Here is a 49,964-nt window from a genome sequence, read left to right on the forward strand (position 1 = left end):
CGACGCGGTACCACCCACACGAACCATCCCCGGATCTTGAACCGACTAATCAGTCCAAGAACCGGGGACCAGTCCACTGGCACCGCGCCTCCCGTCTGTAGGCGGTGCGGGCCAGTGCCCCGAAAGCGACAGATCTCATCGCCGCCGCGCGTTCTCCCCCGCGAGAGCGACAGTGTGCCGCGAACTGTCGGCGGAGATCTGTCGCTTTCGCCGGATGCGGAACGCTGCGCGCTGCGCCTACGCGACCGCGTCCGCCGGCTCGCGCTTCTGCACCCGCTGGCCGACGACGGCGGAGACGCCGTCCTGCCGCATCGACACCCCGTACAGAGCGTCGGCGATCTCCATCGTGCGCTTCTGGTGCGTGATGACGATGAGCTGGGACGACTCGCGGAGTCGCTCGAACACCGTCAGCAGGCGGCCGAGGTTCGCGTCGTCGAGTGCCGCCTCGACCTCGTCCATGATGTAGAACGGCGACGGCCGCGCAGTGAAGATCGCGACGAGGAGCGCCACCGCCGCCAGGGACCGCTCGCCGCCGGACAGCAGGGTCAGGCGGTCGATCTTCTTGCCGGCGGGCTTCACCTGCACGTCGATCCCGGTGCCGAGCAGGTCGGTCGGGTCGGTCAGGTTGATGGACCCCGAGCCACCCGGGAACAGGATCGGGAAGATGACGTCGAAGGCGTCCTTCGTGTCGTTGAACGCCGACTCGAAGATCGTCTGCATCTTCGTGTCGAGCTCGTCGATGATCGTCAGCAGGTCCGTCCGCGTCTTCTGGAGGTCCTCGAGCTGCTCGGCGAGGAACGCGTGCCGCTGCTCGAGCGCCTGGAACTCCTCGAGCGCCAGCGGGTTCACCTTGCCGAGCTGCCCGAGGTCGCGCTCGGCAGCCTTGAGTCGGCGCTCCTGCTCGGCGCGGACGTAGGGCACGGTCTCGACGTCGGCGGGGTCGACCTCGTCGGTCGTGTCGAACTCGGGCAGCGCCGGGCCGCCGGGCAGGGTGGACTCGGCGTCGACGAGGGCCAGGTCGTCGGTGCTCGTCTCGACGTCTGCGTCTGCGTCTGCGTGCGCGTCCGTGACGGTGTCCGCGCGGTCCGGTTCGACCACGCCCGCGGCGTCGGCCGCGGCGACCGCCGCTGCGCGCTCCGCCTCGCGGTGCTTCCTCGCGCGCACCCGCGGGTCCACGAGCACGTCGACCGGCACCGGCACGTGCGGCCCGTACTCGGCCACCAGGACCGCCTCGGACAGCCCGAGCTCGCTCTGGGCCCGGTCGAGGACGCCCGACACGTGCAGCTTCTTCTCGTAGATCTCCATCTCGAGCGAGTGCACGCCGTCGGTGATGGTCTGCAGACGGTCCCGGAGTTCGCGCTCCTCGTTGCGGATCGTCTGCAGCTCGGTGTTGCGCTTCGACCGCTCCGACTCCTCCGTCGCCAGCTGCACCCGTGCTTCGGCGAGCGAGCGGTCGACCGCGCCGAGCACCCCGGGCAGGTCGGCGAGCACGGCCTCGGCGGTCCGGATCTGGCCACGGCGGATGACGGCGAGCCGCGCGGCTTCCTCGGCGGCGGCGCGCTCGGCCTCGAGCTGGCGTTCGAGCTGGTCGGCGCGGTTCCGTTCGGCGCGCACACGCTCCCGAACGGTCTCCACCTGGATGCGCTGCTCGACCTCGGCGGCGCGTGCGGCTTCGAGCGCGTCCTGCAGCGCCGGGCGCTCGGACGCGTCGACCGTTGGGCGCTCCTGCTCGGTGAACGCGCGGTGCGCTGACTCGGCCTCGGCCAGCACCGCCTCGGCGCCCTCGACGGCACCGTCCGTCTCGGCCAGCGCGGCACGCAGGCGGTCGACCTCGGCCGCGGCGTTCTCCGCCTTCGCCCGCGTCGATGCGCTCGCGCGGTCGTACTCGGCCTTCGCCCGCGTGTACGCGCGGGATGCTGCGTCGGCCTCGTCCGCACGGCGGCGTGCGTCCTCGACGGCGCTGCGCGCGGCCTGGAGGCCCGTGGCCGCGTCCTCGGCGTCGGTCGCGATCGTGTCGCGTCGGGTCACCGCGTCGTCGCGCTCCGCGACGAGCTCGATGCGCGAGGTGACGCGCTCTCCGCCGCCGGTCACGCGGACCGCACGGACGAGGTCGCCGGACCGGGTGACCACGGTGGCGTGCGGGGCAGCCGTGAGCACCGCCTCCAGGTCGAGGTCGTCGGTCTCCGCGACGAGCGTGTCACGCAGGATCGACGCGAGCGCCGGCGGTCCCTGCACCAGGTCGGTGGCGCGTCGGACGCCGGAGGGCAGGGTGTCGGGCAATGCTGCCGGGACGACCAGGGCGTCGGCGACCACGACGTCGATCCGACCGAGGTCCGCGGCACGGGCGTGGTCGACGGCATCGAGCGCGATGCCGCGATCCTCGGCGAGGACGGCGTCGGCGAGTCCCTCGAGCGCGGTGGCGATCGCGGCCTCGAACCCGGGCGACACGGTCAGGCTGTCGGCCAGGCGACCGACGATGCCCGCGCGACCGGCGTCGATCAGGGCCTGCGAACCATCGCGGACCTCGATCGACATGCCGAGCGCGGTGACCCGGGCGTCGAGGGCGTCCCGCTCGCGCTCCAGGGTGTGCAGCTGGTCACGTTGCTCGTCGCGCGCGGCCTGGGCGTGTTCGAGCTCGGCGCGCGCCTGCTCCAGTGTCTGCGCGAGCGCGGTCTCGTCGACCCCCTCGGACGGGTCGATCCCGAGTTCGGCGAGGGCCGCCGCGGCACGCTCGGCACGCTCCCCCGCCTCGGCCAGTGCCCGCTCCCGCCGCTCGCGGTCGGCGACGGCGGAACCGCGCTTCGACCGGGCGACGTCGACGGCGCTGGCGAGCCGCTGCGCCTCGAGGTCGTGCTGCGCGACCCGGGCAGCCTGGGCGGCGATGCGTTCGTCCAGAGCGTCCAGCGCGGCGCGGGCGTCCTGCACCGCGCGGGCGGTCGTCGCCGAGCCGCCCTGCATCTCGTCGGCGCGAGCGGCGAGGCGGTCGGCTTCGGCACGGACCCCGGCGACCTGCTCCTGGGTGACGGTCGGGCCCTGCTGTGGCGCGTCGGCCTGCTGCGCGAGGAACATCAGGCGCTGGTTCGCCAGGCTCGACAGGCCGCGGAGGCGCTCCTGCACGCTCTCGAGCCGGTGCACGACGGTACGGGCGCGGTCGACGTCGTCGCCGACCATGCTCTGCTCGACGTGCTGCTGGCGCACCCGGGTCTGGTCGAGCCGCTCGGTCAGGACGATGCGCTCGGACTTGCGGCCGGCCTCGACCTCCTGGTGGTCGTGCAGCTCGCGGCGCAGGCGCACCACGTCGTCGGCGAGGATGCGGGCCTTGGCGTCGCGGAAGACCGCGGCGACCGACTGGGCCTTGCGTGCGACCTCGGCCTGGCGCCCGAGGGGTTTCAGCTGCCGCCGGATCTCACCGGCCAGGTCGGACAGGCGGGTCAGGTTCGTCTGCATCGCGTCGAGCTTGCGGAGGGTCTTCTCCTTGCGGCGACGGTGCTTCAGGATCCCCGCGGCCTCCTCGATGAAGCCGCGGCGGTCCTCCGGGGTGGCGTGCAGCACCTTGTCGAGCTGCCCCTGCCCGACGATCACGTGCATCTCACGGCCGAGGCCGGTGTCGCTCAGCAGCTCCTGCACGTCGAGCAGTCGGCAGTTCTCGCCGTTGATGGCGTACTCGCTGCCGCCGTTGCGGAACAGCGTGCGTGCGATCGTCACTTCGGAGTACTCGATCGGCAGGAGACCGTCACTGTTGTCGATGGTCAGAAGCACCTGCGCGCGACCGAGTGGACCGCGGGTCGAGGTACCGGCGAAGATGACGTCCTCCATCTTGCCGCCGCGCAGGGTCTTCGCCCCCTGCTCCCCCATCACCCACGCCAGGGCGTCCACCACGTTCGACTTGCCGGAGCCGTTCGGGCCGACGATGCACGTGACGCCCGGTTCGAACGCGAACGTGGTCGGCTGCGCGAAGGACTTGAACCCCTTGATGGTCAGGTTCTTCAAGTACATGCGGTCTCCGGGTGTGCTCGCGCGTGCTGCGGCTGTGCTCCTGGGCGTCAGGCTAACGCGTGCGCGGGCGTGGGCGCGGTTGGCACACGGGGCAGATGTGGCTCGACCGGTTCATGAAGGCCTCGCGCACGATCGTCGTGCCGCACCGCGGGCACGGCTTCCCCTGCTGCCCGTACACGTTCAGGCGCTGGGAGAAGTACCCGGACTGCCCGTTGACGTTGACGTACTGGGCGTCGAAGCTCGTGCCGCCGTCCTCGAGCGCCCGGCGCAGGACGGCGCGGACCTCGTCGAGCAACCGTCGCAGGTCGGCGCGGGTGAGCCGGTCAGCGGCGCGGTCGTAGTGCAGTTTCGCGGCCCACAGCGACTCGTCCGCGTAGATGTTGCCGATGCCGCTCACGACGCCCTGGTCGAGCAGCACCCGTTTGATGCCGCTCGAGCGTTTCCGCGCCATCGCGGCGAACCGGTCGTCGTCGAACGCGGGGTCGAGCGGGTCACGGGCGATGTGCGACACCTGCCCGGGCACCCACCGGCGCCACACGGCGTCGGGCTCGAGCGCGTCGACCTGCCCGCCGAACCCCGCGGGGGCGCCGTCGATAGTGGGAACCATCGCGTCGATCGCCATCGAACCGAACGTGCGCTGGTCGACGAACTCGAGCTCCACGGGGGGCTCCGCCGCACCGGAGCGGTCGGTGCCCGCGGGCTGCACGTCGATGAGGATCCGCCGGTGCTTCGCGGCCGGTCGATCACGGCCGAGCAGGATCTGCCCGCTCATGCCGAGGTGGGCGACGAGCGCCTCGGGGCGATCCCCGTCGTGCTCGGACCGCAACGGCATCCAGAGGAACTTGCCCCGGCGGACGGCGGCGGCGATGGTGCGACCGGTCAGCCGGTCCGCGAAGTCCTCGGCGGGGCCGTCGTGCCGGGTGAGGGCACGGTCGTCGACCACGTCGACGTGCAGGACCCGCGCACCGCTGACGGCGGGTTCGAGGCCGGCGCGGACGACCTCGACCTCGGGGAGTTCGGGCACGCGGTCAGGCCGCTCGACCGGACAGCCGGGTCCAGGCGTCGAGCGCGGCGGCCATCTCGGCGGCCTTCTTGCTCGACCCGGTGCCGGTGGCGATGTCCTCGCCCTGCAGGACGACCGTCGCCATGAAGGTCTTGTCGTGGTCCGGGCCGGTCTCGGTGACGCGGTACGCCGGGTTGCCGAGCGAGCGGCTGGAGGCGAGCTCCTGCAGGCTCGTCTTCGGGTCCATCGCCGCGCCGAAGCGGTCCGGGTCGATCATGAGCGGCTCGACCAGGCGGAGCACGAGCTCCGTGGCCGGGTCGGGACCGGCGGACAGGTACGTCGCGCCGATGACGGCTTCGACGGTGTCGGCCAGGATCGACGACTTGTCGCGCCCGCCGGTCTGTTCCTCGCCCTTGCCGAGGCGCAGGTAGCGGCCGAGCCCGATCATCCGGGCGATCTCGGCCAGCGCCACGGTCGACACCAGGCTCGCCCGACGCTTGGCGAGGTCACCCTCGTCGAGGTCGGGGAACGACCGGTAGAGCTTCACGGTCACGGCCTGGCCGAGGATCGAGTCCCCGAGGAACTCGAGGCGCTCGTTGTGCTTGATGCCCCCGTGCTCGTAGGCGTACGAGCGGTGCGTCAGGGCCAACTGGAGCAGCTCGAGGTCGATGTCGATCCCGAGGATGCCCTGCAGACGAACGACGTCCGGCCCCGCGGGGCGAGACCCCGCAGCGCCGGACGTTGTCGTCATGCGTTCGGTCCGATCAGACGTCGGCGACCTTGCGGCCCTTGTACTCCATGTACAGGGGCGTACCGGCCGAGTCCTCGACGACCTTCGCGCGGTGCGGGAGGCTGTAGGTGACCTGACCGTTCTCGATCGTCTTCACGAGCTGGATCGGCGTGGCCTTCCACTGCGAACGACGGGCGTGCGTGTTCGCACGGGACTGCTTGCGCTTGGGAACGGCCATGGTGAATCTCTTTCGGTTGGTCGGTGGTCGGTACGGGGGCTGGCGGCGTCGGGACCTACTCGGTCTCGGCCCGCTCCTCGCCCTCGGTGGTCTTCGGTGCGGTGGTGTCACCGTCGTTGGAACCTGCGGCGCTGTCGTCGAGCTCGATCGCGCTGAGCGCTGCCCAGCGGGGATCCAGGACCTGACGAGCGGGCTGCTCGCCGAGGTCGGCCAGACGCTCACCCGTCACCGGGTCGAGTCCTGGGCAGTCCGGTCGGCAGACCGGCTGGAACGGCAGCGACAGCACCACCGCATCTCGAACGACCTGTTCGGTGTCCACGTGGTCATCGCGAACGAAGAAGTCGAAATCCTCCGAGGCATCATACGCGAACAGCTCGGCGAAATCGACCTCGATCGGTTCGCTGATGTCGATGAGGCAGCGCGAGCACTCCCCCGTGGCGTCGGCCGAAGCGTGTCCGGACACGAGGACACCCTCGTGCAGGCCTTCGAGTTTGACGTCGATGTGCAGCTCGGCACCCTGTCGGACGCCGATCAGACCGACCCCCATCGCGTCGGGCACCTCGATGTCGAGCGTGTGCTCGCGCATCTCGCCCGGCCGGTGCGCGAGGTCGCGCACGCGCAGGGCGTAGGGGCTGTTCACGGGGGAAGACACGATCGACAAGCCTAGCGCGATCGGGGCCGAGAGTCGAGGTGGCGACGGGCGTGTCCGGACGCGGTGTGGTTCAGCGGGGGTGTTCAGCGGGCAGCGAGCGCGTCGGCGACGGTCTTCGGCACGTAGGGCGTGACGTCGCCGCCGAGGGACGACACCTGGCGGATGAGCGAACTCGACACGTGCGCCCTCGACGCCTCGGGCAGCAGGAACACCGTCTCGACGTCGGCGAGGTGGCGGTTCATGATGGCCATCGGGGTCTCGTACGCGACGTCCTCGCCGGACCGCACGCCCTTCACCAGGACCTTCGCGCCGACCTGCCGGCAGTAGTCCACCAAGAGCCCGGAGGTCCACTCACCCACGGTGACCGTCTCGGGCGCACCGACCTCGACCAGCGAGTCGCGGATGAGTCGCACCCGGTCGACCGCCTCGAACATCGCCGGCTTCTTGTCGGGGTTGTGCACCACGAGGACGTGCACCTCGTCGAAGAGTCCGGCCGCACGGCCGATGACGTCGAGGTGTCCGAGGGTGACTGGGTCGAAGGAACCGGGGACCACCGCGATCTGCGCCATGCCAGCGACGATACCGCCCGGGGCCGCTGCGCCCCGGGTCAGTTCTTGCCGAGGAACGCCGCGTCGGACTCGTCCAGGCGCCGGGCGAGTGCGTCACGGAGGGCCGGGGACCCCTCGAGCTCGGGATCGGGCTCGAGCACACGCTCGGCCTCTTCGCGCGCATCGACGATGAGGTCGGCGTGCTCGACCACCCGGAGCAGGTTCAGCGACGACCGACCGCCGGACTGCCGTTCACCGAGGACGTCGCCCTCGCGTCGGAGCTCGAGGTCGATCCGCGCGAGTTCGAACCCGTCGTCCGAGGCGGCCACCGCGTCGACGCGTTCGCGCGAGGTGGTCTCGAGCTCGGCCGAGGTGACCAGCAGGCAGACGCCGGCCCACTGCCCACGACCGATGCGGCCGCGGAGCTGGTGGAGCTGCGAGACCCCGAACCGGTCGGCGTCGAGGACGGCCATCATCGCCGCGTTCGGGACGTCGACGCCGACCTCGATCACGGTCGTCGCGACGACCACGTCGAGGTCGCCGACGGCGAAGGACGTCATCACGCGGTCCTTCTCGTCGGCGGTCATCCGGCCGTGCAGGACCGCGATCGAGCGCCCTTCGAGGACGGGCATGGTGCGCATCCGCTCGGCCGTGGCGAGCACGGTGGCCGGGTTGCGCTTCGGGGCGTCGTCCTGCCCCTCGGCCGGCTCCGGCTCGCCGTCGTCCTCGGTGTGGGCGTCGTCGATGGCCGGGCAGACGACGAACGCCTGGCGGCCCTTGGCCAGTTCTTCGGCCATGCGGGACCAGATCCGGGGTTCCCACCCGGGGTGCTCCGCCAACGGGACCGTGAAGGTCTCGACGCCGGCGCGCCCCGACGGCATGCCCGTGATGGTCGAGACGTCGAGGTCGCCGAACACCGTCATCGCGACGGTGCGCGGGATCGGCGTCGCGGTGAGCACGAGCACGTGCGGCGGGGTCGCCCCCTTGGTGCGGAGGGCCTCGCGCTGCTCCACCCCGAAGCGGTGCTGCTCGTCGACCACCACGAGTCCGAGCTCTGCGAAGTCCACCCGGTCACCCAGGAGCGCATGCGTGCCGACGACGAGCCGGGAGCTGCCCGATGCGGCGGCGAGCAGGGCGCGACGGCGTTCGTCGGTGGACTGCGACCCCGTCAGGATCACCGGTCGGAGCTCGGCCGCCAGGTCCGGCCCGAGGAACTTCACGATGGAGCGCAGGTGCTGGGCCGCCAGCACCTCGGTCGGTGCGATGAGCGCGGACTGTCCGCCGGACTCGGCCACGGTGAGCATCGCCCGGATCGCCACGAGGGTCTTGCCGGACCCGACTTCGCCCTGGATCAGCCGGTGCATGGGCCAGGTGCGGGCGAGGTCCTGGTCGATGTCGGCGCCGACGGCCCGCTGGTCGTCCGTCAACGTGAAGGGCAGGGTGGCGTCGAAGCGCTCGAGGATGCCACCGGGAGCGGCCACGCGCGGGGTGGCCGCGGTGCGACGGGCTGCGATCCGCCGCTGCACCAGGGCGGTCTGCAGCACGAACGCCTCGCGGTAGCGCAGGGCGTCCTGCGCGCGCTTGAAGTCCGCGACCTTCTCGGGGCGGTGCAGCAGTTCCAGGGCCCGGCGGAACGACACGAGGTCGAGCCGCGACCGCGCGGACGCCGGTACCGGATCGGGCAGGTCCGGCAGGGTGTCGAGGATGATCCCGATGGACTTCGCGATCTGCCACGACGTGAGGGAGGCCGTCGCCGGGTAGATCGGGATCGGCTGGCGCGACCACCGGATCGCCTCGTCGGAACCAGGGTCGGCCGTGGCCCGGGGGTCGTCCGGGTCGAAGAGCTCGTAGTCCGGGTGGGCGAGCTGCCGGGCACCGCGGTAGTCGCTGACCTTGCCGGAGAAGATGCCCCGGGCGCCGGGGACGAGGTCCTTCGTGCGCCACCCCTGGTTGAAGAACGTGAGGGTGAGCAGGCCCTTGCCGTCGCCGATCTTCGCTTCGAGGATCGAGCCGCGGCGCGCGCGCATGGTGCGTTCACGGACGTCGACCACCTCGGCCACGATGGTGACGGGTTCGCCGATCGCGAGCGAGTCGAGGGCCGTCAGTGCACCACGCTCGGCGTAGCGGCGAGGCGCGTGTTCGAGGAACTCGCCCACTGTGCGGTAGCCGAACGCCTTCTCGATCGCCGTCGCAGTCCGACCGCCGAGCACGTTCGCGAGCCGCGCGTCGAGCGGCGCCGGACCGAGGTCGGGCGCGGCCGGCGCAGCGGGGGTTCCGGAGGTGACCACGCTCCAACGGTACCGGGCACGACCGACCCGCCCCGCGCCTCCGGGCGGCCCTGTGGAGAACACCGGACCGGACCCGCCGGGCCGATACGGTGGCTGCATGACCCGCATCATCGCCGGCGCCGCCGGCTCCCTGACGCTCCGGGTGCCGAAGTCCGGCACCCGGCCGACGAGCGACCGCGTGCGCGAGGCGCTGTTCTCGTCGCTCGAGGCACGGGGCCTCGTCGAGGACACGTCGGTGGCCGACCTGTACGCGGGGACGGGCGCGCTCGGGCTCGAAGCGGCGTCCCGTGGTGCGGTCGAGGTGGTCCTGGTCGACCGTGCGTCCGCCGCCGCGCAGGCCTGCCGGGCGAACGCGAAGGCCGTGCAACAGCGGATCCCCGGCGTCCGGATCGACGTCCAGCCGCAGCCGGTGCTCGGGTACCTCCGCGGGACCGTCCGCACCTTCGACCTGGTGTTCATCGACCCGCCCTACGACGTCACGGAGCACGAACTCGCCGAGGTGCTCGAGGCCCTGGCGCCGAAGCTGACACCGGAGGCGGTCGTCGTGGTCGAGCGGAGCAAGCGCTCCCCCGAGCCGAGCTGGCCGACGGGCCTCGCTCCGTTCAGCAAGCGCAGCTACGGCGAGACCGTCGCGTGGGAGGCCGTCGCCACGGGCTGAGCGTTCTGCGCGTGGGCGCACGCGTTCTGCGCGTGGGCGCACGCGCTCTGCGACAGTGCACGTGTCGAACGACGCGCGTTCTGTCGCACCGTGCTCGTGCACCGACCGGGAGGCATCGGTCAGCAGGTCAGCCGGCGACTCCGTCCCAGTCGGCGTACGGGTCCCAGCCGGTCGTCGGCACCGGGGACCCGGCGCGCAGCAGGTCCGTGGCCCCGCGCTCCCGCACGCCACCGACGCGGCGGAACCCCCCGGGCAGGGCCGCGCCGGCGGGGAACGTGGCGAGCAGGCCGTGGTCCTCGCCACCGTGCAGCGTCGCGTCGTCGAACTCGGTGGCGGCATCGAGTTCGAGCGTCACCCGGCTCGCGCGCGCCAGCCGACCGGCGTCGATCGCCAGGCCGTCGGAGAGGTCGAGCATCGCGGTGGCTCCGGCCTCGGCCGCGAGCGGCCCATCTGTGATCGGGGGCACCGGGCGGCGTTGGCGCCCGACGTCGGGGTCGGTGTCTGCCCCGCTCGACACCGTCGCCGCACGGTCCGGCTCGCCCCGGTCGTCGACGCCGTCACGGAACAGGCGCGCGAGTCCTCGGGCTGCCCGGCCCAGCTCGCCGGACACCGCGAGCACGTCACCGACGCGGGCGCCCGACCGCAGCACGGGCGCGCGGTCCCGTAGATCGCCGAAGGCGGTGACGGCCACCGTGAACGTCGCCGAGGTGGAGAGGTCTCCCCCGACGACCCCGCACCCCGGCGCGAGTGCATCGACGGCGAGCCGGAAGCCGTCGGCGATGCCCTCGAGGACGGCCACGGGGGTGTCCTGCGGTGCGGCGAGGGCGATCACGAGTCCGCTCGGCACGGCACCCATCGCGGCGACGTCGGAGAGGTTCGTGGCGGCCGCCTTCCACCCGACGTCCTCCGGCGAGGACCACGCCCACCGGAAGTCCGGGCCGTGCACCATCATGTCCGTCGTGACCACGAACCGACCGTCCGGGGCGGCCACGACGGCGCAGTCATCACCCGGGCCGAGGATCGGCGTCCCCGAGGGCAGTCGACTCGTGATCCGGTCGAGGACGACGAGTTCGCCGAGCTCCCCCACGGTCGGTCCGGCCCAGGCGTCGTACGTCGCGTCCACACGAGAACGGTAGCCTGGACAGCGATGGACACCGCGCGCCGCACCCCTCGCACCCTCGCGATCGTGGGAGCGGTTATCACCCTCGCCGCCGGGCTCACCGGGTGCACGAACGCCGTGTCGATGTCCGCGGCCCCGTCGGCGAACGCAGCGGCGTGCGCCTCCGTGCAGGTCCGGTTGCCGGCGACCGTCGACTCGAAGTTCGACCTGCGGAACACGAACGCGCAGTCGACCGCGGCCTGGGGCGACCCCGAGGTCGCGATCTACCACTGCGGCGTCGCCGTGCCCACGGTGTCCGACCTGCCCTGCTTTTCTCAGGGCGGCGTCGACTGGATCCGCGACGACCGCGGCGACCAGGTCGTCTTCACGACGTTCGGTCGGTCGCCGGCGGCGCAGGTCGTCGTCGATTCGACGAAGACCACGTCGACGGTCGTGCAGGAGCTGTCCGACGCCGTGTCGTCGCTGCCGAAGGACGGGCACGAATGCCTGGACCCGGCCGACGTGCAGGGCTGACGCCGCCGCTCGTCAGACCAGGGCCCGCGTCAGCGGACGGCCGCGCGACCCAGCTCGATGAGCTCGGTGACCAGCTCGCCGTAGGACACTCCCGACGCCGCCCAGCAGCGCGGGTACATCGACAGCGGGGTGAAGCCCGGCATCGTGTTGACCTCGTTCACGACGAAGCCGTCGTCGGTCAGGAAGCAGTCGACGCGGGCGAGCCCCGAACCACCGATGGCCTCGAACGCGCGGGCACCGATGGAGCGGATCTCGTCGGTCTGGTCGCCGGTCAGCGGTGCCGGGCAGAGCAGCGACTCGTCGCCGCCCAGGTACTTCGACGCGAAGTCGTAGAAACCGTCCTCGGCCACCACGATCTCTCCCGGCAGGCTCGTGCGCGGTACTCCGTCGCGGCCCTCGAGCACGGCGACCTCGACCTCGCGGCCGATGACGCGGGGCTCGACGATGACCTTCGAGTCGTGCTCGAACGCCAGGTCCATCGCGGCGCCCAGCTGGCCGGGCTCGTCCACGCGTGAGACACCCATGCTCGACCCGGCGCGGGCCGGCTTGACGAACAGCGGCCAGCCGTGGGCGGCGATCGTCTCGGCGACGTCCACCGGGTCGGCCGCCCACTGCCGGCGGAGCACCGTGGTCCACGGTGCGACCCGCAGCCCGGCGTGCTCGAGCACGGCCTTGGCCACGTGCTTGTCCATCGCCAGGGCGCTCGCGAGCACGCCGTCGCCGACGTACGGCAGCCCGGCGATCTCGAGGAGGCCCTGGATCGTGCCGTCCTCACCGAAGGGGCCGTGCAGGATCGGGAACACCACGTCGACCGGGATCGCTGTGACCGTGCCGTCGGGATGGGACACGACGAGTTCGTTGGTGGCCGGCGACGTGGGGAACGCGATCCGCGTGCCGTTGTCGGGCACGGTGGGCAGCGCACCGTCGCGGATGGTCCACTGCGCCGGGTCGTCGGACTGCAGCGTGAACGCGCCGTCCTGGGTGATCCCGATCGGCACGAGGTCGTACTCGGCCCGATCGACGACGTCCATGATGCCGCCGGCGGTCACGCAGCTGATCTCGTGCTCGCTCGAGCGACCGCCGAAGAGCACGGCGACGGTGGTCCTGGGCATGGGGGTTCCCTCGGGGATCGTGGGCACGGGAGTCCCTTCGTGACTCGGGGCGGGACCGGTCACTCGCCCTGCGGCTCGTCGGTCTCGGTGAGGTGCGGCGCGATGTTGCGCGGATCGAGCCTACCGGCGAGGACCTCGCCGACCTGGCTGACGATGGGCATGTCGACGCCGTTCGCCGCGGCCAGCTCGAGGATCGGGGCGACCGACGCCAGCCCTTCTGCCGTCTGGTTCATCTGGCGGACGACCTCGTCGAACCGGTAGCCCTGGCCGAGCAGCCGCCCGGCGGTGTTGTTCCGCGACAGCGGCGACTGGCACGTCGCGATGAGGTCGCCGAGGCCCGCGAGCCCGGACAGCGTGGACGACTGCGCACCGAGCGACACCGCAAAGTCGGTCATCTCGGCGAGGCCGCGCGTGATGATCGACGCCTTGGTGTTCTCGCCGTAGCCGACCCCGTCGACGATGCCGATCGCGACGGCGATGAGGTTCTTCAGCACGCCGCCGAACTCGGTGCCGATGACGTCGGTGTTGATGAACGACCGGAAGTACGGGTTCGTCGCGACTGCGGCGACCTCGGTGGCGGTCTCCAGCGAGGACGACGACACCACGGCAGCGGTCGGCTGCCGTCGGGCGATCTCGAGCGCCAGGTTCGGGCCACTGGCCACCGCGATGCGGTCCTGGTCGATGCCGAGGCCCTGCAGCAGGACCTCGCTCATCCGCAGTCCCGTGCTCTTCTCGACGCCCTTCATCAGGCTGACGACCGGCACGTCGGCGGGCAGCAGTTCGCGGATCGCGGCGAGGTTCGAGCGCAGGGTCTGCGAGGGCACCGAGACGTACACCTGCGAGGCACCGTCCAGCACACGCTCGAGGGACGTCGACGCGGTCAGGGTGCGGGGCAGGTTGATGCCCGGCAGGTAGTCGGAGCTGCGCTTCGTCTCGGTGATCTCGCGGGCGACCTCGGGGCGCCGGGCCCACACCACGGTGGACGCACCGCCCTCGGCCAGCACCTTCGCGAAGGTGGTCCCCCAGCTGCCGGCACCGATCACGGCGACCCGGGGCTTGTCGGTCGACTGCATGACCACCCGGATCGCAGCGGTGTCGAAGGCCCCCGGAGCCGCGGCGGCGGGGTCTGGTCGGTCGTCGTGGGGTCGGAGGTCACTCAAACCGGCCGGTCTCCTTCTGGTTGTTCGCCGCCGGGTCCCAGCGGGTCGCGGGTGCCCGCTCGCCACGGAGCACCTCGAGCAGCGCGGTGATCTCGCGCATCACGAGTTCGGTGGCCTCGCCGAGCATCTGCTGGTCGATCTGCCGACCGCGGTACGCCGACAGGTCGACGGGGTCGCCGATGATCACGTCGACCCGGGACGGCGGGAACAGCCGGAGTTTCTTGCCGTACCGCGCCATGATGTTCTGCGTGCCCCAGTGGGCCATCGGGATGATCGGCACGTCGTTCTCGAGCGCGATCCGCACCGCCCCCGTCTTGCCACGCATCGGCCAGAGGTCGGGGTCGCGGGTCAGCGTGCCCTCGGGGTAGACGATGATCGCCCCACCCTGCTCGACCAGGGACCGTCCGCCACCGAGCGGGTCGCTCAGCCGCGTCCGGCCGGACCGTTCCACGGGGATCTGTCCCATTCCGGACATGAGCTTGCCGACCACGGGGACCGTGAACAGCGACGCCTTCGCGAGGAACCGCGGCGCCCGCTTCGAGATGTACACCGCGGTGCCCACGACCAGGGGGTCGATGTTCGTGAAGTGGTTCGGCGCGAGCACGAACGCGCCCTCGGCCGGCAGGCGGTTCGGGCCGTGCCAGTGGTAGCGCGCCGAGAACCGGAACGTCGGGATGACGATCGAGGCGACGATGCGGAACGCGGTGTTCAGCTCGCCGCGGCGCCACCGGCGCCCACGCACGGGGATGCCGGTCGCGACCTGCGCGTCGGAGCCGCCAGGGGCCTCCAGGCCGTCGCCGGGACGCGACGGACCGTCAGCCGGCTCCGGGGACGACTGGGGGAACGACACCGCGCTCAGCCTGCGAAGTCGAAGTCGGCGCCGAGCTTGCGCAGCTTCGGGATGAAGTGCTCGTAGCCGCGGCTGATGATGCCGACGTTGGTGATGTGCGACTCGCCGTCGGCGGTCAGCGCCGCGATGAGGTGGCTGAACCCGCCACGCAGGTCGGGGACGCGGACGTTGGCGGCGTGCAGCTTCGTCGGACCGGTGATGACGGCGGCCTGCTCGAACGGGCGGCGGGCGACACGGCGGTCGTGGCCGGGCAGCCCCTCCTTGTGCACGACGATGTCGGCACCCATCTCGTTCAGCGCGTCGGTGAAGCCGAAGCGGTTCTCGTAGACGGTCTCGTGCACGATGCTCTGGCCGTCGGCCTGGGTCAGCGCGACGACGAGCGGCTGCTGCCAGTCCGTCATGAAGCCGGGGTGCACGTCGGTCTCGATGACGACGGGCTTCAGGGTGTCCAGCTCGCGGTAGAACCGGATGCCGTCCTCCTGGATGTCGAACCCGCCGCCGACCTTGCGGAAGACGTTGAGGAACGTCATGAGCTCCTGCTGGTTCGCACCCTCGACGAAGATGTCGCCGTTGGTGGCGAGCGCGGCGGAGGCCCAGCTCGCGGCCTCGTTGCGGTCGTTGATCGCGCGGTGCGTGTAGCCGCGGAGCGACTCGACGCCCTCGATGAAGATGACGCGGTTCGGCTCGACCGAGACGATGGCGCCCATCTTCTGCAGGATCGCGATGAGGTCCATGATCTCGGGCTCGATCGCGGCGTTCCGCAGCTCCGTGACGCCCTTGGCGAGGGTCGCTGAGAGCAGGACCTGCTCGGTGGCGCCGACGCTCGGGTACGGCAGCTCGATCGAGGCGCCCTTCAGGCCGTCCGGGGCCGTCAGGTGGATGCCGTTGACCTGCTTGTCGACGACAGCGCCCATGGCACGGAGGGCGTCGAGGTGGAAGTCGATCGGGCGGTCGCCGATGCGGCAGCCGCCGAGGTCGGGGATGAACGCCTCGCCGAGCTTGTGCAGCAGCGGACCGCAGAACAGGATCGGGATGCGGCTCGAACCGGCGTGCGCGTCGATCTCGGCGAAGTGCGCCGACTCGACGCGCGACGGGTCGAGGATGAGTTCGCCTCGTGCAGGATCGGTGATGCGCACGCCGTGCACCTCGAGCAGCCCGCGGACCACCTTGACGTCGGAGATGTCCGGCACGTCACGGAGGATCGACGGGGTGTCACCGAGCAGCGACGCAACCATGGCCTTGGTCGCGAGGTTCTTCGCCCCACGCACCTCGATGCGTCCCACGAGCGGCTTGCCCCCGCGGATGACGATCTCGTCCGACTTGAGGCCCACGCGCGCCCCTGCGGCCGCTGCGTCCTGTACGAGAGAGTTCACTACTTCACCGGCAATGTCTTCGGCCGCCAACTGGAGCGGCGGGATTCGAACTCCGTGATCGAGGTCTCGTCACGGAGGGTGAGCCCGATGTCGTCGAGCCCTTCCATCAACCGCCAACGAGTGTAAGCGTCGATCTCGAACGGGACGTCCACATCCCCCAGCGACACGCGCTGCGTCACGAGGTCGACCGTCGCCTCGATGCCCGGGTTCGCCTCGATGGCGGCCCACAGGCGCTCGACCTCCGGTTCGGTCACGATCGCGGTGACCAGGCCCTGCTTGCCGGCGTTGCCCCGGAAGATGTCCGCGAAGCGGGGTGACACGACGACCGCGAAGCCGAAGTCACGGAGCGCCCAGACGGCGTGCTCGCGCGACGAACCCGTGCCGAAGTCGGGCCCGGCGACCAGGACGCGGGCGCCCTGGTAGCGCTCCTGGTTCAGCACGAAGTCGGGGTCCTGCCGCCAGCCGGAGAACAGGGCGTCCTCGAAGCCGGTCTTGGTGACGCGCTTGAGGTAGACCGCGGGGATGATCTGGTCGGTGTCGACGTTCGACCGCTTGAGCGGGGCCGCGATGCCGGTGACGGTGGTGATCTTGTCCATCAGAAGGTCCCCTCGGTGGTGGCGGTCTCGTGGTTCGTCACCGACGCCAGCGCGTCGTCGGTCTGCAGATCCCACGGGCTGGACAGCGTGCCCCGGATCGCGGTGGCCGCGGCGACCAGCGGCGACACCAGGTGCGTGCGCCCGCCCTTGCCCTGCCGACCCTCGAAGTTGCGGTTCGAGGTGCTCGCGCAGCGCTCCCCCGGTGCCAACTGGTCGGGGTTCATGCCGAGGCACATCGAGCAGCCGGCGAACCGCCACTCGGCACCGAATTCGGTGATGATCTTGTCCAGCCCCTCGGCCTCGGCCTCGAGCCGGACGCGGGCGGAACCCGGGACGACCATCACCCGCACGCCGGGCGCCTTCTGCCGGCCCTGGATGATCGAGGCGAACGCCCGCAGGTCCTCGATGCGCGAGTTCGTGCAGGACCCCATGAACACCGCGTCGACGGCGATGTCCTTCATCGGGGTGCCGGCGGTGATGTCCATGTACTCCAGGGCGCGGCGTGCGGCGGCCTGGTCGTTGGGGTCGCTGTAGGCGGCCGGGTCCGGCACGCTCTCGGACAGCGAGACGCCCTGGCCGGGGTTCGTGCCCCAGGTGACGAAGGGCTCGAGCTCGTCCGCGTCGATGAACACCTCGGCGTCGAACACGGCGTCGTCGTCGGTGGCGAGCGTCTCCCAGTACGCGACGGCGTCGTCCCAGTCCTGACCGGTGGGCGCGTGGTCGCGGCCCTGCACGTAGTCGTAGGTGGTCTGGTCGGGGGCGACCATGCCGGCGCGGGCACCGGCCTCGATCGACATGTTGCAGATCGTCATGCGGCCCTCCATCGAGAGGGCGCGGATCGCGGAGCCGCGGTACTCCAGCACGTAGCCCTGTCCACCGCCGGTGCCGATCTTCGCGATCACGGCCAGGATGATGTCCTTCGCCGTCACCCCCGGGCGGAGCGTGCCCTCGACCGTGATCGCCATCGTCTTGAAGGGCTTGAGCGGCAGGGTCTGGGTGGCGAGGACGTGCTCGACCTCGGACGTGCCGATGCCGAACGCCATCGCGCCGAAGGCCCCGTGGGTGCTGGTGTGCGAGTCGCCGCAGACCACGGTGATGCCGGGCATGGTCAGGCCGAGCTGCGGGCCGACCACGTGGACGATGCCCTGCTCCTTGTCGCCCAGGGAGTGCAGCCGGACGCCGAACTCCTCGCAGTTGCGGCGGAGCGTCTCGATCTGGATCCGGCTCGTCGGGTCCGCGATGGGACGGTCGATGGCGAGCGTCGGGGTGTTGTGGTCCTCGGTGGCGATCGTCAGGTCGAGGCGACGCACCGGTCGCCCGGCCTGCCGCAGGCCGTCGAACGCCTGCGGACTCGTCACCTCGTGCACGAGGTGGAGGTCGATGTAGAGGAGGTCGGGGTTGCCGTCCTCGCCCTTGACCACGACGTGGTCGTCCCACACCTTCTCGGCGAGCGTCTTTCCCATGAGCTCAGCCCTCCTCGTCCTCGTCGTTGCGCCGCGACCGCGGCGCGATCAGGCGACTCTACCATTGGTATACCAACGCGCGGCACCCCGCGCGCCGCTGGCCCGTCACCCCGCGACGACGCAACCTGGAGGCTCGTGGCGGCTCCCCGACACCTGACGCGGTGGGAAGATGGTGACGACATGACGACACCTGCGCACTCGACCCGGACCATCAACCTCGAGGGCGCGGCACGCGCCGCGATCGCCGGTGGCGCACCACTCGCGCTGCTCATCGCCCTCGGCATGCCGGGGTACGCCGCCTTCGCCATGTTCGCCGGGTTCACCGCCATCTTCGGTGCGACGGAGCCCTACCGGCAGCGCGCCGTCACCACCGGCGTCGCGGGTGCACTGCAGGCGCTCTGCATGTTCGCCGGCATCGGGGTCGGGCTCGTCGGGTCGCCGCTCTGGCTGCAGGCCGTGGGACTCGTCGTCGTCCTGGTGGTCGCGGTCTGCACCCTCTCCACGCTCCGGGCGATCCCCGCGCAGCCGATCTTCCCGGTGTTCGCGTTCGTCGTGTCCGCACTCGTGCCGATGCGCCCGGCGGACGTCCCGCTCGTCACGACGATCATCGTCTGCTCGGTGGTCTGGGCCTGGCTGGTCGCGATGTCCGGTTCGGTGCTCCGCCGGGTGTTCCACCCGCACGCCCCGCACCGGTTCCGCCCACTGGCCGACCGCAAGCACCGGTCGCTCGCGGTCCTGCGGACGCCGGCGCTGTGGGAGACCGTCGCGCTCAACGTCGTCGGGTCACTCGTCGCGGGTGCGGTCGCGGAGTCGATCCCCGGGCTCGGGCACCCCTACTGGGCGGTCATCGCGGTGGTGTCGACCCTGCCGGCCATCCGGCAGCGGCACACCGTCGTCCGCGCCGGGCAGCGTGTGGTCGGCACGATCGGCGGCACCGTGATCGCGGTCGGGATCCTGCTGCTCGAGCCGTCGGCGTGGTGGATCGTCGTGCTGGCCGTCGTCGGGCAGTTCTTCGCCGAGATCTTCGTCGCCCGGAACTACGCCGTCTGCCTGCTGTTCCTCACCCCGCTCGCGCTGGCGGTGTCGTGGTTGAGCCTGCCCGAGGCACCGCAGCTCCTGGCCCTCGACCGCATCGCGCAGACCGTGCTCGGTGCCGCGGTCAGCGTGGGGCTGCTGTTCGTCGGGCGTGCGATCGAGCGCCGGCGCGGCCGCGCCCTGGGTGCGACGAGCGCGATCCGGACCGTCTGACGCCTGGTCGTTCCGGGCGTACCTGGTCGAATCGGGCGTACGAGGTCGTTCCTTTCGAGCAGGTACGCCCGATTCCACCTGCCATCGCGCGTGGCAGGGGAAGGAACGTGCGCAGCGGACGGACGGGAGGCCCGTGGCGGCGCTGCCACGGGCCTCCCGTCCGTCCGGTGGTCGCGTCCACGGCGTGTTCCGCGGAAGCGACAGGTTCCTGCGGGAGGTCCGCGGCAATCTGTCGCTTTCGTGGATCGGACGGTCCCGCGTGCCGCGGGTCCGTCGCTTTCGCGAGCGTCAGTCGCGCGTGCTCAGTCGCGCGGCTGGATGTTCCACGCGTCGATCACGGGGCGGCCGTGCTCGTAGCCGAGGATGCTGACCGAGGCGGTGCCGAGCTTCAGCACGGCGCCGTCCTGCGGCGCGAGCCGGATCCATGCGGCACCGAGCGCCCGCAGCACGTGACCGTGGGCGATGAACACCGCGTCGTGGCCCTCGGCGAGCACCGGACGGGCACGGTTCAGGATGCGCTCGACACGGACCCGGACCTCGGCGGCGTTCTCACCGGGGGTGTCGCCGGCGGGGACCCCGTCGGTCCACAGGTCCCACGGACCGTGGCGCAGCACCTTGATCTGCGGGGTGGTGAGGCCCTCGTACGCGCCGTAGTCCCACTCGTACAGGTCCTCGTCGAGTTCGGGTTCGACGCCGATCAGGTCCGCGGTGTCACGGGCACGCTGCAGCGGGCTCGACAGCGCCAGCGCGAACGACCTGTCGCCGAGGTACCGGCCCGCGCGCTTCGCCTGTTCGACACCGTTGTCGGTGAGCGGGATGTCGGTGCGGCCGGTGTGCTGCCCGCTCTTCGACCACTCCGTCTCTCCGTGACGGACGAGGACGAGTTCGCCGGGGCGTTCCGAGGTCATGAGTTCCTTCCGATCCAGAGGCCGAGCGCAGCTGCGCCGACCGAGACGACGAGCATCCCGAGGCCGTTCAGGACGGCGAGCCGGGTCTTGCCGGATCGGAGGAGCTGTACGGTCTCGACGCTCGCCGTCGAGAACGTCGTGTACCCACCCATCATGCCCGTCCCGAGCACAGCGACCGTCGAGGCGGGGATGGTGCCTGCCTGCGCGAGGCCCGTCAGGACCCCGAGCACGAGCGAGCCGGACACGTTGATGAGCAGGGTCCCGACCGGGAACGCGGCGAACCGCGAACCGGCGACCCGCGTCTTGACGACGCCGTCGAGTACGAAGCGCAGGGCAGCGCCCGCTCCCCCGCCGACCGCGACGAGGAGCAGTTCCGCCGGGTTCATCGAGCGTCTTCCCGCCGTTCGGCGCGGGTTCCGGGCCGGGTGGCCGAGGCGACCCACAGGCCGAGGACGACCGCGACGAGTCCGAGGACGACCGTGAACAGGGCGTACCCACTGCCCGCCGTCCAGCGCCCGAGGTCGAGCAGCTGCGCGGTGTCGTCGGCCAGCGTGCTGTACGTCGTGAAGCCACCGAGCACGCCGGTGCCGACGAACAGCCGGACCGCGCGACGACGACCGACGTCCGGGCCGCGGCGTGCGAGCGCGTCGAGCAGGAACCCGAGGCAGAACGCCCCGACGACGTTGATCACGAGGATGGTCCAGCTGATCCCGTCGTGCGCGGGGAACGCCGTGGCGAGCAGTGCGCGGACGGCCGTCCCGATCGCACCCCCGAGGGCGACGAGGACGATGAGGATCCAGCGCAGGTGCGGTGGGCGTTCAGCGTGCATCGTGCTCCCGTCGCGAGGCGATCAGTCCCCGGCCGAGGGGGACGCAATCCCCGGCCGACGGGGACGATCCAGGCTAGCCGAGACGACGAAACCCCCGCCGAGCCGGAGCCGACGGGGGTTTTCGTGCTGGTGACCCCAGCGGGATTCGAACCCGCGTTACCGCCGTGAGAGGGCAGCGTACTAGGCCGCTATACGATGGGGCCGTTCCGACAACTCGACAAGTATTGCACAAGGCTCGCATCCGCACCAAAACGGGGCGTGTCGCCCGGGTGTGCCGCCATGCCGCAGCGGGAATACGGTGGGTCGATGCCCTCCGACCACGACGCGATCGCAGCGCCTCGACACGTCGGCGCCGACCCCTCGGCCACGGTGCGGATCGGACTGTCGGGTTGGCAGTACGACGGCTGGCGTGGGGACTTCTACCCCGAGGGCCTCGCGAAGCGGCGGTGGCTCGAGCACGTGGCGTCGCGGTTCCCGACGGTGGAGCTGAACGGATCCTTCTACTCGCTGCAGCGTCCGGCGCGGTACCGGGCGTGGCGTGCGGCCTCTGGCGGCCAGCCGTTCCGGTTCGCGGTCAAGGGCGGCCGGTACGTCACGCACATGCTGCGGCTGCGGAACGTCGAGACCGCGCTGGCGAACTTCTTCGCCTCGGGCCCGCTGGAACTCGGGGACACGCTGGGGCCGGTGCTCTGGCAGCTGCCCGAGCGCCTGCTCCCGACGCCGGAGGTGCTCGACGCGTTCCTCGGGCTGCTCCCCCGGAGCCACGGTGCGGCAGCCGAACTCGCACGGCACCACGACGACAAGGTCACCGAGGAGCCGGACGGTCTCGTGGAGCCCGAGGAACCGGCGTGGTCGATCCACCACGCGCTCGAGGTCCGCGCAGCCGGCTTCGGCGACGAGCACCTCGACGTGCTGCGCCGACACCGAGTCGCGCTCGTCGACTCGCACGCGGGCGACTTCCCGCGGTTCCGGGCGGACACCGGAGCGCGGCTCGCGTACCTGCGCTTGCACGGCGCGCCCCGGACCTACCACGACGGGTACTCGCCACAGGCACTCGGGGCGTGGGCGACAACCGTGCTCGAGCACGCCGACGCCGGCCGTGACGTCTACGTGTACTTCGACAACGACGCCGAGCGGCACGCCCCGTGGGACGCCCTCGCGCTCGATCGCCTGGTCGCGGAGCGACTGCGCCGGCGTGCTTCGTGAGCAGCGATGGTCGCCTCGGGCGCACCGACCCGACCGTTCCTGCTCACGATGCGGACTGGAGGCCCGTGGCGGGGCCGCCACGGGCCTCCAGGCCGCGCAGCGCAGCCCTAGAGCGTCAGTGACTCCCCCGGGCGCAGCACGACGAGCGACCCGGTGGGCTCGACGGCCTCGCGGAGCCGACCCGTGTGCATGCCGAGGCCGACCTCGGACAGCGTCGCCTCGTGGATCGGGTACGCCCGGGACGGCGCGATCGCGGCGACGTAGTCCATCATCTCTGCGACCTTGAGCCACGGCGCCCCGACGGGTGCCGCGAGGACCTCGACCCGGACGCCCGGGTCCGTGTAGGAGTCGCCCGGGTGGAACAGCCGCCCGTTCACGAGCACGCCGGTGTTGTCGACGATCGGCACGGACGAGTGGATGAGCTGGTGCCGTGTGCCGTGGAAGTCGAGGTCGAAGGGGCCGACCGTCCGGTGGTCCCCGTCCGTGACGACGTCGACGGTGATGTCCGCCTCGGCGAGCGCCGCGCGGACGCCCTCCGGCCCGATGACGACGGCGTCGGGGTTCGCGTCGAGGATGCGTCGGACCTGCTCGGGGGTGACGTGGTCCGGGTGCTCGTGCGTGACGACGACGGCGACCACCCCGGTCGCGTCGACCGGCCGGGTGAAGTTCCCCGGGTCGAGGACCACGCGGGCGTCCCCCTCGGCGATGATCTGGCAGGCGTGTTCGAGTTTCGTGACCTCCATGCGGGCGACCCTACGCGGAGCTCTCCGGGCAGGGCCCCGTGGTCACTCGGACGACCAGGTGCACGGGTGCCGCCGCGATGGGGCCGGCCACGCCGCCGTCCACCTCGGCGAGCACCGCCCGCGCAGCGATCCGCCCCTGTGCCACCGGGTCCTGCGCGACGGTGGTGAGTCCGACGGTCGCCCCGTACTCGTGTCCGTCGATCCCCATCACGGACACGTCGTCCGGTACCCCGAGGCCGGCTCGGCGTGCGGCCAGCAGGACACCGAGGGCCATCTCGTCCGAGGCGCAGAGCACCGCCGTCGGTCGTTCCGACGCCGGCTCGGCGAACAGCACGGCCCCGGCAGCGGTCCCGCCCGCGAACGAGAACCGGCCGTCCAGGGACCACCGTTCCGGCACCGCGGCCCCCGCTGACCGCATCGCGTCGAGGAATCCGTCCCGCCGTAGGTGCGGCACGGCGACGTTCATGCCGGCCTCGTCCTGCCCGCCGATGTAGGCGATGCGCCGGTGGCCGAGGCCGTGCAGGTGCTCGACCGCGATCCGGGTGACCTCGCGGTCGTCGACGCCGACGTTCCGGAGGCCCGGCGCCGGGCCGCCGATGACGACCATGGGGTGCCGGCTGAGTTCGAGTTCGGCGCGTTCGGTGGCGTCGAGCACCAGGGAGAGCAGCACGAGGCCGTCGACCCGGTGCCGCAGCATCGAGCGTCGGAACGCTCGATCGCGGTCGCCGCCCGGACCGCCGAGGTTGTAGAGGACCAGGTCGTACCCGGCCTGGCGGAGCTCCGCGTCGACACCGCCGAGCGCCTTGACGTAGAACCAGCGGTCGATGACGGGAACCACCACCCCGACGGCGCGTTGTCGCCCGGTGGCGAGCCCGGCCGCCGCCGAGCTCGGCACGTAGCCGAGCTCGTCGGCGACCCGCTGCACCTGCTCGATCGTGGTGTCGGCCACGCTCGACATGCCGCGGAGCGCCCGTGACACCGTGGACTTCGACAACCCCGTGACGGTCGCGATCTCCTGGATGCCCATGGGCATGCCGGGAGGCCCGTCAGCCGTCCGACGGCCGCGTCACGTCACCGACGGGGCCGGTCCGCGCTGGCGCGGGCGTCGGTCGGGCCGCCTGCTCCGGCCGGCGTCCACCGGGGGCGAGTTCGTCCCAGCCGACGTGCCGGTGGCCGCGCTCGTTCGTGGACGGGGCGGCAGCGGCCGGCCGCACCGGCGCCACGGGCACTCCCCCGGTGCCGTCCGTCGGGGTGGTGCGACGGAGCACCGCCACCCGCCACCGGTCGAGCGCCACGACACCGAGCACGCACACGAGCAGGGTGAGCGCCCAGCCGAGCGCCGGTCGCCCGGTGAGCTCGCAGAACACCGTGACGCCGAGGAACAGCACGCCGAACATGCCGACGAAGCCGATGGACTCCTCGATGTGGGCGGTGGGACGGGTGGGTCCGCGCTGGGCCATGGTCGTCAGCCCTTCACGCCGCCGGCGGTGAGCCCCGCCACGATGCGCCGCTGGAAGACCAGCACGAGGACGACGAGCGGGATCGTGACGATCGTGCCGGCGGCCATCACGGCCGTGTAGGGCTCCTGGTGCGGCTGCGACCCGGCGAACGAGGCGATCGCCACGGTCACCGGCTGCGTCGCGTCGCTCGAGAGCTGCGACGAGATGAGGTACTCGTTCCAGCTCGAGATGAACGCCAGGATCGCCGTGGTGAACACCGCGGGCGCCGCGAGCGGCAGGATGATCCGCCGGAACGCCTGCACCCGGGTGCACCCGTCGATGCGGGCTGCTTCTTCCAGGTCCCACGGCATCTCGCGGAAGAACGACGCGAGCGTGTACACGGTCAGCGGCAGCACGAACGAGATGCTCGGCAGGATGAGCGCCTGGTACGACCCCATCCACCCGATGTCGGTGAACAGCTGGAACAGCGGCGAGATGAGGGCGACGCCGGGGAACATCGACGCGGCCAGGATCGCACCGGCGATGAGCGACTTGCCGCGGAACTCGAGCCGGGCGAGCGCGTACGCGGCCGTGGTGCCGACGAGCAGGGCGATGATCGTCACGACACCACCGATGAGCAGGCTGTTGGCGAGCGCCCGTCCGAGGTGGTTGCCGAGCGAGGTGGAGAACGCCGTCGCGTAGTTGTCGAGCGTCACGTGCGTCGGCCACGGGGTGGCGTCGAACGTGAAGCCGACGTCGCGGAAGCTCGTGACCACCATCCAGTAGAACGGCAGGAGGCACCAGACGGCGATGACGACGGCCTGCAGGGCGGTGCGGATCCGCGGCCCGGTGTCCCGGCGCACGCGCACCTCGGTGTGGTCCACGGCGCGGTCCCGGCGCAGAGCCCCGGACCGCGGACGGTCTGCTGCGAGCGTCACTTGAGTTCACCCTTCTGCTGGGCGGCCTGCGTCTGCACGACGTTGGCGCCGAGGAACCGCACGAACAGGAACGCGACGACGAAGATCACCAGGAAGGTGAGTGTCGACAGCGCCGACGCGGAGTTGAAGCCCTGCCGGATCTGTTCGACGACCAGGATCGACAGTGTCGTGGTGGCGTTGCCGGAACCACCGCCGCCGCCGGTCAGGATCGCGGGCAGGTCGTACATGCGCAGCGCGTCGAGCACGCGGAACAGGATCGCGACCATGAGCGCGGGCTTGATGAGCGGCAGGGTGATGAGCACGAACCGCTGGAAGGTCGAGGCGCCGTCCATCTTGCCGGCTTCGTAGACCTCCTCCGGGATCAGCTGGAGCCCGGCCAGGATGAGCAGTGCCATGAACGGCGTGGTCTTCCAGGTGTCGGCGATGATGACCGCCCACCGGGACGCCCACTCGCCGCTGGTCCAGAGGATCTGGTGGCCGATCACCTGGTTCAGCACGCCGTTAGCGTCGAAGATGAAGTACCAGAGCTTCGCGGTGACTGCCGTCGGGATCGCCCACGGCACCAGGATCGCGGCCCGGACGAGGGCGCGTCCCTTGAAGTTGCGGTTCATGATGATGGCCATCCACACGCCGATCACCGTCTCGGCGAGCACGGTGACGACGGTGAAGAAGAACGTGTTGCCCATCGACACCCAGAACTGCGAGCCGAGGCTGCCGGGTGGGCAGGTGACCTCGCCGCACCGCTGGCCGACCCAGTGCACGTAGTTCGTGACCCCGGCGAAGCCGCCCTCGACGAACAGGCCGGTCGCCTTGTCGAGTCCCTGGTCGAGCTGGAACGACTGGATGACCGCGCTGACCACGGGGTACCCGATGACGACCGCCAGGAGCGCGATCGTCGGGCCGATGAGGTACACGGCCCAGCGGCCGTGCTCGGCGTTGAGCCCGCCCTTGCGCCGCTGGCGCTTCGGTTCGAGCCCGGTCGGGTTCGGGATGGCTGCGGGGATCTCGGTTGCTGCTGACACGTGTCGGCCTCCTTGCCGGGGGTGTCGGAACACAGGTGGGAACGGACTGGAGGCCCGTGGCGGACCCGCCACGGGCCTCCAGTCCGGAAGTCGCGGCGGAAGCCGCGGTGCGGCCGCTAGCTCCCGCTGCTGGTCGCGGCCGTGAGGGCGTCCTGCATGTCCTTCACGGCTTCGTCGACCGACTTCGATCCCTTGAGCGCCGCGTAGGTGTTGTCCTGGATCGCCTTCGTCACCGCTGGGTAGAACGGCGTGACCGGGCGCGGCTCGGCCGACTCGATCGACTTCAGCAGCGTCGGCAGGTAGGGCAGCTCCTTCGTCAGCTCGGGGTCGGTGTACAGGTCACCGACGACCGGGGCGAGCGAGCCCTGCGTCGCGAAGAACTTCTGCGTCTCGTCCGAGGTCAGGAACTCGAGGAAGTCGTGCGCCGTGGCCTTGTGCTTCGAGTACACGCTGATCGCCGCGTTGTGCCCACCGAGCGTGGAGGCGCCAACGCCGTCGGCACCGGGGATCGGCGCGATGCCGAAGGTGTCCTTGACCTTCGACGAGCCGTCGGTCTTGGCGAGGCTGTAGACGTACGGCCAGTTGCGCAGGAACAGGAGCTTGCCGTCCTCGAACGCGGTGCGTCCCTGCTCCTCCTGGTAGGTGATCGCCTCGGCCGGGATGTTCCCGTCCTCGAACGCGTCCACCAGGTTCTGCAGGCCGGCCTTCGCCTTGTCGGTGTCGACGTCGGGCGCACCGTCGCTGCTGAGCACCGAACCACCGGAGCCGTTGATCGCCTCGGAGGCGTTGACGGTGAGTCCCTCGTACTTCGCGAACTGTCCCGCGTAGCAGCCGATGCCGGCGTCCTTCGCGATCTTGCAGTCGTCCATCATCTCCTTCCACGTGGTGGGAGGCGTCTTGACGAGGTCCTTGCGGTAGTAGAGCAGTGCGCCGTCGGAGGTCTGCGGTGCCGCGTAGAGGGTGTCGTTGTAGGTGGCGGTCTTCACCGTCGACGGCAGGAGCTTCGAGGTGTCGAGCTCCATGTCACCGGTGAGCGGGGTGAGCCACTTCTTCGCGGCGAACTCGGCGGTCCAGACGACGTCCACGTCGACGACGTCGTAGTTCTCGTCCTTCGCCTGGAAGTGCTGCACGAGGTCGTCGTGCTGCTGGTCGGCCTGGTCGGACTGTTCCTTGAAGGTGACCTTCTCGTCCGGGTGGGCCTTGTTCCACTTCGCGATCAGCGGGCGGACGACGTTCGAGTTGTCCTTGCCCTGCACGTAGGTGATCGGTCCGCGGCTGCCCTGGCCGCTCTTGGCGTCGTCGTCCGCCGAACTGCCGCTCGAGCAGCCGGTGAGCACGAGCCCGATGACGGCGACCCCCGCAACGGACGCGAACCGCACCCTGGCGCGTGTTGTCTTCACAGCGTTGTCTCCTCGTTGAGATCACCAGGACGGGTCGGTCGGGTGACGACACCACTGCCCTGGAGCAGGCGACACTGCCTGCTGGAGGAGGAAGCTACGCCCGGTCCAGCAGGAGCGCAACCGGTTGCATCGCTTCCGTGACCTGAGCGTGACCCATGAGGTTCCCGTGGCTTCCTGGGTGAGCGCTCACCCTCGTCCGGGGCACACGCGCCGCACTGCGGAACCCCGCACGAACCCCGCCACTGCGGGTCCGGTCCGTTGTCCGCAGGTCTGGCCCGCCGTAGCGTCCTGCACATGGCCAACCCCTCCACCGCCGCCACCGTGCCCGCACCACGCCGGGTGATCGGCGTCGACCTCGACGCCCCGCTCCCCCGGCTCGTCGCCGACGAGACCGGCGAGTCCGCCATGGTGATCGGCTACCGCGGCGGCCACCCCACCGGCACCCTCGACGTGCTGCTCACCGACGACCCCGCCGACGCGGCCCGCGCCCTCGAGGCGCTGCAGGAGACCGTCCTGGCCGACGTCCCCGCGGTGTCCGACGACGACCTGCCGACCGTCTCGGTCGTCGTGTCCACCATCGTCGACCGCGTCGAGGACCTCGGCAAGCTGCTCGACGTCCTCGAGCACCTCGACTACCCGCGGCACGAGGTCATCCTCGTCGACAACCGCGTCCGCGTCCCCGCCGGCGACGCCCTGCCCGCGATGCTCGTCGGGCGGAACGTCCGCCTCGTCGAGGAACGCCGCCCCGGTCTGTCCGCCGGACGGAACGCCGGTGTCGCCGCCGCGACCGGCGACGTCATCGCCTTCACCGACGACGACGTCCGCGTCGACCCGCAGTGGCTGCGCGCCATCGGGTCCCGGTTCGTCAGCGAGCCCGGCCTGGACGCAGTCACCGGCGTGATCCTGCCGAGCGAGCTCACCACCCCCGCGCAGATCTGGTACGAGGCGTACTACGGCGGGTTCAGCGCCGAGCGCACCTTCTCGCCCGTGACGATCGTCCCGGACGACGTGCAGGGCACCATGCGGCACGCCCGCGTCTCGGCGGTCACCCCGTCCGGTGAGGTCCTCAAGCACTTCGCCGTCTACGGCATCGGCGCGTACGGCGCCGGCGCGAACATGGCCTACCGTCGCACCCTGATCGAGGCCGTCGGCGGCTTCGACCACACCCTCGGCGCCGGCTCCCCCGCCCGTGGTGGCGAGGACTTGGCGATGTTCATCGAGACGCTCTGGCGCGGCGGGAAGATCGGCTTCGAGCCCCGCGCGGTCGTGCACCACCGGCACCGCCAGACCATCGAGGACCTGCACAAGCAGCTGCACGGCAACGGCGTCGGGTTCACCGCGCTGATGTTCGCGCTCGCCGCCAAGGACAAGCGCCACGTGGCCGTCCTGGCCCGCCTGATGCCCCTCGCCGCGAAGGTCAAGTCGAAGCAGATGCTCTCCCGACTCGCCGGACGCCGGGACGCCGCGACCGAGGTCACCAACGACGCCTCGACCACGCGCATCCCGAAGACCCTGGCGTACCACGAGCTGCGCGGCTTCCCCGCCGGCCCGGCCGCCTGGTTCCGCAGCCGACGCCGCTGGCGCGACGTCGAGGCGGGCCGCTTCCGGCCGTAGCCGGGACCCAGGACGGACGGGAGGCCCGTGGCAGTGTCGCCACGGGCCTCCCGTCCGTTCTGCCGCGCACGCGGAACGCGACAGAGCACGCGTCGATCGACGCGTGCTCTGTCGCAAAGCCGGTGCCGGCGTGCCGGAGCCAGCGGACCGGCGCCCGCACCTCAGCGCGCGGTCAGCCGCCCGGCCACGTACCGCCATGGCCCGCCCAGCGCGGCAGTCAGCTCGGCGCGCTTGAGCCCGCGCGTCGCCTCGGTGAACTCGGCGTCGACGGGCCACCCGCCGCTCGCATCGACGGGGCGCTCGTCGGCACCCTGCCCGAGCGCGCCGAGCCGCCGGAGCGCGCCTGCCGCACGCCGCAGCACCGCGAACGCCGTGGAGGGTCGCAGCACGAGCTTCGTCACCCAGGCGCCGAGCCCGGTGCCGTAGCCGATCGCCTGCGAGCGCAACGCGGCACGGTCCTTGCGGTGCTCGTGCCAGACGACGGCCGAGGGTTCCACGGCGAGCGCCCCACCGGCGAGCAGGACGCGGGTGAACAGGTCGGGGTCCTCACCGGCTCGGGCGCGGGTGCCGGGGCCGAGGGCGATGTCGAAGCCACCGAGCTGCCGGACGGCGTCGCGGCGCACCGACATGTTCGCGCCCGTGCCGAACGCGCCGACGGTGAAGGGGAACAGGGGCTCGTCGACGGGCGGGGCGGACGTGCGGTACACCCGACGCTCGAGGTTCCGAGCCCAGGTCACCCGCTCGTCGAAGAAGCGCTGCGTGGGGGTGCGGAGCTCGCCGCTGGGGACGAGTCCGGTGACGCACCAGACGTCGGCATCGCGCTCGTAGGCGGCGGCGATGGCGGCCATCCAGTGGCGGTCGACGACGACGTCGTCGTCGATGAACGCGACGACGCCGCCGCTGGCGCGGGCGAGCCCGGCGTTGCGGGCCCGGGAGACGCCGGCACGTGCCTCGAGGACGTAGTGCACACGCGGGTCGTCGATGGCGGCCACGACGTCGCGGGTGCCGCGGGTGACGGGCGCGTTGTCGACGACGAACAGCTCGAAGTCGTCGTACGCGGAGTCGAGGACGGAGCGCACGGCGCGGGCGAGCGCCACGGGGCGCTCGCGGGTGCCGATGACGACGGAGACGCGTGCGCCGTCAGCGGGGGCGTCGACCGGGAGGCCCGGGGCCGGCAACCGACGCAGGGCCGGTCCCAGCTCAGCCGGGTCCACCGCCCCGCGTTCGTCGACGCCCACGTCGACGAACCCGGCGACGTCGAGGCCGTCGCGCACCATGAGGCGGGCGCGGCGGAAGCCGTCGGCGCCGGCCAGGTGGACGGAGTCGGCGGCGAGCGCCGCGGACCGATCGACGGCGCCGACCCAGGCCGCTCCGCCCCAGGTGGGGGCGTCGGGCGAGGGCATCGCAGGGTCGAGCGTGAGGGCTCGTTCCGCGGTGGTGGTGGTGGTGTCGGTCATGCTCGTCCCGTCGGGCCGGTCTGGTCGGGTGGACGTGGCAATGCTCCGTGCGCGTCGACAGGGGGTCAACCGCGATGCTCGGAGGATGCGGGGAGGCTGCGGTTTGCCGCCACTAGACTCGCGGGAGACGCCGTCGAAACGCCGGTGCGATCCCGGTCCCCGCCGGACACGAGGAGGACGCATGCCGCTGGCCCGCACGATGGACCGGCTCGGGCTGACCAGGCGTCCGCGCCCGGTGCTGCGCTTGGTGGAGCCCGCCGGCGACGACGACCTCGTCATGGTCCGCGTCGACGCGGACGACGCCCTGTGCGGCACCTGCGGGCACCAGCAGGCGGCGCACGAGCACTACCGTCCGGGCACGGACTGCGCGCTCTGCGACTGCCCGAAATTCCGCCGCGCACGCTGACCCCGTCCACCCCGTGAACGGGGGGCACCTGCGGGAAACCGCCGTTCCCCCGCAGGTGGTCCTGGCCGCCCTTGTCGGTGTTGGCGGGCCCGCTTAGCGTCGCGGACATGGCCATCACTCCCACGCCGCTCGCGTGCATCGTCCTCGCTCACGAGGACCCGACGCACGTCCGCCGGCTCGTGACGGCGCTCGACCCGTTCCCGGTGTTCCTGCACTGCGACGCGAGCACCGACGACGAGACGTTCGAGGCGATGACCGCCGGCCTGCCCGAACGGGTGCGGGTGCTGCCACGGATGCGCACCGGGTGGGCAAAGTGGGAGAACGTCGCTGCCGAGGTCGCCGGCTACCGTGCCGCCCTGGCCGAGACCGACGCCGCCCACGTCGCCGTGCTGACCGGCAGCGACTACCCGTTGGCCGATGCCGACGAGATCTCGGCGCTCATGACGGCCAACCCCGGCCGGTCGTTCGTCGAGGCAAGGGCGCTACCGCACCCCGCGTGGGGTCGCGACGGTGGGCGGTCGCGCGTTCGGTTCCGGCACTGGGCGTGGCGGAAGCACATGCTGCGCCTGCCGATCCCCCGCCGGGTGCCGCGTGACGTCGTGTTCGGCGGCGGCTCACAGCTCAAGGTCCTGGCGCGGCACCACGCGCAGGGTGTCGTCGACGTCGTGGACCAGCGCCCCGACCTGGTGTCGTTCTGGGAGCGGGTGTGGATCGGCGACGAGACCTTCGTGCCGTCGGTCCTGCTGACCCCGGCGTTCACCCCGGACTTCGCGGACACCCAAGTGGCGCAGCCGCTCTGGTGGATCGGGTGGGACGGCACGAAGCAGAAGAGCCCGCCGTGGCTCGGCATCGAGGACGCAGGCCGGCTGCTGGAGCGTCGCACGTCGGCCGACCAGTCGACCCCGTACGTGTTCGGCCGGAAGTTCTCGACGTCCAGGAGCACGGACCTGCTCGACGTGATCGACGCCACCTTCGGGCTCCGGGCGTCCGCCGACGACGAGACGGTGGCGGTGGCGCAGTGACCGTCCACCAGACCCGACGCGAGGCCCGGGCCGCCGAGGCTGCAGCACTCGCCGCACTCGACGCGTCGATCGCCGACGCAGCACCACAGGCACTCGAGGCCGCAGAGGCACCAGAAGCCCCCGTGCAGCCGGCGGCCCCCGGTGCGCTGTCCACCGACACCGACTCGGTCGCCGTCGCACGAGGCTCGTCGGTGCTGTTCGGCCGTGGGCTGCTCTACGTGGTGGTCTGGTCGATGCAGCTCGTCGTGAGCTCGCTGATCTCCCCCGTGCTCGCACACCTGATGCCGCCGGCCGAGTTCGGCGTGCTGGCGTCGGCGATCGCGCTGTACCAGGCCCTCGTGGTCGTGGCCGTCTGCGGCATCGACCAGGCGTCGGTGCTGCAGCGTGCCGAGGACGGCGACGACCGGCGTGCCCGCGGGCTGATGTTCGTCGGCATGGTCACGGCGGTCACCGTGACGGTCTTCGCCCTCGTGTCGATCCCGCTCTGGGGCGACGCCGCGGGCTTCGTCGACCAGCACCCGCTGCTGCTGGTGGCCGTGCTCTGGACCGGACCCGCCGCGATCGTCCAGCTGTCCCTCGCACTGCTCGTCGCCCAGGACCGCATCCGCGTGTTCGCCGTGACGAGCCTGCTGTCGTCCGTCGGCGGGTCGATCATCGGCCTCGGGCTGCTCGCCGCCGTGCACGCCGACGCCACCACGTACGCGTGGGGCGGGGTCGTGGCGCAGGGTGCCGCGATGGTCATCGGGATCGTCGCCACGAAGCCGCGGTTCCGCGGCCTGTTCGACCACCGCACCACGCTCCGGGCGTTCAAGCTCGGTGTCCCGATCGCGCTCGGCAGCCTGTCGTACTTCGTCCTGAACGCCGGTGACCGGCTCGTCGTGCAGCGCCTGCTCGGTGCCGACGAGGTCGCTCGCTACCAGATCGCGTACGTCGTCGGATCCGCGGTCATCCTGCTGCTGACCTTCACGAACCAGGCCTGGGCACCGCACTTCGCCGCCCTCCGCGACGCCGTGGCCCGCCGCCGGCTCGCGATGCACGCCCGTGACGAGCTCTACATGCTGCTCGCCCCTGTGCTCGTCGCGGTGACCCTCGTGTCACCGGTGGCGCTGCCGATCCTGGCGCCGGCGTCGTACCGGGTCGAGTCCCTCACCCTCGTCGTCTTCGTGGTCGCCCTGACCGCGTTCCCGGTGGTCGCGAGCGGCGCGACCGGTCGGCTCCTGCTGGTCGAGCGACGCGGGGTGACGGTCGGGGTCATCGGTGCGATCGCCGGCGTCGTGAACATCGCCGCGAACCTCGTGCTGGTTCCGCTGACGGGCATCGTCGGCGCGGGCATCGCCACCGTGGTCGCGTACGCCGTCCTCGCCGCGCTGCAGCAGGCCGCGCTGCCGGACCGCCGCGAGTGGCGCGGACCCCGGCGCCGCGTGCTGCTGGCCATCGCGATCGCGCTGGTCGTCGCGGCAGCCTCGCTCCTGCCCCCGCAGGACCTCGCCTGGAACATCGTGCGCATCGTCGGTGTCGCCGCGTGCCTGCCCTGGTTCTTCCGTCGCCTGAAACTCGCCCGCGGAGGCTCCGCATGATCCGTCCCACCCCCCGCCCGCTGCGTGTCGTCGTCGCCACCAACGGACTCGCCATCACCGGCGGTGTCGAGCGCTGCGTCGTCGAGGACGTCGGCGAACTCGTCGCGGCCGGCCACGACGTCGAGGTGTGGCACCGTGCCGGCCCGGACGGCGCCCCCGACGAGGGCCGCGCGGTGTTCGACCGGCTCGGCGTCCGCCTCCGTCACGCCCGCGACTACCGTTTCGGCATCCGGACCGCTCCGACAGACGTGTTCCGCTTCGTCCGTGAGGGCCTGCGCCTCCGCCGGTCACGCCCGGACGTCCTGTGGCTGAACCGCCCCGAGTTCCTGCCGTGGGGCCGCGTCGTGTCGTTCGTGTCCGGCGTCCCCCTGGCCGTGCACCTGCACCACGCCCCGAACTACCGTCGCCTCGGCCCGTTCGCGGGTGGCCGGACGCGCTTCCTGGCGGTGTCGACGGCGATGGCCCGTGCCTGGACCGCGGTCGGTGCGCCGCCGGAGCGGGTCGACGTGGTCCCGAACGGCGTCGACACCGCGGCGTTCCCCGCGGCCACCGCCACGAGCACGCACCGCGCGCGTGCCGCGCTCGGCCTCGACCAGGACCGTCCCGTGGTGCTCTACTACGGTCGGCTCACGCGGTCGAAGGGCGTCCTGGCCCTCCTGGAGGCATGGGGTCGCGTCCAAACGTCGGCCCGCGTCCTCGTCGGACACGGCACACCGCCCGCCCCGGCCCCGGTGCTCGTCCTCGCCGGTGCGCTGTACCCACAGGATGCCCCCGGCGTGCGCCGGGCGATCGCCGCGCTGCCCGCGGGCTCCGTCGTCGTGGTGACCGAGCGCGACGACGTCGTCCCGCTGCTGCACGCCGCCGACGTCGTCGTGGCGCCGTCGATCGAGCCCGAGGGCTTCGGCCGGGTCGTCGTCGAGGCGATGTCCACCGGCCGGCCCGTCGTAGCCGCGGCGTCCGGGGGCACCGCGGAGATCCTCAGCGACGAATGGGCACGGTTCACCGTCGACCCCACCGAGACCGCGGCGCTGGCCGCCAAGGTCCTCGAGGCGCTGCGCGCGGCCGAGACCGAACCGGGGCTCGCGGACCGCTGCCGTGCGTGGGTGCGGGACCGGTACGGCCGGGACCGGCACGTGTCGGCACTGCTCCGGGCGCTCGAGGCGCACGCGCGGCGCTGACGGCCGACCCGTCCGACGACCGAGCGGTGCCGACGAGGACGTCGGCACCGCTCGGTCGTCCCGGGACACGCGGTCCCCGGCGCAGCTCAGCCGTTCGGCGTCGCCGTCGCCGTGTCGTCCGGCAGCGAGACGCTCGGCTCGGCACCGGGCGTCGGCACGTCGATCGTCACCCAGTCGACGAGCAGCGACCCCGCGGCGTCGGCCGGCGGGTTGCCCGCGTTCGAGCCGGCCTGCACCACCAGGTGCATCCGGGCCGTCGGGATGTTCTCCGTCGTGGTGCCGACGACCTCGTCGTCGACCAGGAACGACATCCGCTCCGCCGTCCACTCGATCGTGTAGGTGTGCCAGTCCCTGAGCGACGCCTCGGTCTGGTGGTGGATGCACTTCTCAGCGGGGTCCGACAGGCAGTGCACGTTGAGCCACGCCGGCGCACCGAGCGCTCCCTCGGGGAAGTCGATCTCACCGTCCGACCACAGGTTCTCGTCGCTCCAGAGCAGCACCGCGACGCCGTAGCCGTCGACCTCGTCGCTCCGCAGCCGGATGCTGTACCGGCCGGCGGTCTGCCCGCCCCACTGCCCGTCGACGAGCGGGACGACACCGCCCGCGAGTGGCACCCCGGCGGCCGTGGTGCGCAGGCGCACGTCGAGCACGCCGTCGTGGGTCGACAGGGTGGACGCCTGGTACCGCCCGGTCCCCGCGGTGTCCGCGAACCCGTGGTACGCGACGAACCGGTCCGAGTACCGCGACTCGAAGGTCGTGTTCGTGGCGGTGTCGGCGAAGTCCTCGCCGAACACCCGGGTCCAGCCCGCGGGCTGGGAGCTCGGCATGGAGACGCCGCTCGGGTCGTCGAGGGTCACGTCGTCACCGTTCGCCGTGGTGGTCGCGGTCGTGGTGCCGACGACGATGCCGCCGGCCACGAGCAGGGCGCCGACCGCGAACGCGGTCCGGCGGGTGCCGGCGTGACGCGCCGGCCGGTGTCGGGACTGGCCGCGACCGTGTGCGGGTGGGGCGCCGTGGGCCGACGCCGCGTCGTCCGCGACGTGTTCCGACCAGGTGGGGCGGGCCTCCTGGCCGTCGTCCGCCGTGTCGGTCACCCGGTGGTCCAGGTGCGGATCTCGGAGAGCCCGACGTTGCCCGTGCTGCCCGAGACGCCCGTCACCGTGAAGCGCACCCAGGTGACCGCGCGCGGGGTGAAGTCGACCGTCAGCGCGTCGCCGCCGTTCGGCAGGGTGCCGACCGCGACCCGACTGCCGTCCGAGAACGTCAGCGTGCCGCTGGTGACTTGGTCGGCGCTGTTCGGACGGTCGTGCAGCACGATCCGGCCGAGCCGCTGCGAGTCGGCCCAGTCGAGCTGGATCCAGACCCCGGTCTTCCCCCAGGGGGCGACCCACTCGGCGGTCGTGTTGTCGGGGTAGCCGGACACGATGCCGTCGACCGCCTTGGCGACGGTCTGGCCGGTGGACGCGTCGTCCCACGCGGCGGTCGGCGTGGCCGACCCGGTGACGTCCGACTGCGACGGGGTGGGCGTCGGCGTCGGCGCCGGCGTCGGCGTTGGCGTCGGCGTCGGGGTTGGCGTCGGCGTGGGCGTCGGCGTCGTGTCCGCCGGTCGGAAGGCCCGGATCTCGGCCAGGCCGACGTTCCGGGTCGTGCTGCTCACCGAGCCGACGGTGAACCGCACCCAGCTGACCTGCCGGGCGCTGAACGTGACGCGTTGCACGGCAGCGCCGTTGTCGAGCGACGGGACGGAGACGCTCGTGCCGTCGGAGAACGTCAGCGTGCCACCGGTGACCTGGTCGTCGCTGTTCGGACGGTCGGCGAGGTCGATCTCGTGCAGCGTCGTGGCGGCGGCCCAGTCCAGCTGGATCCAGGTGCCGACGCCGCCCCACGGAGCCGCCCACTCGGCGGTCGGGGCGTCGGGGTAGCCGCTCACCACGCCGTCGACGGCCTTGACGGCGGTCTGTCCGTCCGCCGGGTTCTCGGCACTCGCGGTGACGGTCGCGCCGGCGGTGACGTCGGTGCCCCGGGCGGGCAGCGGGTCGGCCGGGTCCGTGGGTTGCTCCGCCGACGAGCCGACGGTGTACTGGCGGCTCAACCAGGAGCCCTCGGGACGCGACGCACAGGCGCTCGTCGAGCCGCAGGTCTCGGAGTCGTGTGCGGCGTAGGCGAAGAACGCGGCCGACTTCGCCGCGGTCTGCGCCGAGGTGAGGTTCGACGGGCGGTTCGCGATCGGGTACCCCAGGTACCCGGTGAAGGTGTGGGTCGCGGTGTAGCCGGCCTGGGCCGCGGCGGCGAGGTACGCGACGGTGTGGTGGTCGCTGTGGTCGCCGTCGCCGTACGTGCCGGCGTGGTCGAGCGTGTGGATCTCGGTGGGCGCGTACCCGGTGACGAGCCCGGAGAAGGTCGCACGCAGGGCCGCGAGCGTGTACGACGTCGGGTGGGACGCCCCGTCCACGGTCTGCATCGTCGGGATGTGGCCCTCGTAGAGCTTCTCGAGGCTCTCGTCGTCGGTGGCCGCGAAGCCCGAGCCGTCGATGTTCCCGTCCGGTAGCTCGAGGAACACCAGGCTGATCCTCGGGTCCGTCGCCAGGGTCTCGGTGCGCAGGGTCTTCCCGGCCAGGACGATCTGCCCGGTGGTCCACTGCGGGTCCACGCCGGCGATCTGGGCGTACGAGTCCAACAGCCCGTCCTCGCGGGACTGCCAGTACCAGGCGGGCTTGCCGGCGTCGCCGGCCGTCACGACGACGGAGCGGACGCACTTGCCCGCGTCCATGTCGGCACGGAGCTCGGTGCCGGAGAACAGCAGGTCGTCGTCCGCGTGCGCCACCATCGTGAGCACTCGGCCGGCGCTGCAGTCGGCGGTCGTGTCGGCGAGCGCCACGTCCCCCGTCGCGGTGAGCGCCGGGACGATGAAGGCCACGAGTCCGAGCACCGCCGCGGCGGACGCGGCACCGAAGCGCCACGCCCGCCGGGAGGCCCGGTCCGTGCTGTGCTCAGTCCGTGGCATGTGCGAGCCCTTCCTGGGTCAGTTCGTAGACGGCGGTGGTGCCGGAGCCGAAGACGCGCTTCCAGTAGGGCGAATCGGCCATGGCGGCCGCGAGCTCCTGGTAGTCGGCGTCGCTCTGGTACCCGTAGCGCTCGTCGTAGGCGCCGAACGGCTCGGCGACCAGTGCGTAGTACTTCGTGGCCGGCCAGTCGAGGACGAGCTGGCGGGTCATCGTGGACATGTCGGCATCGGCGTCGTAGCCCTGGGGCTCGGGGTAGGCGCCGAGGGCCTCGCGGGACAGGGCCCCGACGTCGAAGTAGCGTGCGCCGGTGTTGCTCGGGACGGCGTTCGCCGAACCCGTCAGCAGCATCATGGAGCCCTTCGGCGCGGTCGTGTCGTAGAACTGCGTCGCGGCCGACTCGCTGCGGGTCGGGACACGGTTCCAGTCGAGTGCGGTCTGCCCGAAGGCGCCGATGCCGACCATCGCGGCGACCGCGGCGGCGGCGACCACGAACCGGACGGCCGCGGGACGCATCGCCCGGGTGACGAGCCGACCGACCGGGGCGAGACGCCCGCTGGGCATCGGGAGCCCCGCTGCCAGGATCGCGATCCACGGGGTGGCGAACAGGACGACGCGGAAGATGCCCTCCTGGCCGTAGTTCGTCGCGACGAGCAGCGAGATCGGGCTCGCGGCCGTGGCGAGCAAGCCCCAGTGCAGGCGATCGCGGCGCATGAGCACCGTGATCACGGCGACGAGCCCGAGGACCACGAGGGCCGCGGCGGGGATGTCGAACGCGAGTCGGGTGACCAGCGGCTTCGGCAGGACGGTCATGTCGTGCGACGGCGGCTGGACGTTGTCGAGCACCTTGCCGACCGCCCCGAGGGACAGGAACCTCCCGAGGATGTCGTCGTTGAGCAGGGCGAAGCCGATGGCCGGAACAAGCACCACGACGGGGAGCCACCAGGGGCGGAGAAGCCGGAACACGATGAGCGTCACGAGTGCGGCGACCGTCAGGTACGGCGAGATCTGGTGGGTGACGACCAGGACGACGCCGATCAGGGTGATCGCGATGATCCGGGACAGGCCGACACGGCGGGCGCGCAGGATCGTCGAACGGACGCCGTCGGCGGCGGTCACCTTGGAGCGGCGGAGCGGGCCGACCGCGAGCACGAGGATCACCAGGGACATCAGGATGCCCACGGACTGCGGCGAGAAGTACGTCGTGTTGAGCGAACCGGTCATCGCGGTCAGGAACGCCGCGATCCAGGGGCGTCGGTTGCCCGACAGCCAGTTGGAGGCGAGGACCCCGACGGCGATGGTCGTGCTGAAGGCCAGCAGGACGGGGACCCACGCGGCGATGGTCATCGCGTTGTCGATCCCGCCGACGTCCGCCACCCAGGCGCCGCCGGCGAACAGGCCGGACCACGTCTGGAAGATGTCGGCGGCCGGGTTCGTCGAACCCCAGCGGCGGATGTACTCGACCACGCCGATGTGGCGGGCCGCGGCCATCACGGTGGGCATGCCGTAGGTGATGGCCTGTGCGAGCTGGATCGAGCCACCGAGCACGACGACCGGGACCGCGAGCCCGCGACCGCGCACCAGGGCGACGACGGCAGCGGCGACGACGATCGCCAGTCCGATGACCAGGCCGGGGCCGAGCGAACCGAACAGCCCGTCCGGCACGGGGTCGCCGATGTGCGTGAGCGCGGCGATGACGATGACGAGCAGCCCGACCACGGACCCCGCGGTGACGCCGTGGGTGGTCGTCCAGCGGCGTGCGGCGCCGTCGGCGACCGGCTCGAGGCGGGCACGCTGCAGCTCGGCGACGTCCCGCGGCACGGCGACGGCGAGGGCCACCGCGGTGATGACGACGACCCCGACGAACGGTGCCGTGGGGTTCCAGAGCTGGAACGTCGCCATCGTGTAGCCGATGCCGATCGTGCCGACGAGCGACGCGGTGACCGCGAAGACGCTGAAGCGGGCCAGCGGCATCGGACGGACGAGCAGGAGCGGTGCGACACCGAGCAGCGCGAACAGGTACACGCCGATCGCGCTCCCCCGCAGCACCGGCAGCCCGGCGAGCGCGGCGACCCCGGCGACGAGGAGCGCCAGGACGACGATCGCGGCTGCGGTGAGGCGCGTGACGGGGCTCATCGCATCCGCCGCGAGCGGGCGGGCCGGGCCGGCCGAGGCCAGACCGTGCCGCAACTCGTGGCGGCCACGGGCGTTCCGGTCGATCGTGCCGCCGCCGCGCAAGCGTTCGACGAGCGCGAGGAACGGCGCCGTCAGGACCGAGCGCTGCTCGACCCCGCGCAGTCGCCGCTGGGTGGCGGCGAACTCGGCGTCGACGGCGTCGGGGACGCGGCCGTCGTCCGAGTCGTCGCCGGCGATGTCCGTCGCACGGCCACCCTGCTCGAGGCCGAGTCGTGCGAAGGCGCTCAGCGCCTCGGGCGCAGCGTCCACCGAAGCGGTGAGCGACTCGCGGTCGATGGCGTTCTTGGTCATCCAGGCTCCGAGTCCGTGGCCGTGCGCGGCAGCGGCAGCGCGGAGCGACGCGACGTCGTCCGCCGATCGCTGCCACGCGATCGCGGCCGGTTCGACGGCGATCGCGGATCCGGCGAACAACAGTCGTGTGAAGAGGTCGAGGTCGTCACCGCCGCCGACGCGGGTGCCGGGCCCGAAGGCGGTGTCGAACCCGCCGATCCGGAGGGCGGTCGCGCGGTGCACGGCGAGGTTGTCGCCGGTGCCGTAGGCAGCGGCCGCGAAGGGGTGGTGCGGGGGTGCGTCGTCGGTGTCGTCGAGGCGGAACACCCGACGGCGGACGGTCCGGCCGGCCGCGGTGCGGTCGTCGTGCCAGCGCTGTGCCGGGGTGCGCAGTTCGGCGCTGGGGACGAGCCCGGTGACGCAGGCGACGTCGGGGTCGGCGGCGAACGCACCGGCGAGCGCGGCGATCCAGTCACCGTCCACGACGGCGCCCTCGGACACGAACGCGACGACGTCGCCGCTCGCGGCGAGGAGTCCCGCGTTGCGCGCAGCGGCGAGGCCACCGGCCGGCGCGGCGATCGTGGTGACGCGCCGTCCGCCGATCTCGACCGTCGCGGCGCCGCTGTCGTCGGCGCCGCGCGAGACGACGACGACGTCGAAGTCGGGGTACTCGTTGGCGAGGACCGACCGCATGGTCGTGCCCGCGGCCCCGTCCGTGCAGAGCACCACGGTGACGGACGGCAGCACCAGACCTGCTGCCGGCCGACGCTCGGGCACCGGCATCGGCCGGATCGCGCGCTGGAGGGTGCGGATGTCGATCGTCCCGCCGATGCGTCGGCGTTCGGTGATGACCGCCTCGACGAAGCCGAGCGGTTCACCGTGGTCGCGGACGAGCAGTCGGGCGCGGCGGTAGCCTGCGGCGCCCTCGAGTGCGACCACGTCACGGTGGCTCGACGCGTGCAGGTCGGCACGGTCGACCTCGCCGACCCACAGGGCGCCGTCCCACGTCGGCGACAGCGGCCCGCTGACGATCGGCGAGAGGACCATCGCCAGGGTCGCGCGGGTCACCGCGTCCCCACCGGTTGCGCGACCGGCGCGGGGGCCGGGGTGCGGACGACGACGCCGCCGAGGACACGACCGACGGCGTAGCCGGTGACGGTCGAGGCGACGGAGAGCACGATCGCGAAGGCGCGCAGGGCACCGTGGCGGCCGATGTGGCGCAGTTCGCGCAGCACCGCTCCGGGGATGACCTTCGTCAGGTACGTCGACTCGCTGGCGAGCGAGTCACCCGTGCCGACCCGACGGCTCAGCACGGCCTTCGAGATGCCCTCGTAGTAGCTGCGGCGGCGCAGGTAGCGCATCGTCACCCGGTCCGGGGAGACCCGGTGCGAGACGTTCGACCGCGGCTCGTGGCGGATGCGCGCACCCGGACGGGCCTGGGCGATGCGGATGCAGAGTTCGGTCTCCTCGCAGCCGAGCGGCTGGTTGCCGACGCGGCCGATGCCGGAGCGGAAGCCGCCGGCGAGCATGATCGCGTCACGGCGGAAGGCCATGCTCGACCCGATGACGTTGCGCACGTCGCCGGGGGTCTCCGGCAGGCCGCGGTAGGAGCAGCCGACGATCCAGAGGAGCTCGTCGGCGTACGGGCCGGCGCCGGTGGCGGTGGGCCAGGACGGCGTCGCCCGACCGCCGACACCGACGACGTCGGGGTCCTCGAGGGCGGTGAGCATGTGGCCGAGCCAGTCCGGGTCGGCCGTCGCGTCGTCGTCCAGGAACGCGACGACGTCGGCGTCGGTGAGGGCGACCCCCGTGTTGCGGGCGCCGGACAGGCCGCGGTCCTCGGTGTTCGGGACGACGCGCAGTTCGGGCCAGCGCGCGGTGGCACGGGCGAGGAGCTCGGGCTCGTGGTCGATCACGACGACGACCTCGGGGCGCTCGGGCTGGCGCTTGGCCGACTCGACGCTGTCCTGCAGGTCGCCCCAGCGCTGCTGGGTGTAGGCGCAGATGACGACCGCGACGGTCGTCACGCGACTTCCTCCTCGAGGCTGGCGACGGCGGCGACGGGGGCACCGACCGGGGCGGCCGCGTGCACCGGGGCGTGCGGTGCCGCCGGGGCAGCATGCGGTGCGGCGGCATGCGGCACGGCAGCGAGCTGCTCGGCCGGCGGCACGAGGCTCATCGCGGCGCGGCGGACCTCGGAGCGGCCGATCGCTGCGCGACGACGCTCGTGCATGATCGACTTCAGCACCCGGATGCCGTCGGTCACGGCGTTCAGGTTGCTGGAGCCGTGCACGCGGAGCTTCTCGTGGCTCGGCACCTCGGTGATCGCGAGCTCGGCGGCCGACCAGCGGCAGGTGAGCACGGTCTCGATCTCGAACCCGTCGCCCCACAGCATCGAGCCGTCGGACGGCTTCGGCAGCTCGGAGGACAGCAGACCGATCTCCGGCAGGACGTCCGCCCAGAAGGCGTTGTAGCCGTAGCAGAGGTCGCTGTAGCGGGTGCCGAGGATGATGTTGCAGAGCATGTTCAGGCCACGGTTGCCCAGGTTCCGGACGATCGTGATGTCGTCGCTGCCGCCGCCGAGCGAGTAGCGGGTGCCCTTCGCGACGTCGGCGCCCTCGACGAGCGCCTGCACGAAGCGCGGGATCTCGTCCGGGTCGGCGGAGCAGTCGGCGTCGAACATGACGACGACGTCGCCCGTGACGGCCTCGAACCCGCAGGCGAGGGCGTTGCCCTTGCCCTTGCGGGTCTGGTGCACGACGCGGATGTCGGGCATCACGCGCTGCGCGGTCGCGATGGTGTCGTCGACGGAGTTGCCGTCGACCAGGATCACCTCGTACACCGGCGGGAGCTTCGGCAGGATGATCTCGAGGTTTCGGGCCTCGTTCCGCGCCGGGATGACGACGGAGACCCTCGGGTCTGCAGGGCGAACGGTACGTGCGGGCATGGGCGCGGTCCTGTCGGGTCAGGGTTGCTGTCGGGTGGTGGCTCGTCGAGACGAGCGGCGCGTCCTCGGATGACGCATCGACGACGGTGACCGTCGTCGGTCGAGCAGCGGGACGCGGGTACGACGCCGCCTGCTTGCCGCGGGTGAGTGGGTACTCTCCCCCGCGTGTCCAACCATCGCCGTGGCCAGCGGGAGGGTCAATGCGCGGTGCGGTCCCTTGCGGACACCCGGGTGCGGATACGGAAACCCGCAACACCGCGTGCCGGCCACGTGCCGTGGACGCACCGACAGGCGGACGGGAGGCGCGGTGCCAGCCGGCACCGCGCCTCCCGTGAGTCACCCAGGTCAGTTCCGGGCCGCGCCCTCGGTCGCGAACGCCGCACGCAGCGCCGTCGCGAGGTCGGCCACGTGCGGTTCCCGCAACAACGAGCTGTGCTCGGCGGCGATCCGCACAGTCTCGGTGCGCCCGCGCAGCAGCGCGGACCACCCGGCGGCGTCCGGGTTCGCATCGGCGAGCACGTACGTCGCCCGACCGTGGAACGGCGTGGCGTGGTGCCGCCGGGTGACGAGCTCGGCCTGGTCGAAGAAGGCGTCGAAGTCCTTCTGCCCACCGTGCCGCAGCACACCGGCGCTGTAGGCACGCATCCGCTTCGCGACGTGGTCCCCCCACGACATGCCGCTGGGCATCACCCGCCGGACGGCGCCGGCGAGGCGCTGACCGGCGGCGCGCACCGCGGGGTTGCGGTGCTCGCGCGGCTCGAGGCGGCCGAACTGCTTCCGGACCCCCTCGGCACCCGTGCGTGGCAGGTAGGTGTCCAGGAGTGCGACGTGCTCGACCTGCTCGCCGCTCTCGGTGAGCAGTCGGGCGATCTCGAGGGCGATCAGTCCGCCCAGCGAGTGGCCGACCAGCAGGTACGGTCCGCGCGGCTGCACGATGCGCATGAGAGCGACGAACCGGCGGGCGCTGGCCTGGATGCTCCAGTCCGGCAGCCCACGACGTTCGAGGCCGTGCTGCTGGAACGCGTACACGTCGTGCTCGGGCAGGTAGCGGGACAGCGGCAGGAACGTCAGCGCGAGGGCGCCGCCGCCGGCGAAGCAGAACACCGGGGGACGGCCGGACTCTCGCGCACCGGAGACCTTGACGACGTCGGGGTGGCTCGGCAGCGCCGTGGTGCCGCTGCGCACCCGGCGGGCGAACGCGCGGAGCGTCGGGTGCTGCAGGACGTCCGAGGACCGCAGGTCGATGCCGAGACGGGTCTGCACGAGGGCGAGCATCTCCTCGGCGGACAGCGAGTCGCCGCCGAGCGCGGAGAAGTCCTCGTCCAGGTGCACGCCCCGCAGACCGAGCACCTCGGCCCAGATCTGGCCGACGACGAGCTCCCACTGGTCGTACTCGCCCTCGACCATCTCGGTCTCGACGCTCGGCGCCCCGGGGAGTTCGGCCCGGTCGACCTTGCCCCGCTCGTTCCGCGGCAGTTCGGTCATCGGCACGATCGACGCCGGCACCATGTACTCGGGCAGCCGGTCGCGGAGCGCACGTCGGAGCGCACCCGGTGCCGGGGTGCGGTGTCCGGGGCGACCGACCACGTAGGCGACGAGCCGGGTGACGGAGCCGGGGTCGACCTGAGCAGTCACGACCGCGTCGTGCACCTCGGGGACCGCGCGGAGCGCCGCCTCGACCTCACTCGGCTCGACCAGGTAGCCGCGGACCTTCACGGCGTCGTCGGATCGGCCGAGCAGCACGAGCCGGCCGTCGTGTTCGACGCGTGCCAGGTCGCCCTGCCGCCAGCTCGGGGTCCCGACGGGGATGCCGGCGGCGGCCTCGGTCTCGCCGGTGCGTCCGGCCCGTTCGGCGGTCTTCTCCGGCGCACCCCAGTAGCCCGCGGTCAGGGCATCGGAGACCACGACGAGCTCGCCGGTCTCCCCCGGGTCGGCGCGGCTGCCGTCCTCGCGGAGCACGAGCACGGTCTTGCCGGGCAACGGCCAACCGGCGGGCACGACGCCCTCGGGCACCGGCTCGTTCGGGGCCACCGGGCAGTACGCGACGCACGCGGTCTCGCTCGAGCCGAAGGCGTTCAGGAGCAGCGTGTCCGGGTCCAGGTGGTGTCGGGCTGCGGCGAGGTCGGCGCCCGTGACGGACTCGCCCGTGGTCATCAGGAAGCGCAGTCCGCCGAGCACCGGCGCGGTGCCGGCGGCCGTCCCGTGCGAGCCGGGGGCGCTCTGCGACCCGACGATCGAACGCAGCAGGTGCGGGGTGCAGACGAGCACGTTCACGTCGTCGTCCCGGAACCGCCCGAGCAGCCGCTCGACACCCAGTTCACGCGGCTCGAGCAGCACGATGGTGCCGCCGCAGAGCAGCGTGTCGAACGAGAACAGGAGCCCGGCCGCGAACGACAGCGGCAGGACGACACCGAGCCGGTCACCGGGCCCGAGGCCGAGGGCGAGGGCGTCCTGCTCCGCGTTGGCGATCTGCTGCCGGTGCGTCAGGACCACGCCCTTCGGCATGCCGGTCGAGCCGGAGGTGAAGACGATGGCGAAGGGGTCTCGGCCGCCGGGATGCGCGGCAGCGGTGTCCGTCGACGGGACTTCGCCGTGCTCGCTCGCGTCCAGCAGCTCGCCGATTCCGTGCACCCGGCCGTCCCGCTCTGCGACGACGTCGGCGGCCAGCAGCGCACGCTCGGCGTCGGCCAGGATCTCGTCGACGCCGGCGAGGCGGGCCACGTGCGCCAGGCGTGCGGCGGGCAGGTGGTCGTCGAGCACGACCACGGGCCTTCCGGCACGCACCAGCGCCAGGATGCCGATCACGGCCTCGGTCGACTGTCCCGCCATCAGCCCGACCGGCTTCGGCGCCCCGCCCGGGGTGTCGCCGACACCGGCTCCGCTGTTGTCGTCAGGTCGGAGCGTCACGGCCAGGGCTGCGGCCAGCGCGCGCGAGGTCCGGTCCGCTTCGGCGTAGGTGTACGGACGGCCGTCCCCCGCGAGCGCGGCGGCGTCGCCCCGCTGCGCCACGACGCGGTCCCATCGGTCCAGCACGGAGTGGTCGGCCGCCGCGGGGACGGCTGCGGGGTGGTTCCAGGGATCGACGGTCGTCAGCGGATCGGTGGAGGTCACGATGACACCTCGGATGCTCGGCAGCGGACCGTCGCGACTCCCGCGACGGTCTTCCGACCGTAGGACCGCGCTCCCCCGCCCACGAGCAGGCGACGGCCCGGTGCGGGGAACCGCAACCCGGCCGGGAGGCGCGGCCTGCGCCCGCCACGGACGGTACGACTCCGGAACGACCGGTCCACCGCCGAGGGCACCTTCCGCGCGGTGCTCGCGACCCACTCGGGCATCGTGCGGTTCCGCGCAACCTCCGGACCAGCCGTGGACGAGCCGTGCATCGTCCGGGAAACAGAACAGCCCCCCGGGAGATCCCGGGAGGCTGTTCATCGAGTGCTGGGGTACCTGGACTCGAACCAAGAACGACGGTACCAGAAACCGCTGTGTTGCCAATTACACCATACCCCAAAAGGCCTGTCGGCCTTCCGGCCCGGTCACCCGGGGCACGATCAACTACTGTACAGCATCCCGGAGGTCTGCAAGACCACCCACCAGGTCTCGGTGCACGGCGGCGGCGGTCGCGGCTCCGTGACCGGCGGCGACGATGAGCTGTTCCGGCCCGGGAGGTGTGACGTCCCCCACGGCGTAGAGCCCCGGGACGGACGTCCGGCCCACCCGGTCGACCACGAGGAGTCCCTGCGTGTCGCGCTGGAGCCCCTCGAGTGGCTCGGGCGTGTCGGCGTCCGCGGCCGTGCTCCCGCTCGTTGCGCTCGCACTCGTGGTGGCGCTGGTGCGCAGCCAGTCGAGGTCGGCGTGCCACACCGGTCGCACGAACCCGCCGGTCCGTGGCTCGACGTGGCCGTCGACGAGCCGGACGCCGGTCATCCCCGTGCGGTCGCCCTCGAGGTCCTCGACGACCCGCTCGTCCACGACGACCCCCGCGGCCGCCAGTCGAGCGCGGCCCGCGTCGTCGAGCGGCGCCACCCCGTTCGTGTAGACGATCAGGTCGTCGGTCCACGCGGCGATGAGCAGCGCGCGGTCGACGACGTCGTCGGTCTCGCAGATGAACGCGAGCGGCTGCCCGGCCTTGTCGTACGCATCGCACTCGACGCAGCTGTGCACCGCCGTGCCGTAGAACGCACGGAGCATCGGCAGCGACGGGAACTCCTCACGCAGCCCCGTCGCCACGACGACCGTTCGGGCACGGGCCTCGAGCTCGGTGCCGCGCCACGAACCGTGCACCCGCCAGGTGTCCGTGTCGGGGTCCGGGGCCACCAGGTCGACGACGGACTGCACGACCGTCGCTTCCGGGTACCCTTCGACCTCGGTGCGCCCGAGCTTCCGGAGCTCGAGCGGCGAGATGCCGTCCCGCGTCAGGAACCCGTGCGACCGCAGCGTCGCGGCGTTCCGGGGCCGGTTCGCATCGACGAGCAGCACGGTGCGCTTCGCACGGACCAGGTTGAGCGCAGCGCTCAGCCCGGCCGGACCGGCGCCGATGACCGCGACGTCGTGCACGACCTGGTCGGCGTGCTCCGTGCTGCTCACGGTCGGTCAGCGCGCCGCGAGGGCGCGGAGCCGGGTCAGGGTGGACTCCTTGCCCAGGATCTCCATCGACTCGAACAGCGGCGGACTTATCCGGCGTCCGGACACTGCCACGCGCAGCGGGCCGAACGCGACGCGGGGCTTCAGGCCGAGCTCGTCGATGAGAGCCGCACGGAGCGCACCCTCGATGGCCTCGGTGGTCCAGTCCTGGACGCCCTCGAGCGCGGCGGTGCTCGCCGTCAGGACCGTCGCCGTGTCGCCCTTGAGCGAGGCCAGCGCGTCGTCCTCGACCACGAGGTCGGCGTCGGAGGTGAACAGGAAGCCGAGCATCGCCGGCGCCTCGCCGAGCAGCTGCATGCGCTCCTGCACGAGCGGGGCGGCCTTGGTCAGGACCTCGAGCTGCTCCGGGGTCGCCGGGTCGCTGACGAACTCCGACAGGTACGGCAGCAGGCGCGACCGGAAGTCCCCCGGCGCCAGCAGACGGATGTGGTCCCCGTTGATCGCCTCGGCCTTCTTGTGGTCGAAGCGGGCCGGGTTCGGGTTCACGTCCGTGACGTCGAACGCCGCCACCATCTCATCGATCGAGAACACGTCGCGGTCGGGCCCGATCGACCAGCCGAGCAGCGCCAGGTAGTTCACGAGCCCCTCCGGGATCATGCCGGCGGCGCGGTGGTGGAACAGGTTCGACTCGGGGTCGCGCTTCGAGAGCTTCTTGTTCCCCTCCCCCATCACGTACGGCAGGTGCCCGAACACGGGGATGGAGGGCGCGAGGCCGATCTCGTACAGCGCTTCGTACAGGGCGATCTGCCGCGGGGTCGAGGACAGCAGGTCCTCACCGCGGAGCACGTGCGTGATGCCCATCAGCGCGTCGTCGACCGGGTTCGTGAACGTGTACAGCGGCTTGCCGTTCGGGCGGACCACCACGAAGTCGGGGAACGTGCCCTGCTTGAAGGTGATCTCGCCGCGCACGAGGTCCTCGAAGCTCAGGTCTCGGTCGGGCACGCGCAGGCGGAGTGCCGGCTCGCGGCCCTCGTCGCGGAAGGCCTGACGCTGGGCGTCGGTCAGGTCGCGCTCGTGGTTGTCGTAGCCCTGCTTCGGGTCGCGACCCGCGGCCTTGTTGCGGGCTTCCATCTCGTCCGGCGTGACGAAGGACTCGTAGATGTGCCCGGACTCCTTGAGCTTCGCGATCACGTCGTCGTAGATCGCCGTGCGCTCGGACTGCCGGTACGGTCCGTGCTCGCCGCCGGCGTCCACTCCTTCGTCCCAGTCGAGCCGGAGCCACCGGAGCGCATCGAGGATCTGCGCGTACGACTCCTCGCTGTCGCGAGCGGCGTCGGTGTCCTCGATGCGGAACACGAGCTTGCCGCCGGTGTGGCGGGCGTAGGCCCAGTTGAAGAGCGCGGTGCGGATGAGCCCCACGTGCGGGCTCCCCGTCGGGCTCGGGCAGAAGCGGACGCGGATGTCGGAGCCGGAGGCAGTGGTGAATGGCGCAGTCATGACCCGACAACCCTACCGCGGAGGCTGTCCCTCCAACCTGCCCTGTGGACGGGCCGCAAACGCAGAAAACCCCTGACCAGTACTGGTCAGGGGTTCCCTGGTTCTCTTACGTTAAGTCCGGCGGCGTCCTACTCTCCCACAAGGTCCCCCTTGCAGTACCATCGGCGCTGAGAGGCTTAGC

The 49,964-nt window shown here is 72.0% G+C and carries 41 protein-coding genes and 2 tRNA genes; 9 read left to right on the top strand and 34 right to left on the bottom strand.

Annotated elements, in window-relative coordinates; genetic code table 11:
• Nucleotides 1-237: 237 nt before the first annotated feature.
• From DEJ17_RS14115 to DEJ17_RS14145, 7 genes are all read right to left on the bottom strand, one after another.
• A complete protein-coding gene (locus DEJ17_RS14115; RefSeq protein WP_110894836.1) occupies nucleotides 238-3,996 on the bottom strand; it encodes an AAA family ATPase in 3,759 nt (1,252 codons plus the stop codon).
• Nucleotides 3,997-4,048: 52 nt separating this feature from the next.
• Nucleotides 4,049-5,020 carry a bifunctional DNA-formamidopyrimidine glycosylase/DNA-(apurinic or apyrimidinic site) lyase gene (mutM, locus tag DEJ17_RS14120; RefSeq protein WP_110894837.1) on the bottom strand — a complete coding sequence of 324 codons (972 nt, stop codon included), beginning with the start codon at nucleotides 5,018-5,020 and terminating at the stop codon, nucleotides 4,049-4,051.
• 4 nt (nucleotides 5,021-5,024) lie between these two features.
• Entirely contained in the window at nucleotides 5,025-5,750 is a 726-nt protein-coding gene (gene rnc / locus DEJ17_RS14125) for a ribonuclease III (RefSeq protein WP_258366823.1), read from the bottom strand.
• A 13-nt stretch (nucleotides 5,751-5,763) separates the two neighbouring features.
• Nucleotides 5,764-5,967 (bottom strand): 50S ribosomal protein L32, encoded by a 204-nt coding sequence (gene rpmF, locus DEJ17_RS14130; protein WP_017888273.1) that lies wholly within the window; start codon nucleotides 5,965-5,967, stop codon nucleotides 5,764-5,766.
• 55 nt (nucleotides 5,968-6,022) lie between these two features.
• Nucleotides 6,023-6,607: a DUF177 domain-containing protein gene (locus DEJ17_RS14135; protein ID WP_110894838.1), complete on the bottom strand. Its 585-nt coding sequence runs from the start codon at nucleotides 6,605-6,607 to the stop codon at nucleotides 6,023-6,025.
• Between the two features lie 95 nt (nucleotides 6,608-6,702).
• Nucleotides 6,703-7,188, bottom strand: a complete 486-nt coding sequence (gene coaD / locus DEJ17_RS14140; protein ID WP_110894839.1) for a pantetheine-phosphate adenylyltransferase — start codon at nucleotides 7,186-7,188, stop codon at nucleotides 6,703-6,705.
• Nucleotides 7,189-7,226: 38 nt separating this feature from the next.
• The gene (locus tag DEJ17_RS14145; protein WP_258366824.1) at nucleotides 7,227-9,455 is read right to left on the bottom strand and encodes an ATP-dependent DNA helicase RecG; all 2,229 of its coding nucleotides are present in this window, start codon (nucleotides 9,453-9,455) and stop codon (nucleotides 7,227-7,229) included.
• Between the two features lie 97 nt (nucleotides 9,456-9,552).
• On the opposite strand from DEJ17_RS14145, the gene DEJ17_RS14150 reads away from it, so the two are divergent.
• On the top strand, nucleotides 9,553-10,113 hold the full coding sequence (locus tag DEJ17_RS14150; RefSeq protein WP_110894840.1) for an RsmD family RNA methyltransferase: 561 nt from the start codon (nucleotides 9,553-9,555) through the stop codon (nucleotides 10,111-10,113).
• Nucleotides 10,114-10,240: 127 nt separating this feature from the next.
• On the opposite strand, the gene thiL is transcribed toward DEJ17_RS14150, so the two are convergent.
• On the bottom strand, nucleotides 10,241-11,236 hold the full coding sequence (gene thiL / locus DEJ17_RS14155; protein ID WP_110894841.1) for a thiamine-phosphate kinase: 996 nt from the start codon (nucleotides 11,234-11,236) through the stop codon (nucleotides 10,241-10,243).
• Between the two features lie 24 nt (nucleotides 11,237-11,260).
• On the opposite strand from thiL, the gene DEJ17_RS14160 reads away from it, so the two are divergent.
• Entirely contained in the window at nucleotides 11,261-11,746 is a 486-nt protein-coding gene (locus DEJ17_RS14160) for a DUF3515 family protein (protein WP_110894842.1), read from the top strand.
• A 29-nt stretch (nucleotides 11,747-11,775) separates the two neighbouring features.
• On the opposite strand, the gene DEJ17_RS14165 is transcribed toward DEJ17_RS14160, so the two are convergent.
• The 6 genes from DEJ17_RS14165 to leuC all read right to left on the bottom strand — a co-directional run bounded on the left by DEJ17_RS14165 (nucleotide 11,776) and on the right by leuC (nucleotide 18,300).
• Nucleotides 11,776-12,858 (bottom strand): D-alanine--D-alanine ligase family protein, encoded by a 1,083-nt coding sequence (locus DEJ17_RS14165; protein WP_110894843.1) that lies wholly within the window; start codon nucleotides 12,856-12,858, stop codon nucleotides 11,776-11,778.
• Nucleotides 12,859-12,917: 59 nt separating this feature from the next.
• Nucleotides 12,918-13,931, bottom strand: a complete 1,014-nt coding sequence (locus tag DEJ17_RS14170; protein WP_110894873.1) for an NAD(P)H-dependent glycerol-3-phosphate dehydrogenase — start codon at nucleotides 13,929-13,931, stop codon at nucleotides 12,918-12,920.
• 79 nt (nucleotides 13,932-14,010) lie between these two features.
• Complete coding sequence (locus tag DEJ17_RS14175) at nucleotides 14,011-14,868, bottom strand: 1-acyl-sn-glycerol-3-phosphate acyltransferase (RefSeq protein WP_110894844.1); 858 nt, start codon at nucleotides 14,866-14,868, stop codon at nucleotides 14,011-14,013.
• 5 nt (nucleotides 14,869-14,873) lie between these two features.
• Complete coding sequence (gene murA / locus DEJ17_RS14180) at nucleotides 14,874-16,241, bottom strand: UDP-N-acetylglucosamine 1-carboxyvinyltransferase (RefSeq protein ID WP_071405672.1); 1,368 nt, start codon at nucleotides 16,239-16,241, stop codon at nucleotides 14,874-14,876.
• The gene (leuD, locus tag DEJ17_RS14185) at nucleotides 16,241-16,837 is read right to left on the bottom strand and encodes a 3-isopropylmalate dehydratase small subunit (protein WP_110894845.1); all 597 of its coding nucleotides are present in this window, start codon (nucleotides 16,835-16,837) and stop codon (nucleotides 16,241-16,243) included. The genes murA and leuD overlap by 1 nt, the downstream gene beginning before the upstream one ends.
• Nucleotides 16,837-18,300 (bottom strand): 3-isopropylmalate dehydratase large subunit, encoded by a 1,464-nt coding sequence (gene leuC, locus DEJ17_RS14190; RefSeq protein WP_110863956.1) that lies wholly within the window; start codon nucleotides 18,298-18,300, stop codon nucleotides 16,837-16,839. Before leuC ends, leuD begins: the two co-directional genes overlap by 1 nt.
• Before the next feature lie 180 nt (nucleotides 18,301-18,480).
• Between leuC and DEJ17_RS14195 the strand changes: the two genes are divergently transcribed.
• Nucleotides 18,481-19,548 carry an FUSC family protein gene (locus tag DEJ17_RS14195; RefSeq protein ID WP_110894846.1) on the top strand — a complete coding sequence of 356 codons (1,068 nt, stop codon included), beginning with the start codon at nucleotides 18,481-18,483 and terminating at the stop codon, nucleotides 19,546-19,548.
• 302 nt (nucleotides 19,549-19,850) lie between these two features.
• Here DEJ17_RS14195 and DEJ17_RS14200 read toward each other — a convergent pair whose 3' ends face one another.
• The 4 genes from DEJ17_RS14200 to DEJ17_RS14215 form a co-directional block, all read right to left on the bottom strand.
• Nucleotides 19,851-20,456 carry a histidine phosphatase family protein gene (locus DEJ17_RS14200; RefSeq protein WP_110894847.1) on the bottom strand — a complete coding sequence of 202 codons (606 nt, stop codon included), beginning with the start codon at nucleotides 20,454-20,456 and terminating at the stop codon, nucleotides 19,851-19,853.
• Nucleotides 20,453-20,842 carry a fluoride efflux transporter CrcB gene (gene crcB / locus DEJ17_RS14205; RefSeq protein WP_110894848.1) on the bottom strand — a complete coding sequence of 130 codons (390 nt, stop codon included), beginning with the start codon at nucleotides 20,840-20,842 and terminating at the stop codon, nucleotides 20,453-20,455. The genes DEJ17_RS14200 and crcB overlap by 4 nt, the downstream gene beginning before the upstream one ends.
• Entirely contained in the window at nucleotides 20,839-21,285 is a 447-nt protein-coding gene (locus DEJ17_RS14210) for a CrcB family protein (RefSeq protein ID WP_110894849.1), read from the bottom strand. Before DEJ17_RS14210 ends, crcB begins: the two co-directional genes overlap by 4 nt.
• Nucleotides 21,286-21,412: 127 nt before the next feature.
• Nucleotides 21,413-21,488, bottom strand: a tRNA-Glu gene (locus tag DEJ17_RS14215).
• Nucleotides 21,489-21,591: 103 nt separating this feature from the next.
• On the opposite strand from DEJ17_RS14215, the gene DEJ17_RS14220 reads away from it, so the two are divergent.
• Nucleotides 21,592-22,491, top strand: a complete 900-nt coding sequence (locus tag DEJ17_RS14220) for a DUF72 domain-containing protein (RefSeq protein ID WP_110894850.1) — start codon at nucleotides 21,592-21,594, stop codon at nucleotides 22,489-22,491.
• Nucleotides 22,492-22,598: 107 nt separating this feature from the next.
• Here the strand turns inward: DEJ17_RS14220 and DEJ17_RS14225 are convergent, their stop codons facing one another.
• The 6 genes from DEJ17_RS14225 to DEJ17_RS14250 form a co-directional block, all read right to left on the bottom strand.
• The gene (locus DEJ17_RS14225) at nucleotides 22,599-23,234 is read right to left on the bottom strand and encodes an MBL fold metallo-hydrolase (RefSeq protein ID WP_110894851.1); all 636 of its coding nucleotides are present in this window, start codon (nucleotides 23,232-23,234) and stop codon (nucleotides 22,599-22,601) included.
• 10 nt (nucleotides 23,235-23,244) lie between these two features.
• Entirely contained in the window at nucleotides 23,245-24,267 is a 1,023-nt protein-coding gene (locus DEJ17_RS14230) for a LacI family DNA-binding transcriptional regulator (protein WP_110894852.1), read from the bottom strand.
• Nucleotides 24,268-24,280: 13 nt separating this feature from the next.
• On the bottom strand, nucleotides 24,281-24,694 hold the full coding sequence (locus DEJ17_RS14235; RefSeq protein ID WP_110894853.1) for a hypothetical protein: 414 nt from the start codon (nucleotides 24,692-24,694) through the stop codon (nucleotides 24,281-24,283).
• A 5-nt stretch (nucleotides 24,695-24,699) separates the two neighbouring features.
• The gene (locus DEJ17_RS14240; protein ID WP_110894854.1) at nucleotides 24,700-25,557 is read right to left on the bottom strand and encodes a carbohydrate ABC transporter permease; all 858 of its coding nucleotides are present in this window, start codon (nucleotides 25,555-25,557) and stop codon (nucleotides 24,700-24,702) included.
• 50 nt (nucleotides 25,558-25,607) lie between these two features.
• The gene (locus DEJ17_RS14245; protein WP_110894855.1) at nucleotides 25,608-26,633 is read right to left on the bottom strand and encodes a carbohydrate ABC transporter permease; all 1,026 of its coding nucleotides are present in this window, start codon (nucleotides 26,631-26,633) and stop codon (nucleotides 25,608-25,610) included.
• Nucleotides 26,634-26,749: 116 nt separating this feature from the next.
• Nucleotides 26,750-28,033 carry an ABC transporter substrate-binding protein gene (locus tag DEJ17_RS14250; protein ID WP_110894856.1) on the bottom strand — a complete coding sequence of 428 codons (1,284 nt, stop codon included), beginning with the start codon at nucleotides 28,031-28,033 and terminating at the stop codon, nucleotides 26,750-26,752.
• Between the two features lie 294 nt (nucleotides 28,034-28,327).
• Here DEJ17_RS14250 and DEJ17_RS14255 point away from each other — a divergent pair, with 294 nt between their 5' ends.
• Nucleotides 28,328-29,647: a glycosyltransferase gene (locus DEJ17_RS14255; RefSeq protein WP_110894857.1), complete on the top strand. Its 1,320-nt coding sequence runs from the start codon at nucleotides 28,328-28,330 to the stop codon at nucleotides 29,645-29,647.
• A gap of 161 nt (nucleotides 29,648-29,808) precedes the next feature.
• Here the strand turns inward: DEJ17_RS14255 and DEJ17_RS14260 are convergent, their stop codons facing one another.
• Nucleotides 29,809-31,104 carry a glycosyltransferase family 2 protein gene (locus DEJ17_RS14260; protein WP_181421216.1) on the bottom strand — a complete coding sequence of 432 codons (1,296 nt, stop codon included), beginning with the start codon at nucleotides 31,102-31,104 and terminating at the stop codon, nucleotides 29,809-29,811.
• 181 nt (nucleotides 31,105-31,285) lie between these two features.
• Between DEJ17_RS14260 and DEJ17_RS17855 the strand changes: the two genes are divergently transcribed.
• From DEJ17_RS17855 to DEJ17_RS14280, 4 genes are all read left to right on the top strand, one after another.
• Entirely contained in the window at nucleotides 31,286-31,510 is a 225-nt protein-coding gene (locus DEJ17_RS17855; protein ID WP_110894859.1) for a hypothetical protein, read from the top strand.
• Between the two features lie 107 nt (nucleotides 31,511-31,617).
• On the top strand, nucleotides 31,618-32,532 hold the full coding sequence (locus tag DEJ17_RS14270; RefSeq protein ID WP_110894860.1) for a beta-1,6-N-acetylglucosaminyltransferase: 915 nt from the start codon (nucleotides 31,618-31,620) through the stop codon (nucleotides 32,530-32,532).
• Nucleotides 32,529-34,109 (top strand): lipopolysaccharide biosynthesis protein, encoded by a 1,581-nt coding sequence (locus DEJ17_RS14275; RefSeq protein WP_110894861.1) that lies wholly within the window; start codon nucleotides 32,529-32,531, stop codon nucleotides 34,107-34,109. Before DEJ17_RS14270 ends, DEJ17_RS14275 begins: the two co-directional genes overlap by 4 nt.
• The gene (locus tag DEJ17_RS14280) at nucleotides 34,106-35,287 is read left to right on the top strand and encodes a glycosyltransferase family 4 protein (protein WP_110894862.1); all 1,182 of its coding nucleotides are present in this window, start codon (nucleotides 34,106-34,108) and stop codon (nucleotides 35,285-35,287) included. Before DEJ17_RS14275 ends, DEJ17_RS14280 begins: the two co-directional genes overlap by 4 nt.
• A gap of 86 nt (nucleotides 35,288-35,373) precedes the next feature.
• On the opposite strand, the gene DEJ17_RS14285 is transcribed toward DEJ17_RS14280, so the two are convergent.
• The 9 genes from DEJ17_RS14285 to gltX form a co-directional block, all read right to left on the bottom strand.
• Nucleotides 35,374-36,381, bottom strand: coding sequence for a glycoside hydrolase family 16 protein (locus DEJ17_RS14285; RefSeq protein WP_110894863.1), 1,008 nt, complete (start codon nucleotides 36,379-36,381; stop codon nucleotides 35,374-35,376).
• A complete protein-coding gene (locus DEJ17_RS14290) occupies nucleotides 36,378-38,291 on the bottom strand; it encodes a PIG-L family deacetylase (protein WP_110894864.1) in 1,914 nt (637 codons plus the stop codon). The genes DEJ17_RS14285 and DEJ17_RS14290 overlap by 4 nt, the downstream gene beginning before the upstream one ends.
• Nucleotides 38,278-41,823, bottom strand: a complete 3,546-nt coding sequence (locus tag DEJ17_RS14295) for a glycosyltransferase family 2 protein (RefSeq protein WP_110894865.1) — start codon at nucleotides 41,821-41,823, stop codon at nucleotides 38,278-38,280. Before DEJ17_RS14295 ends, DEJ17_RS14290 begins: the two co-directional genes overlap by 14 nt.
• Nucleotides 41,820-42,782, bottom strand: a complete 963-nt coding sequence (locus tag DEJ17_RS14300; protein ID WP_110894866.1) for a glycosyltransferase family 2 protein — start codon at nucleotides 42,780-42,782, stop codon at nucleotides 41,820-41,822. Before DEJ17_RS14300 ends, DEJ17_RS14295 begins: the two co-directional genes overlap by 4 nt.
• Nucleotides 42,779-43,702 (bottom strand): glycosyltransferase family 2 protein, encoded by a 924-nt coding sequence (locus tag DEJ17_RS14305; RefSeq protein WP_110894867.1) that lies wholly within the window; start codon nucleotides 43,700-43,702, stop codon nucleotides 42,779-42,781. Before DEJ17_RS14305 ends, DEJ17_RS14300 begins: the two co-directional genes overlap by 4 nt.
• 345 nt (nucleotides 43,703-44,047) lie before the next feature.
• Nucleotides 44,048-46,813 (bottom strand): alpha/beta fold hydrolase, encoded by a 2,766-nt coding sequence (locus DEJ17_RS14310; RefSeq protein ID WP_181421217.1) that lies wholly within the window; start codon nucleotides 46,811-46,813, stop codon nucleotides 44,048-44,050.
• Between the two features lie 327 nt (nucleotides 46,814-47,140).
• Nucleotides 47,141-47,212 (bottom strand) — tRNA-Gln (locus tag DEJ17_RS14315).
• Nucleotides 47,213-47,257: 45 nt separating this feature from the next.
• Nucleotides 47,258-48,289, bottom strand: coding sequence for an NAD(P)/FAD-dependent oxidoreductase (locus DEJ17_RS14320; protein WP_110894869.1), 1,032 nt, complete (start codon nucleotides 48,287-48,289; stop codon nucleotides 47,258-47,260).
• A 6-nt stretch (nucleotides 48,290-48,295) separates the two neighbouring features.
• Nucleotides 48,296-49,783, bottom strand: a complete 1,488-nt coding sequence (gltX, locus tag DEJ17_RS14325) for a glutamate--tRNA ligase (protein WP_110894870.1) — start codon at nucleotides 49,781-49,783, stop codon at nucleotides 48,296-48,298.
• Between the last annotated feature and the right edge of the window lie 181 nt (nucleotides 49,784-49,964).

Origin of the sequence: Curtobacterium sp. MCSS17_011, assembly GCF_003224275.1 — a bacterium.
Lineage (GTDB): Bacteria > Actinomycetota > Actinomycetes > Actinomycetales > Microbacteriaceae > Curtobacterium.

Excerpts from the sequence above, each read along its gene's own strand:
- DEJ17_RS14115 (WP_110894836.1), bottom strand. The coding sequence starts at position 3,996 with ATGTACTTGAAGAACCTGACCATCAAGGGGTTCAAGTCCTTCGCGCAG.
- rnc (WP_258366823.1), bottom strand. The coding sequence starts at position 5,750 with ATGACGACAACGTCCGGCGCTGCGGGGTCTCGCCCCGCGGGGCCGGAC.
- rpmF (WP_017888273.1), bottom strand. The coding sequence starts at position 5,967 with ATGGCCGTTCCCAAGCGCAAGCAGTCCCGTGCGAACACGCACGCCCGT.
- coaD (WP_110894839.1), bottom strand. The coding sequence starts at position 7,188 with ATGGCGCAGATCGCGGTGGTCCCCGGTTCCTTCGACCCAGTCACCCTC.
- DEJ17_RS14150 (WP_110894840.1), top strand. The coding sequence starts at position 9,553 with ATGACCCGCATCATCGCCGGCGCCGCCGGCTCCCTGACGCTCCGGGTG.
- DEJ17_RS14160 (WP_110894842.1), top strand. The coding sequence starts at position 11,261 with ATGGACACCGCGCGCCGCACCCCTCGCACCCTCGCGATCGTGGGAGCG.
- DEJ17_RS14165 (WP_110894843.1), bottom strand. The coding sequence starts at position 12,858 with ATGCCCAGGACCACCGTCGCCGTGCTCTTCGGCGGTCGCTCGAGCGAG.
- DEJ17_RS14170 (WP_110894873.1), bottom strand. The coding sequence starts at position 13,931 with ATGCAGTCGACCGACAAGCCCCGGGTCGCCGTGATCGGTGCCGGCAGC.
- leuD (WP_110894845.1), bottom strand. The coding sequence starts at position 16,837 with ATGGACAAGATCACCACCGTCACCGGCATCGCGGCCCCGCTCAAGCGG.
- leuC (WP_110863956.1), bottom strand. The coding sequence starts at position 18,300 with ATGGGAAAGACGCTCGCCGAGAAGGTGTGGGACGACCACGTCGTGGTC.
- DEJ17_RS14195 (WP_110894846.1), top strand. The coding sequence starts at position 18,481 with ATGACGACACCTGCGCACTCGACCCGGACCATCAACCTCGAGGGCGCG.
- DEJ17_RS14200 (WP_110894847.1), bottom strand. The coding sequence starts at position 20,456 with ATGACCTCGGAACGCCCCGGCGAACTCGTCCTCGTCCGTCACGGAGAG.
- crcB (WP_110894848.1), bottom strand. The coding sequence starts at position 20,842 with ATGAACCCGGCGGAACTGCTCCTCGTCGCGGTCGGCGGGGGAGCGGGC.
- DEJ17_RS14210 (WP_110894849.1), bottom strand. The coding sequence starts at position 21,285 with ATGCACGCTGAACGCCCACCGCACCTGCGCTGGATCCTCATCGTCCTC.
- DEJ17_RS14220 (WP_110894850.1), top strand. The coding sequence starts at position 21,592 with ATGCCCTCCGACCACGACGCGATCGCAGCGCCTCGACACGTCGGCGCC.
- DEJ17_RS14225 (WP_110894851.1), bottom strand. The coding sequence starts at position 23,234 with ATGGAGGTCACGAAACTCGAACACGCCTGCCAGATCATCGCCGAGGGG.
- DEJ17_RS14230 (WP_110894852.1), bottom strand. The coding sequence starts at position 24,267 with ATGCCCATGGGCATCCAGGAGATCGCGACCGTCACGGGGTTGTCGAAG.
- DEJ17_RS14235 (WP_110894853.1), bottom strand. The coding sequence starts at position 24,694 with ATGGCCCAGCGCGGACCCACCCGTCCCACCGCCCACATCGAGGAGTCC.
- DEJ17_RS14255 (WP_110894857.1), top strand. The coding sequence starts at position 28,328 with ATGGCCAACCCCTCCACCGCCGCCACCGTGCCCGCACCACGCCGGGTG.
- DEJ17_RS14260 (WP_181421216.1), bottom strand. The coding sequence starts at position 31,104 with ATGACCGACACCACCACCACCACCGCGGAACGAGCCCTCACGCTCGAC.
- DEJ17_RS17855 (WP_110894859.1), top strand. The coding sequence starts at position 31,286 with ATGCCGCTGGCCCGCACGATGGACCGGCTCGGGCTGACCAGGCGTCCG.
- DEJ17_RS14270 (WP_110894860.1), top strand. The coding sequence starts at position 31,618 with ATGGCCATCACTCCCACGCCGCTCGCGTGCATCGTCCTCGCTCACGAG.
- DEJ17_RS14280 (WP_110894862.1), top strand. The coding sequence starts at position 34,106 with ATGATCCGTCCCACCCCCCGCCCGCTGCGTGTCGTCGTCGCCACCAAC.
- DEJ17_RS14290 (WP_110894864.1), bottom strand. The coding sequence starts at position 38,291 with ATGCCACGGACTGAGCACAGCACGGACCGGGCCTCCCGGCGGGCGTGG.
- DEJ17_RS14305 (WP_110894867.1), bottom strand. The coding sequence starts at position 43,702 with ATGCCCGCACGTACCGTTCGCCCTGCAGACCCGAGGGTCTCCGTCGTC.
- gltX (WP_110894870.1), bottom strand. The coding sequence starts at position 49,783 with ATGACTGCGCCATTCACCACTGCCTCCGGCTCCGACATCCGCGTCCGC.